Genomic DNA, 56362 nt, shown 5'->3' with positions numbered 1-56362 from the left:
TCTTTGATGCCGGCACAACGGCCCGGCAGTGGCGCCAGCCGTGGTTACGCGGCCGGGGCTGCGGCAGCAGCGGTTTCCTTCTTCTTGCTGTGCTTCTTGTGGGTGGCCTTCTTCTTGGCGGTCTTCTTCGGGGCTTCCTTGGTGGCCGCGGCCGCGGGCGTGGCAGGCTCGGCAGGCGCAGCGGCCTGGGCGAAGGCGCCGGTGGCGAACAGGCCGACAACCAGTGCAGCGATCAGTTTTTTCATGGCGTATTACCTCGAAGGATAAAAGCAGTCGGGAAAGTGGTGACGCGTGGTTGGACGTGTCCCCGACAAGAACGAGGCCGCTATTGGCAGCGTTGACGGTCGATCTGTTATTTTTTGTAACGCAAGCGCCGCTTGGTGTCGTTCGCCTGTCTGGTCTTTGAGACATGAGCGCGCTGGCCCGGGAGGGAGCGTGCAGCAGGCGATGCCAGCGGAAGGCCCGACTCGGCGAGCGGCACCTCGCAGCTCTGTCCGGGCGCGAGGCCGAGCGCGCGCAGGTCAAGCGCACCGATGGCCACCCGGATCAGCCGCAGCGTCGGAAACCCCACCGCCGCCGTCATGCGCCGCACCTGCCGGTTCTTGCCTTCGCGGATCTTCAGCTCCAGCCACGCGGTCGGGATGGCGGCGCGAAAGCGCACCGGCGGATGCCGCGGCCACAGCCAGTCGGGGGCTTCGATGGCGCGTACCGTCGCTGATTGGGTCACGAAATCGCCAAGATCGACCCCGGCGCGCAGGCGGGCGAGGGCGTTCGCGTCGGGAATGCCTTCGACCTGCGCCAGATAGGTCTTTTCGAGCTTGTGGCGCGGGTCGGCGATGCGCGCCTGCAGTGCGCCATCGTCAGTCAGCAGCAGCAAGCCCTCACTGTCGGCATCGAGCCGGCCGGCCGGATAGACGCCGGGCACCGACACGCACGACGCCAAAGTCGGCCGCGTCGGGTGTTCCGAGAACTGGCTCATGGTGCCAAACGGCTTGTTCAGGGCAATCAGGGTCATGGGGCGCAAGTATGCCGCAGCGGCGCGTGTGCAGGTCGGTCAGGTCGGCCGGATCGGGGCCGGCCCGATTGGCGGATGATGAAAAATTGCTGCATAATATAAAATTAGTCTTGTGTCTTATATAAGACTGAAGCCGACCAGGCATGGCGCCGGCATGATGCACGGCAGTATGGGCGGGGCATCGAGGCCCGCTACAATGCACAGCGCCATCTCCCCGAATCTCGCCGTCCGGCCACGAACCGGCGGCAGTCACAACCGTTCCGTAACTGGAGACGTCATGTACCAACACATCAAGGTTCCGGCAGGCGAAAAGATCACGGTCAACCAGGACTTTTCGCTCAATGTCCCGGACAACCCGATCATTCCTTATATCGAAGGCGACGGTACGGGCCTCGATATCACCCCGGTGATGATCAAGGTGGTCGACGCGGCCGTGGCCAAGGCCTACGGCGGCAAGCGCAAGATCGCCTGGATGGAGATCTACGCCGGCGAGAAGTCGACCAAGGTCTACGGCCCGGACGTGTGGCTGCCGGATGAAACCCTGGACGTGCTGAAGGAATACGTGGTGTCGATCAAGGGTCCGCTGACCACGCCGGTCGGCGGCGGCATCCGCTCGCTCAACGTGGCGCTGCGCCAGCAGCTGGACCTCTATGTCTGCCTGCGCCCGGTACGCTACTTCAAGGGCGTGCCGTCGCCGGTGCGCGAGCCGGAAAAGACCGATATGGTGATCTTCCGCGAGAACTCGGAGGACATTTACGCCGGCATCGAATGGGCGGCAGAAAGCGACCAGGCCAAAAAGCTGATCGCCTTCCTGCAAAACGAGATGGGCGTGAAAAAGATCCGCTTCGCGGCCACCTCGGGCATCGGTGTCAAGCCGGTGTCGCGCGAGGGCACCGAGCGCCTGGTGCGCAAGGCGATCCAGTACTCGATCGACAACGACAAGCCGTCGGTGACGCTGGTGCACAAGGGCAACATCATGAAGTTCACCGAAGGTGGCTTCCGCGACTGGGGCTACGAGCTGGCACAGAAGGAATTCGGCGCCGAGCTGGTCGACGGCGGCCCGTGGTGCAAGTTCAAGAACCCGAAGACCGGCAAGGATATCGTGGTCAAGGACGCCATCGCCGACGCCTTCCTGCAGCAAATCCTGCTGCGCCCGGCCGAATACTCGGTAATCGCCACGCTGAACCTGAACGGCGACTACATCTCGGACGCGCTGGCGGCACAGGTTGGCGGCATCGGCATCGCGCCGGGCGCCAATATGTCGGATTCGGTGGCGATGTTCGAGGCCACTCACGGCACCGCGCCGAAGTACGCCGGCAAGGATTACGTCAACCCGGGCTCGGAAATCCTGTCGGCCGAAATGATGCTGCGCCACATGGGCTGGACCGAGGCCGCCGACCTGATCATCGCGTCGATGGAGAAGTCGATCCTGTCCAAAAAGGTCACCTACGATTTCGCCCGCCTGCTCGAAGGCGCGACGCAGGTGTCGTGCTCGGGCTTCGGCCAGGTGATGATCGACAATATGTAAGCACAGACTCCCGCCAGGGCGGGCGAGCTGTAGACAAAACCCCGGTACCGGATACCCCGTGCCGGGGTTTTTTCTTGCCGGCTGCCGCGACGTTGGCTAGAACTTCAGGACTGACGGGCATCCGGCCCGGGGAGACTGGCATGGACGATCCCTTCCGCCGCACCGCGTTCGGCGCGGCCCTGTTCTACAAGGATCCGCTGGCGGCGCTGGACTGGCTGGAGCGCGCGTTCGGGTTCGAGCGGGTCATGGTGATCCGCGACCAGCAAGGACAACTGGTGCATTCCGAAATGCGTTTTGGCGACAGCTACCTGATGGTGGGCAGCGAGTGGGCCGACTTTACCGCCAGCCCGGCGTCGATCGGGGGCAAGAACACCCAGACCGTGCATGTGCATCTGCCCGACGGGATCGACCAGCATTGCGAGCGGGCCAGGGCCGCCGGCGCCGTGATCCTGCGCGAGCCGCAGGATGAGTTCTATGGCGACCGCACCTACACCGCCCGCGATGCCGAGGGCCATGTCTGGACCTTCGGCCAGACTGTGCGCAAGGTCACCAAGGAGGAGGCCGAACAGGCCAGCGGCCTGAAGATCGAGGGCTGGACCTGAACCGGCGCGAGCGGGCGCTGCAAGGCTGGCCCACAAACCAGAAAGCCCGGCGCAAGGCCGGGCTTTCGATCGGGTGTGCGTGCCGCTCATGCGAGCCGGTGCCCGCCGCGCCGCCCTGGGCGGCCAGCGGGGCGCTGGCATCGATCCCGTCCCGGGGGAATCCCCCCACACCCTGGTTGACCGCTCCGGTGGCTCTGCGGCCGGGGATGCGGTCGCGGCGCGCTTTAGCTGGCGTCCTGGATATTGGTGGCTTGCTTGCCCTTCGGGCCCTGGACCACCTCGAACGAGACGCGCTGGCCTTCCTTCAGCGTCTTGAAGCCCGCCATCTGGATAGCCGAAAAGTGCGCAAACAGTTCTTCTTCGCCCTCGTCCGGCTTGATGAACCCGAATCCCTTGGCGTCATTGAACCATTTGACGATACCGCTTGCCATATACTCCCCCAACGAAATAGCAGATTTTCAAGCGGGGAAGCTTGCCAGCCAGACGGCACGGACTGCGGCGCCATGGCTGGCCGCGTGCTGAGATGCGGCCGGCGATGACGCGCGGCGAGGTGCTATCGCGAGGCGGCCAGTCTGATTGCTGACTCGCCGCCGCGGGCCGTGGGCCTCCCTGCTCACGGATCACCCGCCTTGGCTGTTGCTTTGGCTCGCTGGCCTTCGGTGGGTGTGCGACCGATTTTTCTGGCAAAGGCGGAGGCTGTCAAGCTGGCGGATTCCCCACTGCCAGAAGGGTGTGGCAGGAACAGGACGGCGCCTGGTGTTACCGTTGCCATGAATCGGCGGCCGCCGGCCTGGATTTTCGGGCGGAGCGGCGACGTGCCTTGCAAGGCCTTCCGCGGAACTATCCGCTCCCATTCACCACGGAAAACCGGCGGCCGGACTCTTGAATCCACCGCCTTTTCCCCAAATTGCAGAGTTGCGAGTAAGGGTTAGAATAAAGCCATGGCTACACGGCTTGCGAATGTCCCACAACGCGAAGCGGGCACCATCCTGGAGCGCAAAGAGCAGGCGCTGAAACCGCCTGCCATGTTCAAGGTGGTGCTGCTGAACGACGACTACACTCCGATGGAGTTTGTCGTGATGATCCTGCAGCAGTATTTCAGCAGGGACCGGGAAACGGCGACGCAGATCATGCTGACCGTGCACCGGGAAGGAAAGGGCGTCTGTGGTATCTACACCAGGGATATCGCGGCGACTAAGGTCGAGCTGGTGTCAACGCACGCGCGGCAGGCGGGGCACCCCCTGCAGTGCGTGATGGAGGAAGCATGATTGCGCAAGAATTGGAAGTGAGCCTGCATATGGCTTTTGTCGAAGCCAGGCAGGCACGCCACGAGTTCATTACCGTGGAGCACCTGCTGCTGGCATTGCTCGACAATCCCACGGCAGCTGAAGTCTTGCGCGCCTGCGCGGCCAATATCGAGGACCTGCGCACCAGCCTTAAGAACTTCATCGCGGACAACACGCCGGTGGTGCCGGGTACCGACGAGGTCGATACCCAGCCCACGCTGGGTTTCCAGCGCGTGATCCAGCGCGCCATCATGCACGTCCAGTCGACTTCCAACGGCAAGAAGGAAGTCACCGGCGCCAACGTGCTGGTCGCGATTTTCGGCGAGAAGGATTCGCACGCGGTCTATTACCTGCAGCAGCAGGGCGTGACGCGCCTGGACGTGGTCAATTTCATCAGCCACGGCATCCGCAAGGACCAGTCCGAGCCGGCCAAGCACGGTGAGGCGGCCGGCGAGGGCGAGGGCGGCGACGGCAAGGAAAGCCCGCTCGAGCAATACACCCAGAACCTGAACGCGCTGGCCAAGGCCGGCAAGATCGATCCGCTGATCGGCCGCGAAAGCGAAGTCGAGCGCGTGGTCCAGGTGCTGTGCCGCCGGCGCAAGAACAACCCGCTGCTGGTGGGCGAGGCCGGCGTCGGCAAGACCGCGATCGCGGAAGGCCTGGCGTGGCGCATCACCAAGAACGAGGTGCCGGACATCCTGGAAAAGGCCACCGTCTACTCGCTCGACATGGGCGCGCTGCTGGCCGGCACCAAGTACCGCGGCGATTTCGAGCAGCGCCTGAAGGGCGTGCTCAAGTCGCTCAAGGACAATCCCAACGCGATCCTGTTCATCGACGAGATCCACACGCTGATCGGCGCGGGCGCCGCTTCGGGCGGGACGCTGGACGCGAGCAACCTGCTCAAGCCGGCACTGTCGTCGGGCCAGCTCAAGTGCATCGGCGCGACCACCTTCACCGAATACCGCGGCATCTTCGAGAAGGACGCGGCGCTGTCGCGGCGTTTCCAGAAGATCGACGTGGTCGAGCCGTCGGTGGACCAGACCGTGCAGATCCTGCGCGGGCTGAAGTCGCGTTTCGAGGAGCACCATGGCGTCAAGTACGCGTCGTCGGCACTGACCGCCGCGGCCGAGCTGTCGGCCCGCTTCATCACCGATCGCCACCTGCCGGACAAGGCCATCGACGTGATCGACGAAGCCGGCGCGGCGCAGCGCATCCTGCCGAAGTCCAAGCAGAAGAAGACCATCGGCAAGGGCGAGATCGAGGACATCGTCTCGCGCATCGCGCGCATCCCGCCGCAGAGCGTGAACCAGGACGACCGCAGCAAGCTGCAGACGCTGGAGCGCGACCTGAAGTCGGTGGTGTTCGGCCAGGATCCGGCGATCGAGGCGCTGGCGTCGGCGATCAAGATGTCGCGCGCGGGCCTGGGCAAGACCGACAAGCCGATCGGCTCGTTCCTGTTCTCGGGCCCCACCGGCGTGGGCAAGACCGAGGTCGCCAAGCAGCTGGCCTTCATCATGGGCATCGAGCTGCTGCGCTTCGACATGTCCGAATACATGGAACGCCATGCGGTGAGCCGCCTGATCGGCGCGCCGCCGGGATACGTCGGCTTCGACCAGGGCGGCCTGCTGACCGAGGCCGTCACCAAGAAGCCGCACTGCGTGCTGCTGCTGGACGAAATCGAGAAAGCGCATCCGGATATCTTCAATATCCTGCTGCAGGTGATGGACCATGGTTCGCTGACCGACAACAACGGCCGCCGCGCCGACTTCCGCAACGTGATCATCATCATGACCACCAATGCGGGAGCGGAGACCATGAACCGCGCCACCATCGGCTTCACCAGCTCGCGCGAGCAGGGCGACGAGATGGCCGACATCAAGCGCATGTTCACGCCGGAGTTCCGCAACCGGCTGGATGCCACCATCAGCTTCCGCTCGCTCGATGAGGAAATCATCCTGCGCGTGGTCGACAAGTTCCTGATGCAGCTGGAAGAGCAGCTGCACGAGAAGAAGGTGGAAGCCAGCTTCAGCGAGAAGCTGCGCAAGTTCCTGGCGCACAAGGGCTTCGACCCGCTGATGGGGGCGCGTCCGATGCAGCGCCTGATCCAGGACATGATCCGCAAGGCGCTGGCCGACGAGCTGTTGTTCGGCCGCCTGGTCTCCGGCGGCAAGGTGGTGGTGGATCTGGACGAGCAGGACCAGATCAAGCTCGATTTCTCCGAAATCGAGCCCGAACCGCCCGAAGCACCCGAGGAACAGCGCGCAGAAGCCTGAGCGATATTCGGCCGCGTTGCCAGCAACGGGGTCGATCATCGGGCAAAATAGCGGGGCGGCCGGACTGGCCGCCCCGTTTCTTTTTCCCCTGCCGCCTCACGCCTCCAGCGCCTCGAAACCGAACGCCCCGATGTCCTCTGCCGAACGCACGCGGCGCCGCCGCCTGCTGCTCAAGATCCTGCCGCTGGGCGCCTTGCCGGGCCCGGTGCTCCATGCCAGCGCCGCCAGTGCCGCCGATGGCGCCGCCAGCCACCGTCCGATCGCACTGGTGCTGCCGTTCCCGCCGGGCGGCAGCGTCGACATCGTCGCGCGCCAGCTGCAGCCCGGGCTGAAGGCGGCGCTGGGGCAGACCGTGGTGGTGGACAACAAGCCGGGGGCCGGCGGGCTGATCGCGTCGAGCACCGTGGCGCGCGCCCGTCCCGACGGCAATACGCTGCTGATGGCGTTCGACACGCATGCGATCAACCCGTTTGCCTACAAGCAGCTGCCCTACGACACCTTCCGCGATTTCTCGCCGATCTCGCAACTGGTGCGCTTCCCGCTGGTGATCGCCGCCAACCCGGCGCTGCCGGCGTCGAATGTGCGCGAACTGGTGGCGCTGGCCAGGGCCAGGCATGACGGCGTGCGTTATGCGTCGTCGGGCATCGGCAGCCTGAACCAGCTCGCGGCCGAGGCGCTCGCGACCGAGGCCGGTGTGCATATGCTGCACGTGCCCTACAAGGGCGGTGGCCCGGCGGTGCAGGCGGTGCTGTCCAACGAGGTCGACATCTTCTTCAGCAGCTACGCCGCGGTACAGGCGCACGTGGCCGCGCGCACGATCAAGGTGCTGGGCGTGACCGGCACCAGCCGCCTGCGCCAGTTGCCGCAGGTGCCCACGGTGGCCGAGCAGGGCCTCAAGGGCTTCGAGGCGTATTCGTGGATCGGCGTGTTCGGTCCGGCCGACCTGCCGGCGGCGACGGTGACGCGCCTTCACGGCGCGCTGGTCGAGTCACTGCGCCAGCCGCGCGTGGTCGATGCGCTCGGCGCGCAAGGCTTCGAAATCGTCGGCGGCAGCCCGGCCGAGCTGGGCCAGCTGGTACGCCGCGAGCATGACAAATGGCAGGCGGTGGCGCGCAAGGCCAATATCCAGTTCGAATAAACCAGTCCGGCGCCGCCGTGCGCCATGCGTCCGGGGGGATGCCGATGGCAACGCAAGCAGAAATGTTCGATCACGCCGTGGTGGTGTGCCCAGACCTCGATGCCGGCGCCCAAGCCTGGCAGCGGCTGGGCTTCACGCTGACGCCGCGCGGCTACCACACGCTGGGTTCGCAGAACCACTGCATCATGCTGCAGCGGGACTACCTCGAGCTGCTGCACGTGACCGCGCCCAGCCCCAGCCGGCAGTATTACTGGGACGTGCAGGCACGCGGCGGCGGCTGTGCGGCGATGTCGTGCAAGAGCGCCGATGCCTTCGCCACCGCGGCGCGGCTGCGCGCGGACGGCTGGCATACGTCTGAACCGATCGAATTTTCGCGTCCGGTGAGGCTCGATGATGGCAGCGAACATCCGGCCACCTTCCGCGTGACCGCGCTCGACGACGCGCCGGGTGCGCGCTATTTCGTCTGCGAACATCGCACGCCCGAGTTGCTGTGGCGGCCCGAATGGATGCGCCATGCCAACGGTGCGCAAAGCATCGCGACCATGTTCCTGGTGGTGGCCCCCGCGCTGGTGGATGCCGCCGCGCGCGCCTATGCCGAGCTGACCGGCGGCGAGCTGACGCAACTGAGCGAACATGTCAGCAGCCTGGCGGTCGACAACGCCACGCTGGTGCTCAGCACGCCGCAAGCGCTGGCATCGGCCACGGGCAGCGCGCATATCCGGCGCGACGGGCCGGGCTATGCGGCGATCCGCCTGCGCACCAACGACCTTGCTGCGGCCCGCGCAGGCTGGCGCGAGCAGGGCGTGCCGACCCACGACCTGGGCCCGCGTGAAACCCTGGTGCCGGCCGACGCAGCCAGCGGCGTGGCCTTGCTGTTCGAGCAGCAGGGCTGAAATGCAAACTGGCGCCCCGTGGGGCGCCAGTACTTCATGCCGAGGCCGACAACTGGTCAGGCGCTGGCCTTGGCGTGATGCACGCCGGTCGAGCCAAAGCCGCCCGCACCGCGTTCGCTGTCCTGGCTGAACTCCTCGACCGTCGAGAACACCGGCCGCAGCACCGGCACGAACATCATCTGCGCAATGCGCTCGCCCGGCTGGATCACGATCGGCTCGGTGCCCGGCGCGTTGCGGTTCCAGACGCTGACCATGATCTGGCCCTGGTAGTCGGCATCGATCACGCCGATCGAATTGCCCAGCACCAGCCCCTTCTTGTGGCCGAGTCCCGAGCGCGGCACGATGGTCGCGGCCATGTACGGGTTACCCATGTGCACGGCGATGCCGGCCGGCACCAGCTGCGCGGGCGTGCCCGGCGCGATCGCCACGGGCGCGTCGACGCAGGCGTGCAGGTCGATGGCGGCGGCCATCTCGCTCTGGTAGGCGGGCAGGCCCCATTGATTCAGGCGTGCGTCGAGCACCTTGATTTCGACGGTCGGGTTCAGAGGCTGGGTCATAAGCAATCTCGGGAATGCGTTGCAAAAGTCAGGGTCGCGCGCGACCGGGCAGGCGCTGGCCGATGGCCGCGACCAGCTGCCGTGCCAGCGACAGCTTGTCGGCGCGCGGCAGCCGCGTCATGCCGGCGGCGTCGAACAGTACGATCTCGTTGTCGTCCAGGCCGAAGGTGTGGTGGCCGATATTGCCGACCAGCAGCGGCACGCCCTTGCGCTGGCGCTTCTGCTCGCCGTAGTGCTCCAGGTTCTCGCTTTCGGCGGCAAAGCCGACGCAGTAGGGCGCGTCGGCGCGGGCCGCGACCGCGGCCAGGATGTCGGGGTTCTGCACGAACTGCAGCGTCGGCGTATCGCTGTCGTTGGCCTTCTTCAGCTTCTGCTGCGCGACCTCGGCCGGGCGCCAGTCCGCCACCGCGGCCACCGCGACAAAGACATCGACGCCGGGCAGCTGCGCCATCACCGCGTCATGCATCTGCTGCGCGCTGCGCACGTCGGTGCGCATCACGCCGCGCGGGGTGGGCAGGCCGGTGGGGCCGGCCACCAGCAGCACCTCGGCGCCTGCCTCGCGCGCCGCGCGCGCGATCGAGAAACCCATCTTGCCGGACGACAGGTTGGTAATGCCGCGCACCGGGTCGATCGCCTCGAAGGTCGGCCCGGCGGTGATCAGCATGCGCTTGCCTTGCAGCGGCTTGGGCTGGAAGAAGGCGATGATGTCGTCGAGCAGTTCCTCCGGCTCCAGCATGCGGCCGTCGCCGACTTCGCCGCAGGCCTGGTCGCCGCTGCCCGGGCCCAGGATCACCACGCCGTCGGCGCGCAGCTGGGCGGCGTTGCGCTGGGTGGCGGGGGCGGCCCACATCTGGCGGTTCATCGCCGGCGCCACCAGCAGCGGGCAGTCGCGCGCGATGCACAGCGTGCTCAGCAGGTCGTCGCACAGGCCGTTGGCCAGGCGCGCCATGAAGTCGGTGGATGCAGGGGCGATGACAATGGCGTCGGCCTCGCGCGAGAGGTCGATATGCGCCATGTTGTTGTCGATGCGCGCATCCCATTGCGACAGGAAGACCGGCCGGCCCGACAGCGCCTGCATCGTCACCGGCGTGATGAAATGTGTCGCCGCCTCGGTCATGGCCACCTGCACGGTGGCGCCGGCCTTGGTCAGCAGCCGGACCAGTTCGGCCGACTTGTAGCAGGCGATGCCGCCGGTCAGGCCGAGAACGATGTGCTTGCCGCGCAAATCCATTGTGGGATCCTGGCTGGGAAGGGAAGGGGAAAGTTAGCGGCGTGGCTCAGTGCTTGCGCACCCGCCGCAGCTCGTCGACGATCAGCAGCACCGCGCCCACCGTGATCGCGCAGTCCGCGACATTGAAAGCCGGCCAGTGATACCTGCCCACGTAGAAGTCCAGGAAATCGATCACGTGGCCGTAGACCACGCGGTCGATCACGTTGCCGACCGCGCCGCCCAGGATCAGCGACACCGCGAAGCAGAACAGCCGCTGGCCGGTATGGCGGTACAGCAGCCAGACGATGAACGCGCCGACCACCACGCCCAGGCCGGTGAAGAACCAGCGCTGCCAGCCGCCGGCGTCAGCCAGGAAGCTGAACGCCGCGCCCTTGTTGTAGACCAGCACCAGGTTGAAGAAGCCGGTCACCGGGCGCGACTCGCCGTAGCTGAAGCTGCGCACGATCACGATCTTGAAGAACTGGTCGAGCAGCACCACCAGCAGCGCAAAGGCCATCCACAGCAGCGGGGTGGTGGTGGCAGCCTTGTTTCGGCGCGCCGGGCGCGCCGAACGGGACGTGGTCGATGCCATCAGGCATGGCTCCTGTGTTCGCCGGCGCCGAACAGGTTGCTGTCGCAGCGGCCGCAGAGGGTGGGATGGTCGGGGTTGTGGCCGACGTCGGCGCGGTAGTGCCAGCAGCGCTCGCATTTGGCATGCGTCGACGGGGTTACCGTCACCAGCAGGTCGCCGGCCTCTGGCGCGGGCGCGACCTTGGCCGACGAGGTCAGCAGCACGAAGCGCAGGTCGTCACCCAGACTTTGCAGCGCCGCCAGCACCGGACCGCCGGCCTGGATCGTCAGCTCGGCCTGCAGCGACGAACCGATCTCGCCTTCCACGCGCACCGCTTCCAGCTGCCGGGTCACCTCGGCGCGCACCTCGCGCAGCGTATGCCATTTCTGCAGCAGGTCGTCGGCGTCGTCGACTTCCGGCACGGCGTAATAGGTGCTGGTGAAGATGGTGTCGTTGTGCTCGGTGCCATGGGCGAACACCTGCCATGCTTCCTCGGCGGTGAACGACAGGAACGGCGCCATCCAGTGCAGCATCGCCTGGGTGATGTGATACAGCGCGTTCTGCGCGGCGCGGCGCGCCTTCGAATCCGGCGCGGTGGTGTAGAGGCGGTCCTTCAGCACGTCGAGGTAAAAGCCCCCCAGGTCCTCGGAGCAGAAGGTCTGCAGCTTGGCCACCACCGGGTGGAATTCGTAGGCCTCGTAGTGCGACAGCACTTCCTTCTGCAGCTGCGCGGTCAGCGCCACGGCGTAGCGGTCGATCTCCAGCCACTCGGACGCCGGCAGCGCATGCTTGGCATGGTCATAGTCGGACAGATTCGACAGCAGGAAACGCAGCGTATTGCGGATGCGGCGATAGCCCTCCACCACGCGCTTGAGGATCTCGTCCGAGATCGACAGCTCGCCGGAGTAATCGGTCGAGGCCACCCACAGGCGGATGATCTCGGCGCCCATCTTGTTCGCGATGTCCTGCGGCGACACGGTATTGCCGACCGACTTGGACATCTTGCGGCCTTCGCCGTCGACGGTGAAGCCGTGCGTCAGCAGCGCCTTGTAGGGCGGCTTTCCATACAGCATCGAGGCGGTCAGCAGCGACGAGTGGAACCAGCCGCGATGCTGGTCCGAGCCTTCCAGGTACAGGTCGGCCAGGCGGCCGTCGGCCTCGTCGGCGGCCGGGTCATACAGGTCGTCGCGGTGCGAGCCGCGGATCACGGTCCAGTGCGTGGTGCCGGAATCGAACCAGACGTCGAGCGTGTCGCGGTTCTTTTCATACTGGCTGGCCTCGTCGCCCAGCAGCTCGGCCGGATCCAGCGTCTGCCAGGCTTCGATGCCGTGCTGCTCGACGCGTTTGGCGATCTGTTCCAGCAGTTCCGGCGTGCGCGGATGCAGCGCGCCGGTTTCCTTGTGCACGAAGAACGCCATCGGCACGCCCCACTGGCGCTGGCGCGACAGGGTCCAGTCCGGGCGGTGGGCGATCATGTTGTGCAGGCGCTGCTTGCCCCACGACGGATAGAACTCGGTCGCCTCGATGCCGGCCAGCGCGGTCTCGCGCAGCGTCGGCACGGGCTTGCCGTTTTCCTCGGCCGGGTCCACATCCATGCCCGCGAACCACTGCGAGGTGGCGCGGTAGATGATCGGCGTCTTGTGGCGCCAGCAGTGCATGTAGCTGTGGGTGTACTTGTGCGAGTTGAACAGGTTGCCCGATTCCTGCAGCGCATCGACGATCTTGGGGTTGGCATCCCAGATCGACAAGCCACCGAACAGCGGCAGCGTGGCGGCGTAGACGCCGTTGCCCATCACCGGGCTGATGATGTCCGCATCCGGCATGCCATGCGCCTTGCACGACTGGAAGTCTTCCACGCCATAGGCAGGGGCCGAGTGCACGATGCCCGAGCCGGTGTCGGTCGTGACGTAGTCGCCCAGGTAGATCGGGGACAGGCGGTCATAGCCGGCGTCCATCTTGGCCAGCGGATGATGGAAGCGGATTTCCGACAGCGCGGCACCGGTGGTCGTGGCGATGACCTTGCCTTCCAGGGCATAGACTTTCAGTTGCTCCTCGACCCGTTCGGTGGCCAGGATCAGGTGGCCGCGCGGCGTGTCGACCAGCGCATATTCCACCTCGGGGTGCACGTTCAGCGCCTGGTTGCTCGGGATGGTCCACGGCGTGGTGGTCCAGATCACGATCCAGCCCGGCCTGGCGTCGATCTGCTCGACCGGTACCTTGAACGCGTGCGCCAGCTTGTCGGTCTCGGCGAACGGGAAGCCCACGTCGATCGACAGGTCGACCTTGTCCTTGTATTCGACTTCGGCCTCGGCCAGCGCCGAGCCGCAGTCGAAGCACCAGTTCACCGGCTTCAGGCCGCGGAACACATAGCCCTTTTCCATGATCTTGCCGAGCGCGCGCAGTTCGTCCGCCTCGTTGCTGTAGTTCATGGTCAGGTAGGGATGGTCCCAGTCGCCCAGCACGCCCAGGCGCTCGAAGTCCACCATCTGGCGCTTGATCTGCTCGGTGGCGTACGCGCGCGCCTTGGCCTGGACTTCCTGCACCGGCAGACCCTTGCCGAACTTCTTCTCGATCTGGATCTCGATCGGCATGCCGTGGCAGTCCCAGCCCGGCACGTAGACGGCGTCGAGCCCGGTCAGGCCGCGTGCCTTGATGATCATGTCCTTGAGCACCTTGTTGACGGCGTGGCCGATATGGATATCGCCGTTGGCATACGGGGGGCCGTCGTGCAGCACGAACTTCTTCGCGCCCTTGCGCGCCGCGCGGATCTTCTTGTAGAGCTGCTTGTCCTGCCACTGCTTGACCCATTGCGGCTCGCGCTTGGGCAGGTCGCCACGCATCGGGAAGGGCGTGTCGAGCAGGTTGACGGGATACTTGTTCTTCTCGGGCTTGGCGCGTTTGTCGTCAGACATTTCGATTCTCAGGGCAATTCGGTTGGCGCGCGGCCGGCAGTGGCCGGCGGGCGCGCGTGAAGGCTGGGGCAGGCGGCGTGCGAACCGGGCCCGCGCAGCGGGATGCGGGGCGCCGGCCGCTACCTAATTCGGTCGGTGGCCGAGGTGGCGAAATCGCGGCCGCCGCTGGCGTCCACTGCAGCCCCTGCCGCGGCACCTGGCGCCGTCAGGCCGAAGAAGGCGCGCGCATCGGCGCTGTCCTTGGCGATCGCGGCGGTCAGTTCATCCAGGGAGTCGAAGCGCGCCTCGTCGCGCAGCTTCTTCATGAATTCGACCCGCACCAGCTTGCCGTACAGGCTTTCATTGAAATCGAACAGGTGGACTTCCAGCAGCACCCGGCCGGCGTCCTCGATGGTGGGGCGCACGCCGATGCTGGCCACGCCGGGCAGCGGATGGTCGGCGATGCCGTGCACCTGCACCACGAAGATGCCGCTGACCGCGGGCCGCTTGTGCGAGATGCGCAGGTTCAGCGTCGGGAAGCCGAGGTCGCGGCCCAGCTTGCGGCCGTGGATCACGTGGCCGCTGATGGCGTAGCCGTGGCCGAGCAGGCGCCGCGCGTGCTCGAGGTCGCCATCGGCCAGTGCCTGGCGCACCGCCGAGCTGGAGATGCGGATGCCCCCCTCTGACACCGAGCCCATCTGCTCGACATCGAAGCCGTAGCGGCGCCCGGCCTCCTGCAGGTAGGCAAAGTCGCCGGCGCGTTTGGCGCCGAAGCGGAAATCGTCGCCGACCAGCAGCCAGCGGGTATGCAGGCCATGCCAGAGTACGTTTTCGACGAATTCCTGCGGCGACTGGCCGGCAAAGTGGGCGTTGAAGTGTTCCACCACCACGCGGTCCACGCCGTTGCGGCGCAGGCTTTCCAGCTTGTCGCGCAGCAGCGCGATGCGGGTGGGGGCCTTGTCCGGCGTGAAGAACTCGCGCGGGTGCGGCTCGAAGGTCATCACGCACAGCGGCAGGCCGCGCGCATCCGCCGCCGCCCGCGCACGCGCGAGCAGCGACTGGTGGCCGCGATGCACACCGTCGAAATTGCCGATGGTGAGCGCGCAGGGCGCCCGGCTTTCGGCGTTGGGCAGGCCGCGGAAGACTTTCACGGGGACGGCGGGAAACGATTCGGGTAAAGCGAGCATTATAAGGCGAATGGGTCGGCTTGCCGCTGCCGCCGCCCCCGGCCGGTCCCCGCGCTGCGGCTTTTGTGCCGCAACCGGCCCTCCTGCCATGGCGCGATGCCGCAAAAGGCGGCATGATAGGCGCCACTTTGGCTCACTACGGGATCGCTGCGGCACGCCGCGCGGCATGCCCGACCATACGCCCATTCCTGATTCCCAGTTGAAAGCGCTGACCTATCGGTTTTTTTCCCGGCTCCTGCCCCGGCGCCTGCCTCAGCCGAGCGCCCAGCTCGACGTCGAGACGCGCGCCAAGCTGATGGCGATCGTGCACAAGAACGCGCCAACCGCCATCGTCGCCTCGGTGCTGCTGCCCGCGCTGACCACCCTCGGCTTCTGGAACGACGTCAGCCGTGCCGCGCTGCTGGGCTGGTGCGCGGTTATGCTGCTGCTCACCACCGGCGGGCTGTGGTTTTACATCGGCTACCAGCGCGACCACGCGCTGATGAGCCGCTCCGCGCACACGCACAAGTGGTGGAACAATATGCGCGCGGTCGCTTTCCTGACCGGCATGACCTGGGGCAGCTCGGCGCTGCTGCATTTGTATACAGCCTCGCCGGTGTTCTCCAGCGTGCTGTATTTGCTGACCCTCGGCGTGCTTGCCGGCGGCGCGGTGTCGCAGGCGCCGGTGCCGTCGAACCTGGTCTACGCCGGCGTGCCGATCCTGGTGCCGAACCTGCTGATGGCGGAATTCGCCTTCCCCGGCCATGGCGTCTATGTGCAGGGCCTGCTGGCAATCTACGCGCTGATGCTGTCGCGTCACGCCTTCAACCTGCAGGTGACGCTGGTGCGCGCGATCCAGCTGGAGGGCGACAGCCGGCGCCTGGCCAAGCAGTTCCAGGACGAGAAGGAGCGGGCCCTGCATGCCAGCGAAGAGAAGTCGCGCTTCCTGGCTGCGGCCAGCCATGACCTGCGCCAGCCGGTGCATGCGCTGGTGATGCTGGTCGAGGCGCTGCGCGCGCGCAACCAGTCGAGCGCGCTGCATCCGCTGGTGGAGCAGGTGGCAGCGGGCACGCAGACCATCGACCTGTTGTTCCGCTCGCTGCTGGACCTGTCCAAGCTGGAAGGACGCAAGGTCCTGCCGACGCTGGAGCCGTGCGAATTGGGCGCGCTGATCCGCGACGTGATGAGCCAGTTCGCCGCCGACGCGCGCGAAAGCGGGCTGACCCTGACCCCGCGCGTGCCCGATGAGCTGTACGCGATGGCCGAGCCGGTGCTGCTGCGCCGGGCCTTGTTCAACCTGGTCCAGAACGCGCTGCGCTACACCCAGCGCGGCGGCGTGCTGGTGACCGCGCGCCAGCGCCGCAAGAACGTGCGGCTGGAGGTTTGGGACACTGGCGCCGGCGTCACGCCCGAGCATCTGCCCGACATCTTCTCGCCCTACTACCAGGTCCACAACCCGCAGCGCGACCCATCGCAGGGCCTGGGCCTGGGGCTGGCGATCTTCAAGGAATGCGTGCGGCTGATGCGCGGCACCTATGGCGTGCGTTCGGTGCCGGGCAAGGGCTCGGTGTTCTGGTTCGCGCTGGCGCCGGTGCCGGCCGAGACCGTGGCCAGCGTGCGCGAGATGCGCGCCATGGCGCAGGCCGAGGAGGCGAAGCCCGATCGCCTGCAGGGCACGGTGCTGGTGGTCGACGACGACAGCCAGATCCGCAAGGCCTGGATCGCGCTGATGGAGGCGTGGGGCATCCGCGTGGCCTGCGCCGCGCACGGCGCCGAGGCTGACAAGCTGTTTGCCCAGGGCCTGCGCCCGGACATCATCTTCTGCGACCTGCGCCTGCCTGGCAGCGAGAACGGCCTGGATCTGCTCGAGCGCTGGCAGAACACGCAGCCGCAGGCGCGCAGCGCACTGCTGACCGGCGACCTGAAGTCTGCGGCGCTGGCTGCGGCGGAAGAGGCGGGTTATTTCGTGCTGCCCAAGCCGGTGGATCCGGCCTCGCTGCGGATGCTGCTGCGGCGGTGGCTGCGGCCGGCCTAAGTCGAGAGGCCGGGCGTCCGGGCGAGCGATCAGGGCATGGCGGGCCTTACTGGCGCAGCCGGAACCGTTCCATGCGCGACATCACCTGCATGCGGGTGCGCACGCCCAGGCGCTGCAGGATGGCGGAAACGTGTTCTTTGACGGTGTTCTCGGTCAGCCCGAGCCGGCGCGCGATCACCTTGTTGGGCAGGCCTTCCAGCACCAGCGCCAGCACCGAACCCTGGCGCGGCGTCAGGCCCAGTTCGGCGGGCGTGACCGGAATGCCGTGGGCCGGGCCGAACGATTGCGCGCGCCCGTTGAGCGCTTCGTCGGTGGGGAAGGCGGTGTCCCCGGCCAGCACCTTGCGCACCGCGGCGGTGAAGGCGTTGGCATCGAGGTGCTTGCCGACGAAGCCGCACGCCGACAGCGCACGGGCGCGGCCGACGATTTCCGGGGTGGCCTCGGCCGACATGAAGATAAAGCGCGCGCCCGGGATGACGGTCTTGAAGCTCTGCATGGCATCGAAGCCGGTACCGTCGTTGAGCCAGATATCGAGCAGCACGATATCGGGGCGCAAGCCTTGCTGAAGGCTGGCCAGGGCCTCGCGGGCGCTGCCGGCGGCATGGACTGCCACATCCGGCATGACTTCGGCCAGGAAGGCGGTGGTCCCTGACAAGGCCATAGGATGATCATCGACCACCAACAACGTCGGTGCAGCGTTCGACATGCGAATTCCCGTTCAAAAATCCCGTTTCGTCCTTGTTGTCACCTCTCCGGAGAACCTGTGTCATGCACAGGAATGGCGCGTGGACGTAGGGCCACTCTATCAGAGGGGGCGAAGCGTCACAATCCATCAATCGGGTTATAGGGCTTCGCTACCACAGGCCAATCAATCGCCGCCTGTCCGGATCTCGTGAATTAAGCACGTACTGGTTTGGCTTTACCGGAGTTTAGCGCCTTGCCTTGGTAGAATTGCGCGATGAAAAAAATTGTCATCTTGATTTCCGGGCGAGGCTCCAATATGGAAGCCATCGTCCGTGCCTGCGCGGACGGCGGCTGGCCCGCCCGCGTGGCGGCGGTGCTGTCGAACCGGCCGGACGCCGCGGGCTTGCAGTTTGCGCGCCAGCAAGGCATTGAAACCGGCGTGGTCGACCATCGCCAGTACCCCGACCGCGCCGCCTTCGACGCGGCGCTGGCCGAGGCCATCGACGCCCATGCCCCCGACCTGGTGGTGCTGGCCGGTTTCATGCGTATACTCACGCCCGGCTTTGTCGACCGCTACGCGGGCCGGCTGCTGAATATCCATCCGTCGCTGCTGCCTTGCTTCCCCGGCCTGAATACCCACCAGCAGGCGCTGGATGCCGGTGTCAAGCTGCATGGCGCGACCGTGCATTTCGTGACCCCGGAGCTGGACCATGGCCCGATCGTGATCCAGGCCGCGCTCGACGTGCTGCCGGCGGACACGCCTGCGACCCTGGCCGAGCGCCTGCTCGCCTGCGAGCACATGATTTATCCCCGCGCCGTGCAGTGGTTCGTCGAGGACCGGCTGCAGCTGCAGAATGGCGTGGTCAACGTTATCAACCCGGCCGAACCGCAATTGCTGATGGCCATCTCCGCCGCGATCCCGGCGGCAGGAGTCCAGGCATGAGCCGTACCCAGGCAGGAAACCGTTCCCCGCGCGGCGAGGGCCGCGCCCCCACGCGCAGCAAGGGCAAGGGCAGCCCGATCCGCAAGTCGCCAAATGCCGGTGGGGCCGGCGGCGCCAACGGCGCCCCGACGCGCACGCATGGCGGCCTGCATGCCACCCACATCCAGCATATCGATCGCCTGCTGAGCAAGGTCATGCTGTTCGCGCGACCCGCCGATGCGGTGGTCAGCTACTACTTCCGCGAAAACGCCAAGCTCGGCCACCGCGAGCGCGGCATCATTGCCGAAGCGATCTACGCGGTGCTGCGTCGGCGCGTCGAGTTTGCTCAGTTTGCCGAGAGCGGCACCGGCGCGACCTCGCGCCGTCTGGCGCTGCTGGGCCTGGCGGCGACGCTGGGCCGCGACGCGCTGTCGCCGTTCCTGTATCCCGATGAGGCCGAGTGGCTGGACCGCCTGACCACCATCGAGCGCTCCAGCCTGGCGCCGCGCGTGCGCGCCAACCTGCCCGAGTGGCTGTACGACGAACTGGTGCGCCAGCATGGCGAGGCATTTGCCGCGGCCCTGGGCGATGCCTGGCTGCGCCCGGCGCCGCTGGACCTGCGCGTCAACCTGGGCAAGACCAGCCGCGAGGCCGCGCTGGCCGAGCTGCAGGCCGCGGGCCTCGGCGCCGAGCCCACGCCGATGGCGCCGGCCGGCATCCGCATGACCGGCAAGCCGGCCCTGAACCAGCTGCCGATCTTCGTCAACGGCCTGGTCGAGGTGCAGGACGAAGGCAGCCAGCTGCTGTGCAGCCTGGTGGCGCCGCGGCGCGGCGAGATGGTGGTCGACTTCTGCGCCGGCGCGGGCGGCAAGACCCTGGCGCTGGGCGCCGCGATGCGCTCGACCGGCCGGCTCTATGCCTTCGACGTCTCGGAAAAACGCCTGGCCAACCTGAAGCCGCGGCTGGCGCGCAGCGGCCTGTCGAATGTCCATCCGGTGCTGATCGACTCCGAACGCGACGCCAAGATCAAGCGCCTGGCCGGCAAGGCCGACCGCGTGCTGGTGGATGCGCCGTGCAGCGGCCTGGGCACGCTGCGACGCAATCCCGACCTGAAGTGGCGGCAATCGCCGGAGTCGGTGCTGGAACTGACCGCCAAGCAGAGCGCGATCCTGGACTCCGCGGCGCGTCTGGTGAAGGGCGGCGGCCGCGTGGTGTACGCGACCTGCAGCGTGCTCGAAGCCGAGAACGAGCAGATCGTGCGCGACTTCCTCGCTGCGCATCCCAACTTCCGCCTGGTGCCGGCCGCCGAAGTGCTGGCCGAGCAGAAGATCGAAGTGCCGGGCCTGCCGGACAACGGCATGTTCGCCTTGTATCCGCACCTGCACCAGACCGATGGCTTCTTTGCCGCGGTGCTGGAGCGCACCAGCTGATCGCGGTTTCCCGCCGCGCCGCCCGCCATGCGCGGGCGGCCCACACTGAATCTGCACCATGAACGGTGAAACCCTGTCCGACCTCGGCGGCCTGAAGGATCTCAAGGCCTCGCATTCGATGTTCGGCAAGATGCTGGACGACCTGATCCGCGATGCCGGCGGGCCCGGCTTTTTCTGGCAGTTGCTGGTGCTGGCCGGTTGCCTGCTGGTGGCGTGGCCGCTGGCGCGCTTCGTGGTGCGCCGGCTGGAGGCGCGCTACGAAGGCTCGAGCTTCTCCGTGCGCTTCGCCGCTGCCAGCCTCGAGCGCGCCATGTTTCCGCTGGCCGGCTGGGCGCTGGTGCTGGTGGCCCGTTTTGCGCTGGCACCGCTGATCCCGGTCAGCGTGCTGCGGCTGGCGCTGGTGCCGCTGTTCGGCATCACCGCGCTGAACTTCACTTTCTACGTGCTGCGCCGCGTGATGTCGGGCAGCGGCCAGCTGCACGGCATGCTGCTGCTGGTGGAGAAGGTTCTGACCACGCTGGTCTGGGTGGGTATGGCCCTGTACGTGCTGGGCGTGCTCGGCGACGTAGTGGGCTGGATGGAGAGCGTGCGCTTCTCCATCGGCGGCAAGCAGAAGATCAGCGTGGCCGAGACCCTGATGGCGGTGGTCTGGATCCTGCTGACGGTGCTGGTGGCGCTGTGGTTCGGCTCGTGGCTGGAAGAGCGGCTGATGCGCTCGGCCAACCTCGACGGCAACCTGAAGGTGGTGCTGACGCGGATCTCCAAGGCCCTGCTGCTGCTGGTGTCACTGCTGCTGAGCCTGTCGCTGGTGGGCATCGACCTGACCGTGCTGTCGGTATTCGGTGGCGCGCTTGGCGTGGGCCTGGGGCTGGGTTTGCAGAAGATCGCCAGCAATTACATCTCGGGCTTCATCATCCTGCTGGACCGCTCGGTCAAGCTCGGCGACCAGATCACGGTCGACAAGTACACCGGCATCGTGTCGCAGATCCGCACCCGCTACACCGTGGTGCGCAACGGCGACGGCGAGACGCTGGTGCCGAACGAGCAACTGGTGGCGCAGTCGGTGCAGAACCATTCGTTCTCGAATACCAACGTGCGCGTGGCGACCCGCGTGCAGGCCGACTACAGCGCCGACCCCGAGACCGTGATCGCGCTGCTGACTGAATCCGTGCGCAGCCTGCCGCGCGTGCTGCCCGACCCCGAGCCCGCGGCCTTCCTGGTGCTGTTCGCCGACAGCGGCATCGAGTATGAAGTCGCGGTGTTCGTGGCCGATCCGCAGAACGGCAAGCTCGGGGTGCAATCCGCGATGAACCGCGCCATCTGGCGCACGCTGCGCGAGCACGGCATCTCCATTCCGTACCCGCAGCGCGAGTTGCGTGTGATGCATGAAACGCTGCCTGCGGGCCCGGGAGGGCCGAAGACGAGTACATTGCCAGAGGCCGCAAACGCCTCCTGAGCACCTCGGGGCGAGGGACACGCCGCGCGGGCGACGGATGCGCCACCCGTGGAACGAAAACCGTTGCTCCCCGTCCAAATCCGGGAAATAGCGTATGCTTGCGCCCTCGGCGATCCGGTAGAATGCCGGGTTGTCGCGGGTTGAGACATCCCGCTCCCACATCAGACAGCCGCCAGATTGCAGCGGCTCGTACCTGGCTCGCATGCATGAGCCGCTAGCCACGGCTGGCGCGGGACTTGCCTGCCCTGGGTAGCCCGGAGCGACTTCCGGTCCCGTGGCAAGCGCCAGAAAGCTATCGCAATCAACAGATTCGCAGCTATTTTTTCTGCGCGTTGTGTGTACCGGCCCAGCCGGCTTGCACGGGAAAGTCCCTGTTTAACCGACGGAGAACAGTTTGTTCGACATTATTCTTGACTGGGCCGCCAATGGCCTTGCCAACTGGACCTGGTGGGAGATCGTCATCTACACGCTCGTGATGACGCATATCACGATCGCCGGCGTCACCATCTTCCTGCACCGCTGCATGGCGCACCGGTCGTTGGACCTGCATCCCATCGCGCAGCACTTCTTCCGCTTCTGGCTGTGGCTGACCACGGGCATGGTCACGCGCGAGTGGACCGCGATCCACCGCAAGCACCACGCCAAGTGCGAAACCGAGGACGATCCGCACAGCCCGCAGACCCGCGGCATCCGCAAGGTGCTGCTGGAAGGCGCCGAGCTGTACCGTGCCGAAGCCAAGAACAAGGAAACCATCGCCAAGTTCAGCCATGGCTGCCCCAATGACTGGATCGAGCGCAATCTGTACTCGCGCTTTACCTGGCAGGGCGTCGGCCTGATGCTGATCATCGACCTGGCGCTGTTCGGCGTGGTCGGCATGTCGGTGTGGGCGGTGCAGATGCTGTGGATCCCGATCCACGCCGCCGGCATCATCAATGGCCTGGGCCACTGGTGGGGCTACCGCAACTACGATTGCGAGGACGCATCGACCAACGTGTCGCCGTGGGGCCTGATCATCGGCGGCGAAGAGCTGCACAACAACCATCACACCTACCCGACCTCGGCCAAGTTCTCGATCAAGTGGTATGAGTTCGACGTGGGCTGGGGCTATATCCGCGCGATGCAGGCGGTCGGCCTGGCCAAGGTCAAAAAGACCCCGCCCAAGGCGCGCCTGGTCGAGGCCCGTCCGGTCGACCACAACACGCTGGAAGCCATCATCGCCAACCGCTATGACGTGATGGCGCGCTACGCCAAGGCCGTCAAGGGCGCATTCCGCCAGGAACTGGAAAAGCTCAAGGAAGGCCGCGTCGCCGAGTACCGCAGCTTCAAGCCCGCCAGCAAGTGGTTCCACCGCGAGGAAACCAAGCTGGCCGCGCAGCAGCGCGAGCAGCTGGCAAGCATCGTCGAGCAGAACAAGGCGCTGCAGACCTTCGTCGAAATGCGCCGTGAACTGGCCGCCATCTGGGGCCGTTCCAACCTGACGCGCGAGCAGCTGCTGCAGCAGCTGCAGGCCTGGTGCCACCGTGCCGAGGCCAGCGGTATCCAGGCGTTGCACGATTTCTCGCTGCGCCTGCGCCGCTACGCCTGATACAATTCGGCCGCGCCGTATGGTTTGACAAAGCCCCGCCCATGGCGGGGCTTTTGTTTTAGATAAACTCCCCCATGTTCTGGCCGGCCGCACCCTGTTGGCGGAGGTCTAGAGGAGTACCCGGAGATGACCCCACAATCGATCAAGACCGTCGAGTTCGAGAAGCCGAACCTGGCGGGTGCCGAAAACGCCGCTGGCGGCAGCTGCGTGGCCCATGCCTGGGCCAAGGTGCCGCCGGTGCTGTCGCCCGATGAGCGGCAGTCGCTGAAGGCGCGTATCCGCCGCTTGCTGAAGGAGCGCAACGCGGTGCTGGTGGCGCACTACTACGTCGACGCCGACCTGCAGGACCTCGCCGAGGAAACCGGCGGCTGTGTCTCCGACTCGCTCGAAATGGCCCGCTTCGGCCGTGACCACGAAGCCAGGACGCTGGTCGTGGCCGGCGTGCGCTTCATGGGCGAGACCGCCAAGATCCTCAGCCCCGAGAAGACCGTGCTGATGCCTGACCTCGACGCGACCTGCTCGCTCGACCTGGGCTGCCCGGCCGACGAGTTCGCCGCCTTCTGCGATGCGCACCCGGATCGCACCGTGGTGGTCTACGCCAACACCAGCGCCGCGGTGAAGGCGCGCGCGGACTGGATGGTGACCTCCAGCATCGGCCTGAAGATCGTCGAGCACCTGCACGCGCAGGGCAAGAAGATCCTGTGGGCACCGGACAAGCACCTGGGCAGCTATATCCAGAAGCAGACCGGCGCCGACATGCTGCTGTGGCAGGGCTCGTGCCTGGTGCACGACGAATTCAAGGGCATCGAGCTGGACCTGCTGCGCCGCGAATTCCCCAAAGCCAAGATCCTGGTGCACCCGGAATCGCCGGAAAACGTGGTGGCGCAGGCCGACGTGGTCGGCTCCACCTCGCAGCTGATCGAAGCTGCGCAGAAGCTGGACGCGACCGAATTCATCGTCGCCACCGACAACGGCATCCTGCACAAGATGCGCATGGCCGCGCCGGGCAAGCACTTCATCGAGGCGCCCACCGCCGGCAACAGCGCGACGTGCAAGAGCTGCGCGCACTGCCCGTGGATGGCGATGAATGCGCTGACCAACCTGGCCGAGGTGCTGGAAACCGGCCGCAACGAGATCCACGTCGACCCGGCCATCGGCGTCAAGGCGGTGACCTGCATCAACCGCATGCTCGACTTCGCCGCCGCGCAGAAGCGCAATGTGCGTCCGTCGTCCGACCTGGCGCAGGAACAGGCGTTGTTCCAGGGGATCGGCCCGGCATGAGCGTGAACCCGATTTTCGATAGCTACGGTCCGGCGCTGCAGGCAGCGCTGCAAGCCAATGTGCAGGCCGCCATCGCTGAGGATGTCGGCAGCGGCGACCTGACCGGCCTGCTGGTGCCGGCGGACAAGGCCGCGCACGCGCGCGTGATCGTGCGCGAGTCGGCGGTGCTGTGCGGACAGCCGTGGTTCGACGCGTGCATGCGTGCGGTCGACCCGGCGCTGCAAGTGCGCTGGCTGCAGCAAGAGGGCGCACGCATGGCACCAGATTCCGTGGTTTGCGAGATCGCTGGCCCGGCGCGCTCGCTGCTGACCGCCGAACGTCCGTCGCTGAATTTCCTGCAGCTGCTGTCCGGCGTGGCCACTGCCACGCGCCGCTACGCCGACCTGATCGCCGGCACCCGTGCGCGCGTGCTGGACACGCGCAAGACGCTGCCCGGTCTGCGCCTGGCGCAGAAGTACGCGGTGCGCATCGGCGGCGGGGAGAACCAGCGCCTGGCGCTGTATGACGGCATCCTGATCAAGGAAAACCATATCGCCGCGGCCGGCAGCATCGGCGCGGCGATGCGGGCGGCGCTGGCGCTCGATACGCAGGCGTCGGTGCAGATCGAGGTCGAAAGCCTGGCCGAACTGGAGCAAGCGCTGGCGGCCGGTGCCACGTCGGTGCTGATCGACAACTTCACCGTGCCGATGATGCAGGACGCGGTGAAGATCAACCAGGGCAGGGCGCTGCTCGAAGTATCGGGTGGCGTCAATGCCGACACCATCCGCACCTTTGCCGAAACCGGCGTCGACCGGATCTCGGTGGGTGCGCTGACCAAGGACGTGCGCGCGACGGATTACTCGCTGCGGATCATCGGCTGATGGTGTGCTCCCCTCTCCCGCGTGCGGGAGAGGGGCAGGGGGTGAGGGCAGGCGCTGGCATACCGAGGCGTTTCACTTCGTTGAGGCTCCGGCCCTCACCCCAACCCTCTCCCGCAAGCGGGAGAGGGAGCGCGCAATCGGTTGGACTGGCGCCTCAGCGCTTACGAACTGCGGGCGGCTGCATCACCGTCGGCAGCGCCTTGGGCAATGAATCCGGATAGTCCCGGCTGAAATGCAGCCCGCGGCTTTCATGCCGCGAATAGGCGCTGTCCACGATCAGCGAAGCCACTTCGACCAGGTTGCGCAATTCCAGCAGGTCGGTGGTGACCCGGAAGTTGGCGTAATACTCGGCAATCTCCTCGCGCAGCAGCACGATGCGATGCTGCGCGCGTTCCAGGCGCTTGCTGGTGCGAACGATGCCGACGTAGTTCCACATCATGCGGCGCAGCTCGTCCCAGTTGTGCGATACCACGACTTCTTCGTCGGCATCGGAGACACGGCTCTCGTCCCACGCCGGCAGCGTGATATTGGGCGCGCCGGCCTTGTCCTGCGAGGCGATGTCTTCGGCGGCGGCGCGGCCGATCACCATGCATTCGAGCAGCGAGTTCGAAGCCAGCCGGTTGGCGCCGTGCAGGCCGGTGCAGGCGGTCTCGCCCACGGCGTAGAGGCCGCCGATATCGGTGCGCCCCATGGTGTCCGTCACCACGCCGCCGCAGGTGTAGTGCGCCGCCGGCACCACCGGAATCGGCTCGCGCGTGATATCGATGCCCAGCTCCAGGCACCGCGCATGGATGGTCGGGAAGTGTTCCTTCAGGAAGGCCTCGGGCTGGTGCGTGATATCGAGATAGACGCAGTCCAGCCCGCGCTTCTTCATTTCGAAGTCGATCGCGCGCGCCACCACGTCGCGCGGCGCCAGTTCGGCGCGTTCGTCATGTTCGGGCATGAAGCGAGTGCCGTCGGGCAGCTTGAGCAAGCCGCCCTCGCCGCGCACCGCTTCGGAGATCAGGAAGGACTTGGCATAAGGGTGGTACAGGCAGGTGGGGTGGAACTGGATGAATTCCATGTTCGACACCCGGCAGCCCGCGCGCCAGGCCATGGCGATGCCGTCGCCGGTGGCCGTGTCCGGGTTGGTGGTGTAGAGGTAGACCTTGCCCGCACCGCCGGCGGCCAGCACGGTGTGCGTGGCGGTGATGGTGTGCACCGCCCCGGTGCGGTCGTCCAGCACGTAAAGGCCAAAGCAGCGGTTGCCCGGCAGCCCCATCTTGCGCGACGTGATCAGGTCGATCGCGAAGTGGTCTTCCAGGATGGTGATGTTCGGGTGCTGCGTGGCCTGCTGCAGCAGCGTGCTGACCACGGCGTGGCCGGTGGCGTCGGCGGCGTGGATGATGCGCCGGCGGCTATGGCCGCCTTCGCGCGTCAGGTGGAAACCCAGCTCGGCCTGCGCGTCGCGGGTGAACGGCACGCCGCGGTCGATCAGCCACTGGATCGCCTCGCGCCCATGCTCCACGATAAAGCGCGTGGCCTCTTCATCGCACAGCCCAGCACCGGCGACGAGCGTGTCCTGGGTGTGCTCGTCGTGACTGTCGCCGGAATCCAGCACCGCGGCAATGCCGCCCTGCGCCCAGTCGCTGGCGCCCTGGGTCATGGCGCGCTTGCTGAGGATGGCCACCCGGTGGGTGTCGGCCAGTTGCAATGCGACCGTAAGGCCGGCCAGGCCGCTGCCGACGATGGCGACGTCGAAATTCATGGTGCAAGGAGAGCGCCGGCAGGGCGCTTGGCAGATGGGGGAAACGGCAAAGTCTACACCCGGCGCGCCTTCCCGTGCATCAGTCCGCAGGGCCGATGTGCTATCGGCGCGCAATATCGACGGGCAACAAAAAGCCCCGCGGCAGGGCGGGGCTTTCTGGCGGGAGACCGGATCAATTACTTGATCTTGGTTTCCTTGTAAGCGACGTGCTTGCGGGCGACGGGATCGAACTTCATGATCTCCATCTTTTCCGGCATGGTGCGCTTGTTCTTGGTGGTGGTGTAGAAGTGACCGGTACCTGCGGTCGATTCCAGCTTGATCTTGTCGCGGCCGCCCTTGCTTGCCATGATGTACTCCTAATTAGACTTCGCCGCGTGCGCGCAGGTCGGCGAGCACGGAGTCGATGCCTTTCTTGTCGATCAGGCGCAGGCCGGCGTTCGAGACGCGCAGGCTCACCCAGCGGTTTTCGGATTCAACGAAGAAACGACGATTCTGCAGGTTGGGCAGAAAACGGCGCTTGGTCTTGTTGTTTGCGTGGGAAACGTTGTTGCCGACCATCGGCGCTTTCCCGGTCACTTGACAGACGCGTGCCATGAAGCACTCCTAAATCTTCTATTCGTGGACAATGTTCGCAACAGATCAACAAAAGGCGCGCGGGCCCGGACTGCAGCGGTTGAGACTTCAGCAAAACGGGCATTATAGACCGGATTCCCCCAGCGAATCAATGCTTTCTGCGCTCCGGCGCCGGCAGTGTTGCAGCCCCGCGCCTGTGGTGCCGTAGGCGTCACAGCCCGGGCAGGCGCTCGCAGGATTCCGCCAGCGAGCGGATTTCGTGCCCGGCTACGATGAAATGGTCCAGCAGGCGCACGTCGATCAGGTCGAGCGTGCGCGCCAGTTCGCGCGTCAGGTGGATGTCGCTCTGGCTGGGCGCCGTGGTGCCGCGCGGATGGTTGTGCGCGACGATGATGCCGGCCGCGTTATGCGCCAGCGCCTGGCGCGCGACCTCGCGCGGATAGACCGAAGTCCGCGTCAGCGTGCCCCGGAACAGCTCCTCGCTGGCGACCATGCGGTTGCCGGGATCCAGGAACAGGCACATGAAGACCTCGTGCTGCAGCGGAGCCAGGGTCAGGCGCAGGTAGCTGCGCACCGACTCGGGCGAATTGAAGCCGGCCGGCAGCCGCAGCGACTCGGCCAGCGCGCGCCGCGCCAGCTCGGGGATGGCCTGCAGCTGGGCGAACTTGGCCGCGCCCATGCCGCGCACGGCGGCCAGCGCCTCGCCGTCGGCCGCGAACAGCGCGGTCAGCGAGCCGAAGCGGTGCAGCAGCTCGCGTGCGAGGTCTACGGCACTTTTGCCGACGGCGCCCACGCGCAGCAGGACAGCCAGCAGTTCGGCATCAGACAGGGCGGCAGCGCCGCTTTCCAGCAGTTTCTCGCGGGGCCGCTCGCAGGCGGGCCATTTGGAAATGGTCATGGGCATCCAGGGTAGTCGCGTCGGGAACAGGGCCTGAGGCCCTGGGGCGGCGGGCTAGGGGCCAGTCGAATACAATACGGGTTGTTCCTTGGTTGATCACCCATGAATTTGCAAACTTTCGCGTCGGAAGCCGACGGCGGCACGGCTGGCCGCAAGACTGTCCAGGCCGACTCCTTCCTGACCCTGCACTACAGCATCGCGCTCGAGAACGGCACCGAGGTCGTCAGTACGTTCGAAGAAAAGCCCGCCACGCTGCTGTTGGGCCAGGGCCAGTTCGCGCCGACGCTCGAGCAGGCGCTGCTGGGCATGCCCGAAGGCGAGCGCATGACCTATCGCCTGGCGCCGGAGCAGGCCTTCGGCCCGCGCAACGCCGAACTGCTGCAGTGGGTGTCGCTGGCCACGCTGCGCGAGAACAGCTCGTTCGAAGAGGACTACAGCCCGGGTGACCTGGTCGAGTTCAACGCGCCCGGCGGCGGCAAGTACGCCGGCGTGCTCAAGGAGATCGGCGAGACCGCCGCGTTGTTCGACTTCAACCATCCGCTGGCTGGGCAGACCATCCTGTTCGACGTGCAGCTGATCGGCATTCTCTGAACGTCGCCACGTCGAACCTGTCCGGATACCGCAGCATGCCCGACCTGACCCCCGCCCCCGACGCAGAAATCCTGATGGCCCAGCCGCGCGGCTTCTGCGCCGGCGTGGACCGCGCCATCGAGATCGTCGAGCGCGCGCTTGAGCGCTTCGGCGCGCCCATCTACGTCCGCCACGAAATCGTCCACAACGCCTATGTGGTGGCCGACCTGCGCCGCAAGGGCGCGGTGTTCGTGGGCGAGCTCGACGAGGTGCCCGCCGGCGCCACCGTCATCTTCAGCGCCCATGGCGTGTCGCGCGAAGTGCGCGAAGACGCCGCCCGGCGCGGCCTGCACGTCTTCGATGCGACCTGTCCGCTGGTGACCAAGGTGCATGTCGAAGTCAGCAAGCTGCGCGCGCAGGGCTGCGAGATCGTGATGATCGGCCATCGCGGCCACCCCGAGGTCGAGGGCACCATGGGCCAGGCCAACGGCGGCATGGTGTTGGTCGAGTCGGTCGGCGACGTCGAGACACTGCAGATCGCCGATCCGTCGCGGCTGGCCTACGTCACCCAGACCACGCTGTCGGTGGACGAGACCCGCGAGATCGTGGCCGCGCTCAAGGCCCGCTTCCCGGAAATCCGCGAACCCAAGAAGCAGGACATCTGCTATGCCACGCAAAACCGCCAGGACGCGGTGAAGTTCATGGCGCCGCAGGTGGAGGTGGTGATCGTGGTCGGCAGTCCCAACAGTTCCAACTCCAACCGACTGCGCGAGCTGGCCGAGCGCCTGGGCGTGCCGGCCTATATGGTCGACGCGCCCGAGCAGGTGCGCCCGGAATGGGTCGCCGGCAAGCGCCGCATCGGCCTGACCGCCGGGGCCTCGGCGCCGGAAGCACTGGCCCAGTCCATCGTCGAGCGCCTGCGCGAACTGGGTGCGCGCCAGGTGCGCCCGCTCGAGGGCATCGAGGAAAACATGGCGTTCCCGCTGCCGCGCGGGCTGCTGCCCACCAGCGCAGCCGCCTGAACGCGGCGCGGGGTCGCCCGCCGACTGAATGCCTGGCCTGATAAAGGGGCGCCGCTGATGCGGCGCCCCTTTTTGTTTCTGCCCCTGCCCGCCTGGGAATTAATGCTCGCTGCTGGTGCCGGGGGCGCCCGCCATTCGTGCCTGGCGCTAATCAGGGTAATCCCCGAAGCTGGGGTTTTCCCTATTATGGTGCGGCGCTACATTCTGCACATTAGAGAGAAGCACCACTCTAATTAAATGAAACGCCTAATTAATAATGATGCATTATAGGTGGTGCCGGCGCTGCTTCCTTGCCGCCTGGGGCGCCGCAGGCACGGTTCTTGTAAGGTGAAGGGGCGGCCGCGTCATGTGAGCGGGAATTGCCGCAATCTGTGCATTGGGGAAATTCCCTAGCTCAAATGCGCGGTAAATGGTCAAGGATGTTGCGTCGCGTATTGCATCGACTAAGAAAGGGGATACAATGCGCGCGTTTCAAATTGAAACTAAACAACGGCGGTCCAGGGAAACGTCCGGGAGGCGTTGCAAATCCCTGTTTTTGTGAATCCTAGGAGATCACTCATGCAAATCACGTTTGCCAAGATTCTGCCGATCGCGGCCGCAGTGGCGCTGGTCGCAGCTTGCGGCAAGAAGGAAGAACAGCCGGCGGATCCGGCCTCTTCGGCGCCGGCAGCCGCGGCTCCCGCAGCGCCCGCGGCCGGTGGCGGCGAGACCGTCGTCAAGATCGGCCACGCGGCCCCGCTGACCGGCGGCATCGCGCACCTTGGCAAGGACAACGAAAACGGCGCCCGCCTGGCCGTGGAAGAAGTCAACAAGTCCGGCCTGGAAGTCGGTGGCAAGAAGGTCAAGCTGGAACTGGTCGGCGAAGACGATGCCGCCGACCCGAAGACCGGCACCGCCGTGGCGCAGAAGCTGGTCGACGCCAAGGTCGTGGCCGTGGTCGGCCACCTGAACTCGGGCGTGTCGATCCCGGCGTCGAAGATCTACAGCGATGCCGGTATCGTGCAGATCTCGCCGTCGTCGACCAACCCGGACTACACCAAGCAGGGCTTCAAGACCACCTACCGCGTGGTGGCCACCGATGCCCAGCAGGGCCCGGCGCTGGCCAACTACGCCGCCAAGACCCTGAACGCCAAGAGCGTGGCGATCGTCGACGATGCCACCGCCTACGGCAAGGGCCTGGCCGACGAGTTCGAGAAGACCGCCAAGGCCGCCGGCGTGAACGTGGTTGCGCGTGAAGCCACCAACGACAAGGCCACCGACTTCAAGGCCATCCTGACCAAGATCAAGGGCAAGAAGCCCGACGTGATCATGTACGGCGGCATGGACGCCACCGGCGGCCCGTTCGCCAAGCAGGCCAAGGAACTGGGCATCGGCGCCAAGATCGTCGGCGGCGACGGCGTCTGCACCGACAAGGTGGCCGAGCTGGCGGGCGATGCCGTGACCAACATCATCTGCTCCGAGGCAGGCCTGGCCCTGTCGCGCATGGAGCAGGGCGCCGACTTCGACAAGCGCTACCAGGCCCGCTTCAACGCGCCGGTGCAGATCTACGCGCCGTTCACGTATGACGCGGTGATGGTCGTCGTCGATGCCATGAAGCGCGCCAACTCGACCGAACCGGCTGCCATCCTGGCCGAAATGCCCAAGACCAACTACAAGGGCGTGATCGGCAATATCGCCTTCGACGAGAAGGGCGACATGAAGGAAGGCACCATCACGCTGTACGAGTACAAGGACAAGAAGAAGTCCGTCCTCGACGTCGTGAAGATGTAATCTGGGCTTACCGGCCCATCCGAACGGCACCGTGAGTATTTTGCGGTGCCGTTCTTTTTAGCCTCGCCTAATGTAGAAGCATCCTTACCATGGATGGAGCAGGGCAGGCCGCTCACCAGCAAAGCAACCACCGCAACGTTACCCATCACACACCATGGTCCCCCCGGCATCCACACCATGCCGTAAGGTCAGGGACTGAAGCAGGAGTTTTCATGGATATCTTTATCCAGCAGATCGTGAACGGTCTGGTGCTCGGCAGCATCTATGCGCTGATCGCACTGGGCTACACCATGGTCTACGGCATTCTCGGCATCATCAACTTCGCCCACGGCGACGTGCTGATGATCGGCGCGCTGACCGCCCTGTCAGCCATCCTCGGATTGCAGAAGTTCGCCCCCGGCCTGCCTGAATGGCTGACGCTGGTGATCGCCACGCTGATCGCCATGCCGGTCTGCGCGATCCTGTCCTATTCGATCGAGCGGGTCGCCTACCGGCCCTTGCGCAATGCGCCACGGCTGGCCCCGCTGATCACCGCGATCGGGGTTTCCATCATCCTGCAGACGATGGGCATGCTGATCTGGTCGCGCAACCCGCTGACCTTCCCGCAGCTGCTGCCGTCGGAACCGATCGATATCGGCGCCACCGGCGCCACCATCACCGGCAAGGAGATGGTCATCATCGGCATGGCCGTGATGGTGATGTCGGGCCTGCTGGCCCTGGTCAACCGCACCAAGCTCGGCCGCGCCATGCGCGCCACCGCCGAGAACCAGAAGGTCGCCGGCCTGATGGGCGTGAACCCCAATTTCGTCATTTCCGCCACCTTCATGATCGGCGCGACGCTGGCCGCGCTGGCCGGCGTGATGATGGCCACCAACTACGGCAACGCCCACTTCTACATGGGTTTCATTCCAGGCCTGAAGGCGTTTACCGCCGCGGTGCTGGGCGGCATCGGCAACCTCGCGGGCGCCATGGTCGGCGGCATGCTGCTGGGCCTGATCGAGGCGCTCGGCGCCGGCTATATCGGCGACCTGACCAATGGCGTGTTCGGCTCGAACTACCAGGACGTCTTTGCCTTCATCGTACTGATCACCGTGCTCGTCTTCCGTCCGTCCGGCATCATGGGCGAACGCGTGGCGGATCGCGCCTGAGGAGAGCGAATCCATGAATACCCCGATTCCATCCACGGCCGCCGTCGCGGCACCGACCAAGGTGCCGGCCAAGACCCTGGCCGCACTGATTGGCTTCCTGGTGGTCGCGCTGTGCGCACCGTTCATCGTCCAGACCCTGGGCGGCAACTACTGGGTCCGCGTGCTGGACTTCGCGCTGCTGTACATCATGCTGGCGCTGGGCCTGAATATCGTGGTGGGCTTTGCCGGCCTGCTCGACCTGGGCTATATCGCGTTCTACGCGGTGGGCGCCTACATGATGGCGCTGCTCGGCTCGCCGCACCTGGCGAACCAGTTCGAGTGGATCCAGCAGCTGTTCCCGACCGGCATCCACTTGTCGATGTGGTTCGTGCTGCCGCTGGCGATCCTGGTGGCCGCCACTTTTGGCGTGCTGTTGGGGGCGCCGACGCTCAAGCTGCGCGGCGACTACCTGGCCATCGTCACGTTGGGCTTCGGCGAGATCATCCGCATCTTCATGAACAACCTGGACCGCCCGGTGAACATCACCAACGGTCCCAAGGGCATCACCGCGGTCGACCCCGTGCATATCTTCGGCTTCGATTTCTCGAAGTCGCACGAGATCTTCGGGCTCAAGTTCACGCCGGTGTTCATGTACTACTACCTGCTGGTGTTCCTGGTGATCGTGATCGTGTTCGTGTGCCTGCGCCTGCAGACCTCGCGCATCGGCCGCGCCTGGGTTGCCATCCGCGAAGACGAGATCGCCGCCAAGGCGATGGGCATCAACACCCGCAATATCAAGCTGCTGGCGTTCGCCATGGGCGCGTCGTTCGGCGGCGCGTCGGGCGCGGTGTTCGGCGCGTTCCAGGGCTTCGTCTCGCCGGAATCGTTCACGCTGTGGGAGTCGATCTACGTGCTGGCGATCGTGGTGCTGGGCGGCATGGGCCATATCCCGGGCGTGATCCTGGGCGGCGTGCTGCTGGTGGGCTTCCAGGAACTGCTGCGCGTGGTCGCCGAGCCGATGCAGACCGGCCTGTTCGGCCAGGTGATCGTCGATGCCGAGGTGCTGCGCCAGCTGCTGTTCGGCCTGGCGCTGGTCGGCGTGATGCTGTACCGCCCGGCCGGCATCTGGCCGTCGCCGCGCAAGGAAGACCGCCCGGTGGTGCGCCGCGCGGGCAGTATCGGCCGTCTCTAAACCGGAGGAAGACATGAGCAACAACGATTTCCTCCTGTCGGTACAGGGGGTCAACAAGCGTTTCGGTGGCCTGCAGGCGCTGTCCGATGTCGGCCTGCAGATCAAGCCGGGCGAGATCTACGGGCTGATCGGCCCCAACGGCGCCGGCAAGACCACGTTCTTCAACGTGATCACCGGCCTCTACACCCCGGATTCGGGCGAGTTCGTGCTGGGCGGGAAGCCCTACCAGCCGACCGCCGTGCACGAGGTGGCCAAGGCCGGCATTGCGCGCACGTTCCAGAACATCCGCCTGTTCGGCGACATGACCGCGCTCGAAAACGTGATGGTCGGGCGCCACGTGCGCTCCAAGGCCGGCGTGTTCGGCGCGATCTTCCGCCCGCCCTCGGTGCGGCGCGAGGAAGAGGGCATCGAAGACATGGCGCATGACCTGCTCGACTACGTCGGCATCGGCAAGTACGCCAACTTCACCGCGCGCAACCTGTCGTACGGCCACCAGCGCCGGCTCGAGATCGCGCGCGCGCTGGCGACCGAGCCCAAGCTGCTGGCGCTGGACGAGCCGGCCGCCGGCATGAATGCGACCGAGAAGGTCGAGCTGCGCGGCCTGCTCGACAAGATCAAGAACGATGGCAAGACCATCCTGCTGATCGAGCACGACGTGAAGCTGGTGATGGGGCTGTGCAACCGCCTGACGGTGCTGGACTACGGCAAGGTGATTGCCCAGGGCCTGCCGCACGAGGTGCAGAACAACCCCGCGGTGATCGAGGCCTACCTCGGCACCTCGGCGCACTGATGGCGGGAGCGGACGTAATGAATCAGCCTGCAATGAAACAGACAGTACTGAAGATCTCCGGCCTGAAGGTTGCCTACGGCGGCATCCAGGCCGTCAAGGGCATCGACCTGGAAATCCGCGACGGCGAGCTGGTCACGCTGATCGGCGCCAACGGCGCCGGCAAGACCACCACCATGAAGGCCATCACCGGCCTCCAGGGCTGGGCCGGCGGCGACGTGGAATACATGGGCAAGTCGATCAAGGGCGTGCCCAGCTACGCGCTGCTCAAGCAGGGGCTGGCGATGGTGCCGGAAGGCCGCGGCGTGTTCGCGCGCATGACCATCACCGAGAACCTGCAGATGGGCGCCTACACGCGCAACGACGAGGCCGGCATCAAGGCCGACGTCGAGCGCATGTTCGGCATCTTCCCGCGGCTGAAGGAGCGCGCCAACCAGCTGGCGGGCACCATGTCCGGGGGCGAGCAGCAGATGCTGGCGATGGCGCGCGCGCTGATGAGCCAGCCCAAGGTGCTGCTGCTGGACGAGCCGTCGATGGGCCTGTCGCCGATCATGGTGGAGAAGATCTTCGAGGTCGTGCGCGATATCTCGGCGCAGGGAGTGACCGTGCTGCTGGTCGAGCAGAACGCGCGCCTGGCGCTGCAGGCCGCGCACCGCGGCTACGTGATGGAGTCCGGCCTGATCACCATGAGCGGGGAAGCCAGCCAGATGCTGGACGACCCCAAGGTGCGGGCCGCCTACCTGGGCGAGTAAGCGGCGCGCCGCTCCGGCTCCGACACCCCGCTGCCGCAAGAGGGGTGAGGGAGAGGGCGGGCGCTCGCAGGCGCAAGGCCTTTCCCCTTGCCGCGGGGCCCCGCGCGGACAGGCTTCGGCCACCTGCGCGGGTTCTGCGGCGCTGGCCCTCTCCCTCACTCCTCTGCGGCGCGGGTCCGGGATCCGGCCGCAAAGCAAAAAAGCCTCGCGCAATGCGAGGCTTTTTGCCGTGTGCGGATACCCGGGAGGATCAGGCCAGCTTCTTCAGCAGCGTGCGCAGCATGCCGATCATCTGGTCGATCTCTTCGCGCGTGACGTTCAGCGCCGGCATGAAGCGCAGCAGGTTGGGGCGCGGCGCGTTCAGCAGCAGGCCTTGCGGGCCCATGTCGCGCGCTTCTTCCACCAGCTGCGGGCCGATGTCCTTGCCCAGCAGCAGCGCGCGCAGCAGGCCTTCGCCGCGTTCGCCGCCGAGGCCGAATTCGGCCGACAGCGCCAGCAGCTGCTCCTTCAGGTAGTCGCCCTTGGCCTTGACCTCGTCCAGGAAGCCCGGCGCGGTCAGCTGCTCGATCACGGCGCTGCCGACCGCGGTCATCAGCGGGTTGCCGTTGTAGGTGCCGCCCTGGTCGCCGGCCTCGAAGCTGGCGACCTCGGCCTTGCACAGCAGGGCCGACAGCGGCACGCCGCCGCCGATGCCCTTGCCCAGCGTCATGATGTCCGGCTCGACGCCCGCCAGCTCGTAGGCGAACAGCGTGCCGCAGCGGCCGCAGCCGGCCTGCACTTCATCGACGATCAGCAGCAGCTTGTGCTTGTCGGCAAGCGCGCGCAGGCCCTGCATGAACTCGCGCGTGGCGGGGATCACGCCGCCTTCGCCCTGCACCGGCTCGAGCATGATGCCGACGGTCTTGTCGGTGATCAGCTGCTCGACCGAGGCCAGGTCGTTGAGCTCGGCGCGCGGGAAGCCGGGCACCTGCGGCGCGAAGATGGTGTCCCAGCCGGCCTTGCCCGACGCGCTCATGGTGGCGAGGGTGCGGCCATGGAAGCTGTGGTCCATGGTGATGATCTCGAAGGCCCCGTCCTTGTGCTTGCGGCCCCATTTGCGCGCCAGCTTGATCGCGCCTTCGTTGGCCTCGGCGCCGCTGTTGGCGAAGAAGACCTTGTCGAAGCAGCTGTGGTCGGTCAGCTGCTTGGCCAGCTTCAGCATCGGCTCGTTGTAGAACGCCGGGCTGGGGTTGATCAGCTTGTGCGACTGGGCCACCAGCGCGTCGATCATGCCCTGGTTGGAATGGCCCAGGCAGTTCACCGCCCAGCCCTGCACGAAGTCCAGGTAGCGCTTGCCGTTGTGATCCGTCAGCCAGGAGCCCTTGCCTTCGGTGAACACGAGTTCGGGGCGGTTGGTGATGTACATCAGGGATTGGACGGGATACTCAGCAAATGCCATGGCGGACTCCAGGGGTCGGCGTGTAACGATGGACGGACGGGCGCGCAAGACGCAACCAAAACAAAAAGCCACGGGGGTTGCCCGTGGCTCGTTGACATGAACAGACGCAGTCGACGGTCAGCCGCGCGGCACCCCAGCGGGGAGCGACGTACGGAAGCTGCGGCGTCGGTTGAAGGTCGTGTGCATGCGGGCAAATATAAGGCGCACGGGCCCGGGTGTCAAAACGAATTTTGGCGGGCCCGGGCATTGTTGCGCTGGCGGAACGGCACGCGGACGGCGCTCAGGCCGCCGGCGGGGCCGCGTGCAGGTCGGCCTCGGAGGTGAACGAGTCGGCGAAGAACGCGTCTTCGTGCAGCTTGCACTGGCGCGTGAAGTCGCTGCGCGCGGCGTTGATCATCACCGGCGCGCCGCAGGCGTAGACCTCGTGGCCCGACAGGTCGGGGAAGTCGGCGATCACGGCCTGGTGGACAAAGCCGGTGCGGCCCTGCCAGTTGTCTTCCGGCAGCGCGTCGGAGACCACCGGCACGTACCGGAAGTTGGGCAGGTCGCGCGCCCACTGCTCGGCCAGCGCATGCATGTACAGGTCCTTGGGCCGGCGGCCGCCCCAGTACAGCGTCATCGGGCGCTGGATGCCGGTGTAGGCGGCATGCTCGACGATGGCCTTGATCGGCGCGAAGCCGGTGCCGGACGCCAGCAGGATGATCGGCGCTTCCGATTCCTCGCGCAGGAAGAAGCTGCCCAGCGGGCCTTCGAAGCGCAGGATGTCGCGCTCCTTCATGGCCGGCTGGCCTTCCTTCGCGCCGAACACGTAGTCGGTGAAGGCGCCGCCAGGCATATGGCGGATATGCAGTTCGATCGGGCCGTCCTCGTGCGGCGGCGTGGCGATCGAATAGCTGCGGCGCTTGCCGTCGCGCAGCAGGAATTCGACGTACTGGCCGGCCAGGTACTGCATGCGCTCGGTCGCCGGCAGCTGCAGCTTGATTGCGATCACGTCGTCGGCCAGGCGCTCCAGCGTAGTGACGCGGCACGGCACCTTCTTGATCGGGATGTCGCCGGCGCCGTGGACCTCGCGGCATTCGATGGTGATGTCCGAGGTCGCATTGGCGCAGCAGAACAGCGCGCGGCCCTCGGTCTTTTCCTGCGCGGTCAGCGCCGACGGGGCATGGTCGCCCTGCACGATGCTGCCTTCGAGCACGCGGCCCTTGCACGAACCGCAGGCGCCGTTCTTGCAGCCGTAGGGCAGCCCGATGCTGTGGCGCAGGGCCGCGCCGAGGATGGTTTCGTCCGCGGCCACTTCAAACTTGTGGCCGCTGGGCATGACGGTTACTTGATAAGCCATAATCGGTCTATGAGCCAAATTCTGTCGAAGCTGCAGCCCGCGCGGTTCCCGCAACCACCGCAACCTTCGCGGCTGCCCACGCCATCGCGCCGGCTGGGCCGCCCGCGCCTGCTGATCGTCGGCTGCGGGGATGTGGGGACGCGCTGCCTGCGAATCCTGTCGTCGCGCATGCGGGTCTTCGCCGTGACCTCGCAGCCGGCACGCCGCGCCGAACTGCGTGCCGCCGGCGCGGTGCCGCTGGTGGCGGACCTGGACCGGCCGGCCACACTGGCACGGCTGCGCGGGCTGGCCACGCGGGTGCTGGACCTGGCGCCGCCGCCCGGGCAGGGCGAAGGCGATCCGCGCACGGGTGCACTGCTCGCCGCATTGCGCCGGACCGCATGGCGCCGGACCGCAGCGCGCCGTGCCAGCACGCCTGCCGGCATGCTGCCCGGCGAGCCCGCCATTCTACCCGACCGTACCCGGCCCCGCGCTGCGTTTGTCTACGCCAGCACCACCGGCGTCTACGGTGACCGGCAGGGCGCGCGCGTGGCCGAATTCCATGCGGTGCGGCCGCAGACCGCGCGCGCGCGCCGCCGCGTCGCGGCGGAGCAGGCGGTGCGCGCATTCGGCCGCGACGCCGGCTGGCGCGCCAGCGTGGTGCGCATCCCCGGCATCTACGCCGAGGACCGCCTGCCGCTGGCGCGGCTCAAGCGCGGCACGCCGGCACTGGTGCCGCAGGACGACGTCTACACCAGCCATATCCATGCCGACGACCTCGCCCGCATCATGGTGGCGGCGCTGTTCCGCGGCCGCCCGCAGCGCGTGGTCCACGCCAGCGACGATACCGAGCTGCGCATGGCGGACTATTTCGACCTCGTCGCCGAGCGCCGCGGCCTGCCGCGCCCGCCGCGCATCACGCGCGGCGAGGCGCTCCAGGTGATCGACAAGACCCTGCTTAGCTTCATGAGCGAGTCGCGCCGGCTCGACAACCGCCGCCTCAAGCGCGAACTGCGCCTGCGGCTGCGCTATCCCACCGTCGCCGACTTCTTCGGCTGATTCCTCCTCAGCGTGACGGTTCCTGTGCCGCTGGCACGGGGCTTGCTGCCCCACGGCGTCTTCTGGTCCCTGTCTATACAGCAACACTTTTCACGCCCCTGACTGGTGCCGGCAGTTCACGCCCGGTACCAGGGCGGTGCGTCGCCTGAAGCGGATTCCCCGCTGAAATGCGCTTTTTAGGGCGATTAACCGCCTGGTTGCTTGGTGGAAGCCCTACGTTGACTTGTATATACAGGCATTGTCTAATGCCCGAAAACGAGCACGGCCACACGCATGGCCTGCCGTCGACGGACACACCAAAGGAGCGTACAGATGAGGAATCCAAGCAGGTTTCGCGGTCGGGTGGCAGTGCAGGCGGCAATGCTGGCCGCGGCCCTGGCGGCCGGCGCTGCGCAGGCGCAGAACACCCCGGTGACGCTGGGCATGAGCGGCTGGACCGGCTTCGCGCCGCTGACGCTGGCCGACAAGGCAGGCATCTTCAAGAAGAACGGCGTCGACGTCGACATCAAGATGATCCCGCAGAAGGACCGGCACCTGGCGCTGGCCTCCGGTGCAATCCAGTGCGCGGCCACCACCGTGGAAACCCATGTGGCCTGGAACGCCAATGGCGTGCCCATCACCCAGATCGTGCAGCTCGACAAGTCCTACGGCGCCGACGGCCTGGCCGTGCGCGCCGACGTCAAGAGCTTTGCGGACCTGAAGGGCAAGACCATCGGCGTCGATGCGCCGGGCACTGCCCCTTACTTCGGGCTGGCCTGGATGCTGAAGAAGAACGGCATGTCGCTCAAGGACGTCAAGACCACCACGCTGTCGCCGCAGGCGGCGGCGCAGGCCTTCGTCGCCGGGCAGAACGACGGCGCCATGACCTATGAGCCGTACCTGTCGACGGTGCGCCAGAACCCGGACAAGGGCAAGATCCTGGCCACCACGCTCGACTATCCGATGGTGACCGACACGCTGGGCTGCGCGCCCAAGTGGCTCAAGGACAATCCCAAGGCCGCGCAGGCGCTGGTCGACAGTTACTTCGAGGCGCTCGAGATGATCCGCAAGGAGCCGGCCAAGGCCAACGACATCATGGGCGCGGCGGTCAAGCAGACCGGCGAGCAGTTCGCCAAGTCGTCGGCCTACCTGCGCTGGCAGGACCGCGAGGCCAACAAGAAATTCTTCGAGGGCGAGCTCGCCAGCTTCAGCAAGGAGGCCGCCGCGGTGCTGCTCGACATCGGCGTGATCCGCCAGGTGCCGGACGTGACCAAGCTGTACGACGCGCGTTTCCTCAAGTAACCCGGCAGCTCTCAGGAGGCGTGACGTCATGACGCAAGCCCGTATAGGTTCACCCGCCCCGGCCGCCGCCGTGGCGGCCTCCGCCGCAGGTGACGCGCCGCAGCGCCGGCGCCATCCGTGGCTGGCACCGCTGGTGCCGGTGGCGCCCAACACCCGCTGGATGCTGGGCCTGTCCTTCTTCGTGCTGTTCTTCGGCGTGTGGGCCGTGGTGACGCTGGGCGGCTTCGTGCCGCGTACGTTCCTGGCCGACCCGATGACGATGGCCAGGGAGGGCATGACCCTGTTCACCGAGTACAACTTCATCGGCGACATCGGCATGACCGTGTGGCGCGTGGTCGGCGGCTTTGTGCTGGCGGCGGTGATAGCGGTGCCGCTGGGCATCTTCATGGGCGCGTACAAGGCGGCCGAGGCTTTCTTCGAGCCCTTTGTCTCGTTCTGCCGCTACCTGCCGGCGTCGGCCTTTATCCCGCTGCTGATCCTGTGGGCCGGCATCGGCGAGACCCAGAAGCTGCTGGTGATCTTTATCGGCTCGTTCTTCCAGATCGTGCTGATGGTGGCGGTGGCGGTCGGCGGCGCGCGCAAGGACCTGGTCGAGGCCGCGTACACGCTGGGCGCCAACAGCGCCGGCATCGTGCGGCGCGTGCTGATCCCGGGCGCGGCGCCGGAAATCGCCGAGATCCTGCGGCTGGTGCTGGGCTGGGCCTGGACCTACGTGATCGTGGCCGAGCTGATCGGCTCGTCGTCGGGCATCGGCCACATGATCACCGACAGCCAGGCGCTGCTCAATACCGGGCAGATCATCTTCGGCATCATCGTGATCGGCTGCATCGGCCTGGTCTCGGACCTTGTCTTCAAGCGCGCCAACCAGCGCCTGTTCCCGTGGAGTTCGATCCAATGAGCGCACTGTCCATCCAGCAGGTCTCGCGGACCTTCTCCAACCCGCGTGGCGGCCAGACGCTGGCGCTGCAGCCGGTCGACTTCGAGGTCCGCGACAACGACTTCGTCACCATCCTGGGCCCGTCGGGCTGCGGCAAGTCCACGCTGCTGCGCATCGTCGCGGGGCTGGATACCCCGACCAGCGGGCGCGTGCTGCTCGACGGCCAGCCGGTGTTCGCGCCCGGCGCGGACCGCGGCATGGTGTTCCAGTCGTACACGCTGTTCCCGTGGCTGACGATCGAGCAGAACGTGCGCTTCGGCCTGCGCGAGCGCGGCATGAGCGCGGCCGAGCAGAAGGAGCGCAGCGACTTCTTTATCCAGCGCGTCGGGCTGCGCGGCTTCGAGCACCATTTCCCCAAGCAGCTGTCGGGCGGCATGCAGCAGCGCACCGCGATTGCGCGCGCGCTTGCCAACGATCCCAAGATCCTGCTGCTCGACGAGCCCTTCGGCGCGCTCGACAACCAGACCCGCGTGCTGATGCAGGAGCTGCTGCTGGGCATCTGGGAGGCGTCGCGCAAGACGGTATTATTCGTGACCCACGATATCGACGAGGCCATCTTCATGGCCAACCGGGTGGCGGTGTTTTCCGCCAGGCCGGGTCGGATCAAGAGCGAGATCGCGGTCGATTTTCCGCATCCGCGCCATTACACGATCAAGACCACTCCGGAGTTCTCCGCGCTCAAGGCGCGGCTGACCGAGGAAATCCGCGCCGAGGCCATGGCCGCGGCCGAGCACTAAGACCTTATGAACCACGCCGCCGGCACCCCGACTTCCGCTTCTGCCTCTCCCACCGCGCTCTACCAGCAGGTGAAGGAGTACATCGCCCGCCAGATCCAGAGCGGCGCGTGGCAGCCGGGCGACCGGGTGCCGTCGGAGCAAGAGCTGGTGAACCGCTTCGGCGTCTCGCGCATGACCGTCAACCGGGCGCTGCGCGAGCTGCAGGAGCAGGGCCGGGTGGTTCGCGTAGCCGGCGTGGGCACCTTCGTCGCCGAGCACAAGCCGCAGTCGACGCTGCTGTCGGTGGTCAACCTGCAAGACGAGATTCGCATGCGCGGGCACGACTACGCCTGCGACGTGATCCTGGTGGAGCGGGTCTCGGCGTCGATCGAGGTGGCCGCGGCGCTGGAGCTGCGCACCGGCGAGTCGGTCTATCACTCGGTCTGCGTGCACCGCGAGGATGGCGTGCCGGTGCAGCTGGAAGACCGCTACGTCAACCCGCGCGTGGCGCCCGATTTCATCACGCAGGATTTCAGCGAGACCCAGCCCGGCGAATACCTGCTGCGCCACGTGCCCTACGACCAGGTCGAGCATGTCGTCGACGCCATTGCCGCAACGCCGGAGCAGGCCGCGCAGCTGGAAATGCCCCCCACGCAGGCCTGCCTGATGCTGACGCGCCGCACCTGGACCAACGGGGTGCCGGTGACTTTCGTGCGCTGCCTGCATCCGGGTAACCGCTATCGCCTCGGCAGCCGCTTCCGCGCCGACGGCAACCCCGCGTTCGGCTGATTCCACAAGAATCTGCCTGCACCCTCAAATTTTTACCTAAGCTGTATAGACAGGAACATACAAATGACTGCCAGCCTACATGACCAAGCCTCCCGTCCGCTGCTGACCCTGCAGCCGGGCCAAGTCACCCTGGCCGACCTGCGCCGCATCTATCGCGGCGAAGTGCGCCTGGCCATGGCCGATTCCGCCGGGGCGGGCGTGCGTGCCGCGCAGGCCACGGTGCAGGACATCATCGACGCCGACGCCGTGGTCTACGGCATCAACACCGGCTTCGGCAAGCTGGCGCAGACGCGCATCCCCAACGACAAGCTGGCGCAGCTGCAGCGCAACCTGGTGCTGTCGCACAGCGTCGGCACTGGCCCGGACCTGGCCGAAGACACCGTGCGGCTGATCCTGGCGACCAAGGCGGTCAGCCTGGCGCGCGGCCATTCGGGCGTGCGACCGGAACTGATCGAGGCCTTGCTGGCGCTGGTCAACCACGGCGTGACGCCGTGCATCCCGGCCAAGGGTTCTGTCGGCGCCTCGGGCGACCTGGCGCCGCTGGCGCATATGTCGTGCACGCTGATCGGCGTGGGCGAAGTGCTGGTGGGCGGTAAGCGCATGCCGGCCGCCGAAGGCCTGGCGCATGCCGGCCTGCAGGCCTTCGAACTGGGCCCCAAGGAAGGGCTGGCGCTGCTCAATGGCACCCAGGTGTCGACCGCACTGGCGCTGGCCGGCCTGTTTGCCGCCGAAGACGCCTTTGCCGCGGGTCTGGTCGCCGGCGCGCTGTCGCTGGAGGCGATCAAGGGCTCGGTCAAGCCGTTCGATGCCCGCATCCATGCGGCGCGCGGCCAGGCCGGCCAGATCGCCGTGGCCGGCGCCGTGCGGGCGATGCTCGACGGCAGCGAGATCGTCGACTCGCACAAGGCCTGCGGCCGCGTGCAGGACCCGTATTCGATCCGCTGCCAGCCACAGGTGATGGGCGCGTGCCTGGACAATCTGCAGCACGCCGCGCGCATCCTGCAGATCGAAGCCAATGCCGCGTCGGACAACCCGCTGGTGTTCTCGGAGCAGGGCGATGTGGTCTCTGGCGGAAATTTCCACGCCGAGCCGGTGGCCTTCGCCGCCGACATCATTGCGCTGGCGATCGCCGAGATCGGCGCGATCTCCGAGCGCCGGCTGGCGCTGCTGCTCGATACCGGCCTGTCGGGTCTGCCGCCGTTCCTGGTGCGCGACGGCGGGTTGAATTCGGGCTTCATGATCGCGCAGGTGACGGCCGCCGCGCTGGCCTCGGAGAACAAGTCGCTGGCGCATCCGTCCAGCGTCGACAGCCTGCCGACCTCGGCCAACCAGGAAGACCACGTGTCGATGGCCACCTACGGCGCGCGCCGGTTGGGCGAGATGGCGGCCAACACCGCGGTGGTGGTCGGCATCGAGGCCATGGCCGCGGCGCAGGGCATCGAATTCCACCGGCCGCTGAAGTCGTCGCCGCTGGTGGAGCAGGAACTGGCCCGCATCCGCGCGCGGGTGGATTTTGTCGAAGGCGACCGATACCTGGCGCCGGATATCGAAGCGATGAAGCAGTGGGTGGTGCAGGGAGATGCGGGGGCGGGATGGCCGGCTGCGGTGAGGGCAATTTTGCCGACCAACGCTGCTTGAGCCAGCCCCAATCACGCACCAAGCGGCACCAGAAACGATCGCGCCACCAGCGCCATCCCAAAAGGAGAACAACACATGAACGCTCCCGAATCCCAATCCCTGCAACGCGGCCAGCGCGAGATCCGCGCGCCGCGCGGTACCCAGCTGCACTGCAAGAACTGGCTGATCGAAGCCGCCTACCGCATGATCCAGAACAACCTGGATCCCGACGTGGCCGAGCGGCCGCAGGACCTGGTGGTGTACGGCGGCATCGGCAAGGCCGCGCGCAACTGGGAATGCTTCGACGCCATCCTGGACAGCTTGCGCCGGCTCGGCGAAGACGAGTCGCTGCTGGTGCAGTCGGGCAAGCCGGTCGGCGTGTTTCGCACGCATCCCGATGCGCCGCGCGTACTGATCGCCAACTCCAACCTGGTGCCGCACTGGGCTACGTGGGACAAGTTCAATGAGCTCGATCGCGCCGGGCTGATGATGTACGGCCAGATGACCGCGGGCTCGTGGATCTACATCGGCACGCAGGGCATCGTGCAGGGCACCTACGAGACCTTTGTCGAGGCCGGACGCCAGCACTACAACGGCGACCTGTCGGGCAAGTGGATCCTGACCGCGGGCCTCGGCGGCATGGGCGGCGCGCAGCCGCTGGCGGGCGTGCTGGCGGGTGCGTGCGTGCTGGCGATCGAATGCCAGGAATCGCGCATCGACTTCCGCATCCGCACGCGCTACCTCGACAAGAAGGCCACCACGCTGGACGAGGCGCTGGCGATGATCGCCGAGGCCACCGCAAAGAAGGAGGCGATCTCGGTCGGCCTGCTCGGCAATGCCGCCGACATCGTGCCGGAACTGGCAAAGCGCGCGCAGGCTGGCGGCATGCGCCCGCATATCGTCACCGACCAGACCTCGGCGCACGACCTGGTCAACGGCTACCTGCCGCAAGGCTGGAGCGTCGCGCAATGGGAGCAAGCGCGCCAGCACGATCCCAAGTCGGTGGAGGCCGCCGCGCGTCCGTCCATCGTCAAACACGTGCAGGCCATGCTCGACTTCCAGAAGATGGGCGTGCCCACGGTCGACTACGGCAACAACATCCGCCAGGTCGCGTTCGACGAAGGCGTGCAGAACGCCTTCGATTTCCCCGGCTTCGTGCCGGCCTATATCCGCCCGCTGTTCTGCCGCGGCAAGGGGCCGTTCCGCTGGGTCGCGCTGTCGGGCGATCCCGAGGATATCTACAAGACCGACGCCAAGATGAAGGAGCTGTTCCCCGAGGACAAGGCCCTGCATCGCTGGCTCGACATGGCGCACGACCGCATCGCCTTCCAGGGCCTGCCGGCGCGGATCTGCTGGGTGGGGCTGGACGAGCGCCATCGCGCCGGGCTGGCCTTCAACGAGATGGTGAAGTCGGGCGAGCTGAAAGCGCCGGTGGTGATCGGCCGCGACCATCTGGACTGCGGCTCGGTGGCGTCGCCCAACCGCGAGACCGAGGCCATGCGCGACGGCTCCGACGCGGTGTCCGACTGGCCGTTGCTGAACGCGCTGCTGAACACCGCCGGCGGCGCCACCTGGGTCAGCCTGCACCATGGCGGCGGCGTGGGCATGGGCTTCTCGCAGCATTCCGGCGTGGTGATCGTGTGCGACGGCACCGACGCGGCGGCAAAGCGCATCGAGCGCGTGCTGTGGAACGATCCGGCCACCGGCGTGATGCGCCATGCGGATGCGGGCTATGACCTTGCCATCGCCTGCGCGCACGAGAAGGGCCTGGACCTGCCGATGGTGAGGGGCGTATGAGTGCATCGCTGTTTCAATCCTTCACGCTGGCCGACATCGCGCCCACACGCTGGAAGAATGGCGGCGGCAACACGCGCGAGATCGCGGTGTGGCCGACAGGTGCGGGCATGGATGACTTTGTCTGGCGCCTGAGCGTCGCCGATATCGAAAGCGATGGACCGTTCTCGGCGTTCCCTGGCATCGACCGCCAGATCGTGCTGCTCGACGGCGCGGGCGTGACCTTGCGCGCGGACGACGGCAGCTTCAGCCATCGCCTGGCCAGCGTCGGCGAGCCGTTCGCGTTTTCGGGCGATACCAGCCTGCAGGCAACGCTGCTCGACGGCGCCACGCGCGATTTCAACGTGATGACGCGGCGCGGACACTGCCGTGCGCGCGTCGAAGCGTTCCGCGCAGGGTTTGCGGTCAGCACCGGCTCCCATGCGCTGTGCCTGCTGGCCGTCAGCGGTGCCTGGCAGGCGCCGGACGCCGCCACGCCGCTGCAAGCGGGCGATGGCCTGCTGTTAGCCCCGGCCGCTACCGCATCGACCCTTGCGTTTGAACCTGCCGGTGACGCCGCGCTGTGCCTGTGCGTCACCCTCGAGATGGAGCCCGGTCAATGACCATGACTTCTGCATCCGCCGCGCCCAGCGCGGACGGTGTCTGGCACAACTGCCACCTGCTGCCCGATGCCGATCCCGCGCAGGCCATCCGCGATGCCGCGCTGGTGGTCGAACACGGACGCATCGCCTGGCTTGGCACGGCAGTGGACCTGCCCGAAGCCTGGCGCGCCGCGCCGCGCCATGATGCCAACGGTGCCTGGGTCACGCCGGGGCTGGTCGATTGCCACACGCACCTGGTCTACGGTGGCCAGCGCGCCGACGAATTCGCCATGCGCCTGACCGGTGCCGGCTACGAAGAGATCGCGCGCGCCGGCGGCGGCATCGTCTCGACGGTGCGCGCCACGCGTGCAGCCGACGAAGACACGCTGTTCGCGCAGGCGGCGGCGCGCTTGCAGCCGCTGCTGGCCGAGGGCGTCACCGTCATCGAGATCAAGTCCGGTTATGGCCTGAACCTGGAATCCGAACGCAAGCAGCTGCGCGTGGCGCGCCGGCTGGGCGAGCACTTCGGGGTCTCGGTCTACACCACCTTCCTTGGCGCGCATGCGCTGCCGCCGGAATACGCGGGCCGCGCCGACGACTATATCGAGCTGGTCTGCGACACCATGCTGCCGGCGCTGGCCGAAGAGGGCCTGGTCGATGCCGTCGATGCCTTCTGCGAGTCGATCGGTTTCTCGCTCGCGCAGACGGAACGGGTGTTCGAAGCCGCCGCGCGCCACGGGCTGCGCATCAAGCTGCATGCGGAGCAGCTCAGCAACCTGGGCGGCGCCGCGCTGGCGGCACGCCATCGCGCGCTGTCGGCCGACCATCTCGAACATCTGGACGAAGCGGGCGTGGCCGCGATGGCCGAAGCCGGCACGGTCGCGGTGCTGCTGCCGGGCGCCTACTACTTCCTGCGCGACACCAAGCTGCCGCCGATCGCGCTGCTGCGCCAGTATGGCGTGCCGATGGCGATCTCCACCGACCACAACCCCGGCACCTCGCCGGTGACCTCGCTGCTGCTGATGATGAATATGGCGTGCACGCTGTTCCGCCTGACGGTGCCCGAGGCGCTGGCCGGCGTCACCGCGCACGCGGCGCGCGCGCTGGGCACCGCCGATCGCCACGGGCGGCTGGCCGTGGGACGGACTGCCGATTTCGCACTGTGGCGCATCGATTCGCCCGCCGAGCTGGCGTACTGGTTCGGCCGCAATCCGGTCGCGACGGTGGTGCGGCAGGGGCGCGTCCATGGCTGCGCGGGAGCCACGGCATGAGCGGCACGCAACTGTTCGCGCCGTTTGCGCTGCTGCCGGATGGCTGGGCCCGCGACGTGCTGCTGGCGTGGGACGAGCACGGCCGCTTCACCGCCGTGCAGCCGGGCGCGGCGCCTGCCGCCGGCGTGTCGCGGGCGGCAGGCCCGGTGCTGCCGGGCATGCCCAACCTGCATTCGCATGCGTTCCAGCGCGGCTTTGCCGGCCTGACCGAATTCCGCAGCCGGCCGCAGGGCGACGATCCGGCCGGCGCCGATTCGTTCTGGAGCTGGCGCACGCTGATGTACCGCTTCGCGCAGCGGCTTTCGCCCGACACGCTGGAGGCGGTCGCGACCCAGCTCTATATCGAGATGCTGCGCGCGGGCTACACCAGCGTGTGCGAGTTCCACTACGTGCATCACGACGAAGGCGGCAGGCCCTATGCCGATGCCGCCGAGATGTCGCTGCGGCTGCTGCGCGCGGCGCAGCGCACCGGCATCGGCATGACGCTGCTGCCGGTGCTGTACCAGAGCGCGGGCTTTGGCGGCCAGGCGCCGCTGGCGGGGCAGCGGCGCTTCCTGCACGACACCGATGCCATGCTGAAGCTGCTGGAACGGCTGCAACCGGCTTGCGCGCAGTCCGGCGCGCGCCTCGGGCTGGCACCGCACTCGCTGCGCGCGGTGCCGGAGGCAAGCCTGGTGCATGCGCTGGCGGGACTGCGCGCGATCGACGCGCAGGCGCCGGTCCATATCCATATCGCCGAGCAGCAGAAGGAGGTCGACGACTGCATCGCGTGGTCGGGCACGCGCCCGGTGGCGTGGCTGTTCGACCATGTCGAGGTCGATGCGCGCTGGTGCCTGGTGCATGCCACCCATATGGACTGGGACGAGCGCCGGCGCCTCGCGCACAGCGGCGCGGTGGCCGGCATCTGCCCGACCACCGAGGCCAACCTGGGCGACGGCGTGTTCGAGGCCGCGCCCTACCTGGCGCAGCAGGGCGCATGGGGCATCGGCTCGGACAGCCATGCCAGCGTCAGCGTGGCGGAGGAGCTGCGGCTGTTCGAGTACGGCCAGCGGCTCGGCCTGCAGCGGCGCAACGTGCTGGCATCCGACACCCACGCGCAGGTGGCCGACCGCCTGTACCTGGAAGCGGTGGCCGGCGGCGCACGTGCAGCGGGTCGCGCGGTGGCCGGACTGGCAGTAGGCCAGCAGGCCGATTTCGTCGTGCTGGACGGCGCGCATCCCACGCTGGCGGGGCTCGACGGGCCGCAGGCACTGGCCACGCACGTGTTCGCCTGCCACGGCCATGAGACACTAGCGGAAGTCCGCACCGCCGGCCGCAGCCGCGTGCAGCATGGCGCGCATCCGCTGCAGGCGGAAGCCGGGCGCCTGTTCATCGCGGCGCGCGCCAGCCTGCTGGCCGACTGAAACCGGGCCCACGCCCACCGCATCGCAACCACCATGTCCTTTTCCACCGATACCCCCGCCTTCACCCTGCACCGGGGCACGCGCCCGCTGCTGGTATCGATGCCGCATGTCGGCACGCACCTGCCCGCATCGGTCTCGCAGCGCCTGACCGCCGAGGCCCGCATCGTGCCTGACACCGACTGGCACCTGGAACGCCTGTACGACTTCGCCCGCGAACTGGGCGCGTCGGTGCTGGCGGCCACGCACTCGCGCTACGTGGTCGACCTGAACCGCCCGCCCGACAACGCCAACCTGTATCCCGGCCAGGACACCACCGGCCTGTGCCCGGTCGATACCTTCGACAAGACGCCGCTCTATGCTGACGGCAACGGTCCCGACGACGCCGAAATCGCCGCGCGCCGCGACGCGATCTGGCGCCCGTACCACCAGGCGCTGGCCGACGAGCTGGCACGGCTGAAGGCCGAGCATGGCACGGTCGCGCTGTGGGACGCGCATTCGATCCGCTCGGTGCTGCCGCGCTTCTTCGACGGCAAGCTGCCCGATTTCAACCTCGGCACCGCCAATGGCGACAGCTGCGACGCCGCGCTCGCCGGCCAGCTGCTGGAACAGGCCAGTGCGGTGCCGGGCCACACCGCGGTGCTCAATGGCCGCTTCAAGGGTGGCTACATCACGCGGCAATACGGCAAGCCGGCCAATGGCGTGCACGCGGTGCAGCTGGAGCTGTCGCAGTGCGCCTACATGGCCGAGGTGTATCCGTTCGCCTATGACGAGGCGCGCGCCACGGCGCTGCAGCCGGCGCTGCGCGGCATGCTGGCGACGGTGCTGGAATTCGTCGAGTCGCGCTGAAAGGCAGCAGGACGAAAGAACGGCAGCACGAAAAAAGGCCCGGCGCAATGCCGGGCCCGTGGCACGCCGGTGCGGGCTTACTTCTTCACCACGTGCTTGTTCGCCTTGCTGCCGGTGACCTCGTTGTACTTCTCCACATAGACCTCGAACAGCTTGCGGATCGAGCGCCCGATCTTGGCGTAGTCCGCTTCGTTCAGGTTGGCCAGCGACACGCGGCCTGACGGATGGCGGGTGCCGAAGCCGCGGCCCGGCAGCAGCACCACGCCAGCCTCGTCGGCCAGCTGAAACAGCAGCTCGTTGGGCTCGACCGAATTCAGCACCCATTTGACGAAGTCCGGCCCGAGCGCCTTGCCGCCGAGCTGCTCCAGATCGAGCAGCGTGTAGTAGTCGACGGCGTTGGGGTCGTCAGCATCCGGCGCAATGCCGATCTCGCGGTACAGCGCGGCCTTGCGGCTGCGGATCAGCCGCTTCATCGCGTTCTTGTAGTCGTCCGGCGTATCCATCAGCGAGAACAGCGAGAACAGCACCATCTGCACCTGCTGCGGCGTCGACAGGCCGGCGGTGTGGTTCAGCGCCACCGTGCGGCTGTCGGCGACCAGGCGGTCGATGAACTTCAGCTTTTGCGGCTCGGTGGTGATCGAGCTGTAGCGCTTGTTCAGCTCCTGGCGCGTGGCTTCCGGCAGCTTGCCGATCTGCAGGTCGAAGATATTGTCGCGATGCGTCGCGATCACGCCCAGGCGCCAGCCGGTCGCGCCGAAGTACTTCGAGAACGAATACACCAGGATGGTATTGCGCGGGCACATCGCGAACAGCGAGACGAAGTTGTCGGCAAAGGTGCCGTAGACATCGTCGGTCAGGATGATCAGGTCGGGCCGTTCCTCGATGATCGAGGCCAGGTATTCCAGGCTCTCGTCGCTCATGCGCACCGACGGCGGGTTGCTCGGGTTGACCAGGAAGAAGGCCTTGACCTTGGGATCGCGCAGCTTGTCGAGCTGCTCCTTCGAATACTGCCAGCGCGAATCCGGATCGGCGTCGACCGACAGCTCCACCAGCTGGTAGTCGTTCAGTTCCGGGATCTCGATATACGGCGTGAAGATCGGCATGCCCAGCGCGATGGTGTCGCCGGCCTTGAGCAGGTGGTTTTCGCGGATGGTGTTGAACAGGTAGGTCATGGCCGCGGTGCCGCCTTCGACCGCGAACAGGTCGAAGTCGCCGATGAAGGGATGATTGCCGATCATCTCCTTGCGGATGTACTGGCTGACGATGTTTTCCGACAGCCTGAGCATGCGGTCGGGCACCGGGTAATTGCAGGCCAGGATGCCTTCGCACATCTCGTAGAGGAAGTCGCCCGCGCTCAGGCCGAGCTGGTCGCGCACATACGACACCGCGCCGGCCAGGAACTTCACCCCCGGGGTGTCGGAAAATTCGCGCGCGAACAGGTCGAAGCGTTCTTCGATACCTTCGCGGCGCGGGAACCCGCCGACGCCCTCCGGCATGTACGAGAACGAGCGCTCCGATTCGCGCATCGCGAACAGGCCGAGCTGCCAGAAGCCGTGGCGCGGCACCGTCGCCAGGAAATTGGGGTTGCCGCGGCCGGCGTTGAGCATCAGGCGCTCGGCGTCGCTGCTGGCCAGCTTGATCAGTTCATCCTTCAGTTCGAACGGCGAGAGGCTGGACAGCTTGGAGATATCGAACTTGCTCATGGCTTGCTCCTGTGTAGACGCTTGTCGGTTGGGTTGGCGGGCCGGCACCGGCGGCACGGCCCGCGCAGCAGCGGAGAGGGCAAAGGGAAACGCGCTAGACCAGGCCCACCACCAGCGGGCCCAGCAACGTCAGCAGCACGTTGGCGAGCGCATAGGTGATGGCGAACGGCACCGTCGGCACCGGGCTTTCGGCCTTGTCGAGGATGCCGCCGAAGGCGGGGTTGGCGCTGCGCGATCCCGACAGCGCGCCGGCCAGCAGCGCGGCGTTGTCGTACTTCAGCACGTAGCGGCCGAACAGCATGGTCAGGAACAGCGGCAGCAACGTCACCACCGCGCCCAGGATGAAGATGGTCAGGCCGCTCTGGCGCAGCGTGGTCACCGCCTGCAGGCCTGAGTTGATGCCGACGATGGCGACGAACGCGGCCAGGCCGAAGTCCTTCAGCAGCTGGCACGCGGCAGTCGGCATGGCGCCGAACATCTTGTGCTTGGAGCGGGCCCAGCCGAACACCAGGCCGGACAGCAGCGCGCCGCCGCCGGCGCCCAGCGTCAGCGGGATGGAGCCGATGCGCCAGACCAGCAGGCCCACCAGCAGGCCGACCAGCACGCCCGCGCCGAAGTAGACGAAGTCCGTCTTCTCGCTCGGCACCAACTCATAGCCGGCGCTCTGCGCCGCGCGCTTGGTATCGGCCGGGGTGCCGTAGAGCGTGATGACGTCGCCGTGCTGCAGCTTGAGCTCGGGCAGCAGCGGCAGCGGGTGGTCATAGCGTTCGATGCGCTCGATATAGACGCCATGGCGCATGTCGCGCCCGACCATGTCGACGATCTCGGCCACGGTCTTGTTGTTCATGCCCTTGGCGGTGAACACCACGTTGCGCGACTGCATCACCGCGCCCATGCCGTCGGCATCGGCCACTTCCTCGCCGATCTGCGCGGCGGTCGGCACGACGGCGTCGCGGCGTCCCACCAGCAGCACCAGGTCGTCATGCTGCAGCACCAGGTCCTGCGTGACCTCCAGCTGCTTGCCGGCGCGCTGCACTTTCTCCACGGTGACCAGGTCCTCGCCGCCCATCTCCAGCTGCGCGACGGTCTGTCCGGTCGCATCGTTGACGCGATACAGCCGGCCGACCAGCCGCGGCAGCGCGCCGCGCTGGCCCGGGCCGTACTGCGGCAGGCCGCCGTTGAGCTGGGCCTCGACCTTCTTGGCATCGGTCTTCAGGTCCGTCTTCATGAAGCGCGGCAGGATGTTGACGCAGACAATGATGGCGCCGAGCGAGCCGAACACATAGGTCACCGCGTAGCCGATGGCGACGTTGGCCTGCATGGTCTTGACCTGGTCGGGCGGCAGGCCCAGCTTGGTGATGGCGTCGCCGGCGGTGCCGATAATGGCCGACTGTGTCATGCCGCCGGCGGCGAGGCCGGCCGCGAGTCCCTTGTCGAGATGGAACAGCTTGGCCAGCACCACCACCGTGACCAGGCCGCACACCGCCATGAACACCGCCATGGCGATCTCGCGCAGCGAGCTGCGGTTCAGCGAGTTGAAGAACTGCGGGCCGCTTTCATAGCCCACCGCGTAGATAAAGACCGCGAACATCACCGCCTTGACGCCGTTGTCGATCTCGACGCCAACCTGGCTGATCACCACCGCGGCCAGCAGCGAGCCAGCCACGCCGCCCAGCTGGAAACGCCCGAACGTGATCTTGCCGATCGCGTAACCGACCGCCAGCGCAAGGAACAGCGCGGACTCGGGCGACTTCTGGAAAATCTCATGCAACCAATCCATCGAAGGCTCCTGGAACGAGTGAGGCAGGTTGGGCGAGTTGTGGCATCAGGGCGTGGGGGCGCTGGGGGCTCGGCCTCGCAGGCGGGGCGCGCAGGTGCCGCGGTGCGTGGCGCGGCATACCGGCCCTGGGCGCGAGGGCGATCGTGGCGACGCTGGACGTTTGCGATGTCGGCACGCACGCAGCACGTGCGACGGCATGGCCGTGTCGAGGCAGCGAGAGGATTATCTCTGCCGCTCCGGGGCCGGCGTAGTGAAAGCTTTTGTCGGTGAATTAAACGCAGTCAACAAAGCGCGCGCGGGATGGCGCGGCTGCGCGGAGCGGGTTCGATGGCGGCGCGCCAGGGCGCGGCGCGCACCCGCCAAAGGTAGGGGACCGCCTCACCCGGATGGGTGCGGCGGCAGGGACCCATGCGCCGGGCTCAGCGCCCGCCGGCCAGGCGTGCTTCGATATGCTTGGCGCGCTCGAGCGAACCCGGGTGCGAACTCAGCATGCTTGATTGCCCGCCATCGAGTTGCGACATCTTGCGGAACGCGGACGCCAGCGCCTGGCGGTTGGCGCCGTTCTTCGTCAGCAGGTCGAAGGAGTAGTCGTCGGCCGCGGTTTCCTGGCGCTGAGAGAACTGCGCATTGACGAACTGCTCGGCCAGCGCGCCGATCTGCGACGACGACAGCGCCGTCAGCGAAGCGATGCCGGTCGACCCCAGCAAGCCACGCGCCGCGGCCGCGGTGTAGGCCACCTGCATCGCCGCCTTGGTGTGGCCGAGCGCCACATGGCCGATCTCGTGGCCGACCACGCCACGCACTTCATCATCGCTGAGCAGGTCCATCAGCCCGCTGTAGACGCGCACGCAGCCGTTGGCCATGGCCCAGGCATTGATGTCCTTGGTCACGTAGACCTTGGCGTCGAGCGGCAGCCCGGTATTGCCGAGGCCGCTCATCACGGTGGCCAGGCGCCGCGCGTAGGTACTGTTGGCCGCCGCGATAGTGTTCTTCTTGTCCATCTCGGCGCAGGACTGGTCCGACAGCGTCTTGACGTTGCTGTCGGACAGCGTGGCGGCGGTGAACAGGCTGCCGCCGGCCTGGGTCAGGCTTTCCATGTTGGCGCCGGCACAGCCGGCCATCAGCGCGGCGCAGGCGAGGGCGGATAGGGTCAGTCGGCTCATGGTCGCTCCGGGGTTTGAGGGGATGGCAATGCCATAGGATAGGAAGCCCCGCCCCGGGGCACCAGTGGGCGCTGTCCGACACACCTTGAAACGTCGGCCGGAAGGCATTGCAGGTATAAGCGATGTGACCGAACCGGCTGGTGTTGCAGGGCTAATTTGGCACGTACAAAACACCCTTGCCGGCCATTAATATTTGTAAGTACAATTAATCCCGTGATCATCGAGTTCGATCCCGCCAAGCGAGACAAGACCCTTGGCGAACGCGGGCTCGATTTTGCGCGAGCCTTCGAGGTTTTCGCAGGCATGCATTTCACAGGCGAAGACGCTCGGGAACGCTATCCCGAGCCGCGCTATATCACTGTCGGGATGCTGGATGGCCGCATGGTCGTCATGGTGTGGACCACGCGCGGCGAGGCACGCCGCATTATCAGCATGAGGAAAGCCAATGAACGGGAACAAGCGCGCTACCTCCAGTACTGGGTTGATCCCGATGACGCGCCCGAGCTGACTGACGAGTTTTTCAAGCAGGCCGACTTGCTGGATGGGGACAAGCTCGTCAGACGAGGGCGCGGCCGTCCGCGCGGTACCACCAAGACTGCCACGACGGTACGCCTTGACGACGATGTCCTCGAGGCGTTGAAGGCAAGCGGACCGCGCTGGCAGACGCGGCTCAATGTGCTGGTTCGCGACTGGCTGAAGACGCACAAGCTCGACGAAATCGAGGTCTGAGCCGACGGCTTATTGGCTTGTTGCTTTGGAAGAAAATCTGGTGCCCGGGGTCGGACTCGAACCGACACGCCTTGCGGCGGGGGATTTTGAGTCCCCTGCGTCTACCTGTTTCACCA

49 protein-coding genes, 1 tRNA gene and 2 pseudogenes (1 of these 52 only partly in view) are annotated in these 56362 nt (G+C 66.8%); 33 read left to right on the top strand and 19 right to left on the bottom strand.

Annotation, left to right across the window (positions count from 1 at the left end):
• Positions 1 to 44 precede the first annotated feature (44 nt).
• Together ACEI37_RS23985 and ACEI37_RS23980 are read right to left on the bottom strand one after the other, a co-directional pair.
• Positions 45 to 245, bottom strand: a complete 201-nt coding sequence (locus ACEI37_RS23985) for a hypothetical protein (RefSeq protein WP_115681047.1) — start codon at positions 243 to 245, stop codon at positions 45 to 47.
• A gap of 107 nt (positions 246 to 352) precedes the next feature.
• The gene (locus tag ACEI37_RS23980) at positions 353 to 1015 is read right to left on the bottom strand and encodes a pseudouridine synthase (RefSeq protein ID WP_373378447.1); all 663 of its coding nucleotides are present in this window, start codon (positions 1013 to 1015) and stop codon (positions 353 to 355) included.
• A gap of 277 nt (positions 1016 to 1292) precedes the next feature.
• Between ACEI37_RS23980 and icd the strand changes: the two genes are divergently transcribed.
• Together icd and ACEI37_RS23970 are read left to right on the top strand one after the other, a co-directional pair.
• A complete protein-coding gene (gene icd, locus ACEI37_RS23975; protein ID WP_373378446.1) occupies positions 1293 to 2543 on the top strand; it encodes an NADP-dependent isocitrate dehydrogenase in 1251 nt (416 codons plus the stop codon).
• A gap of 140 nt (positions 2544 to 2683) precedes the next feature.
• Positions 2684 to 3145 carry a VOC family protein gene (locus ACEI37_RS23970; RefSeq protein ID WP_373378445.1) on the top strand — a complete coding sequence of 154 codons (462 nt, stop codon included), beginning with the start codon at positions 2684 to 2686 and terminating at the stop codon, positions 3143 to 3145.
• Positions 3146 to 3369: 224 nt separating this feature from the next.
• On the opposite strand, the gene ACEI37_RS23965 is transcribed toward ACEI37_RS23970, so the two are convergent.
• Positions 3370 to 3576 (bottom strand): cold-shock protein, encoded by a 207-nt coding sequence (locus ACEI37_RS23965; RefSeq protein WP_012353757.1) that lies wholly within the window; start codon positions 3574 to 3576, stop codon positions 3370 to 3372.
• 510 nt (positions 3577 to 4086) lie between these two features.
• On the opposite strand from ACEI37_RS23965, the gene clpS reads away from it, so the two are divergent.
• From clpS to ACEI37_RS23945, 4 genes are all read left to right on the top strand, one after another.
• Positions 4087 to 4413, top strand: a complete 327-nt coding sequence (clpS, locus tag ACEI37_RS23960) for an ATP-dependent Clp protease adapter ClpS (protein ID WP_010814998.1) — start codon at positions 4087 to 4089, stop codon at positions 4411 to 4413.
• A complete protein-coding gene (gene clpA, locus ACEI37_RS23955; protein WP_018007976.1) occupies positions 4410 to 6704 on the top strand; it encodes an ATP-dependent Clp protease ATP-binding subunit ClpA in 2295 nt (764 codons plus the stop codon). Before clpS ends, clpA begins: the two co-directional genes overlap by 4 nt.
• Positions 6705 to 6834: 130 nt before the next feature.
• On the top strand, positions 6835 to 7842 hold the full coding sequence (locus tag ACEI37_RS23950) for a tripartite tricarboxylate transporter substrate binding protein (protein WP_373378444.1): 1008 nt from the start codon (positions 6835 to 6837) through the stop codon (positions 7840 to 7842).
• 44 nt (positions 7843 to 7886) lie between these two features.
• Positions 7887 to 8735: a VOC family protein gene (locus ACEI37_RS23945; protein WP_373378443.1), complete on the top strand. Its 849-nt coding sequence runs from the start codon at positions 7887 to 7889 to the stop codon at positions 8733 to 8735.
• A gap of 56 nt (positions 8736 to 8791) precedes the next feature.
• Here the strand turns inward: ACEI37_RS23945 and dut are convergent, their stop codons facing one another.
• The 5 genes from dut to ACEI37_RS23920 form a co-directional block, all read right to left on the bottom strand.
• Positions 8792 to 9292, bottom strand: a complete 501-nt coding sequence (gene dut, locus ACEI37_RS23940; protein WP_373378442.1) for a dUTP diphosphatase — start codon at positions 9290 to 9292, stop codon at positions 8792 to 8794.
• Between the two features lie 28 nt (positions 9293 to 9320).
• Positions 9321 to 10523: a bifunctional phosphopantothenoylcysteine decarboxylase/phosphopantothenate--cysteine ligase CoaBC gene (gene coaBC / locus ACEI37_RS23935; RefSeq protein WP_373378441.1), complete on the bottom strand. Its 1203-nt coding sequence runs from the start codon at positions 10521 to 10523 to the stop codon at positions 9321 to 9323.
• Positions 10524 to 10569: 46 nt separating this feature from the next.
• Positions 10570 to 11094 (bottom strand): signal peptidase II, encoded by a 525-nt coding sequence (gene lspA, locus ACEI37_RS23930; protein WP_062801631.1) that lies wholly within the window; start codon positions 11092 to 11094, stop codon positions 10570 to 10572.
• A complete protein-coding gene (gene ileS, locus ACEI37_RS23925) occupies positions 11094 to 13985 on the bottom strand; it encodes an isoleucine--tRNA ligase (protein ID WP_373378440.1) in 2892 nt (963 codons plus the stop codon). Before ileS ends, lspA begins: the two co-directional genes overlap by 1 nt.
• Positions 13986 to 14104: 119 nt before the next feature.
• Entirely contained in the window at positions 14105 to 15115 is a 1011-nt protein-coding gene (locus ACEI37_RS23920) for a bifunctional riboflavin kinase/FAD synthetase (protein ID WP_373378439.1), read from the bottom strand.
• Between the two features lie 235 nt (positions 15116 to 15350).
• On the opposite strand from ACEI37_RS23920, the gene ACEI37_RS23915 reads away from it, so the two are divergent.
• Positions 15351 to 17165, top strand: coding sequence for a hybrid sensor histidine kinase/response regulator (locus ACEI37_RS23915; RefSeq protein ID WP_373378438.1), 1815 nt, complete (start codon positions 15351 to 15353; stop codon positions 17163 to 17165).
• A 46-nt stretch (positions 17166 to 17211) separates the two neighbouring features.
• Here ACEI37_RS23915 and ACEI37_RS23910 read toward each other — a convergent pair whose 3' ends face one another.
• The gene (locus ACEI37_RS23910; RefSeq protein WP_111519246.1) at positions 17212 to 17871 is read right to left on the bottom strand and encodes a response regulator transcription factor; all 660 of its coding nucleotides are present in this window, start codon (positions 17869 to 17871) and stop codon (positions 17212 to 17214) included.
• Between the two features lie 252 nt (positions 17872 to 18123).
• On the opposite strand from ACEI37_RS23910, the gene purN reads away from it, so the two are divergent.
• The 6 genes from purN (at position 18124) to nadC (ending at position 25383) form a co-directional block, all read left to right on the top strand.
• Positions 18124 to 18792, top strand: a complete 669-nt coding sequence (gene purN / locus ACEI37_RS23905; protein ID WP_373378437.1) for a phosphoribosylglycinamide formyltransferase — start codon at positions 18124 to 18126, stop codon at positions 18790 to 18792.
• Positions 18789 to 20201, top strand: coding sequence for an RsmB/NOP family class I SAM-dependent RNA methyltransferase (locus tag ACEI37_RS23900; protein WP_373378436.1), 1413 nt, complete (start codon positions 18789 to 18791; stop codon positions 20199 to 20201). The genes purN and ACEI37_RS23900 overlap by 4 nt, the downstream gene beginning before the upstream one ends.
• A 58-nt stretch (positions 20202 to 20259) precedes the next feature.
• Positions 20260 to 21657 (top strand): mechanosensitive ion channel family protein, encoded by a 1398-nt coding sequence (locus ACEI37_RS23895; protein WP_373378435.1) that lies wholly within the window; start codon positions 20260 to 20262, stop codon positions 21655 to 21657.
• 394 nt (positions 21658 to 22051) lie between these two features.
• Positions 22052 to 23242: a fatty acid desaturase gene (locus ACEI37_RS23890; protein ID WP_373378434.1), complete on the top strand. Its 1191-nt coding sequence runs from the start codon at positions 22052 to 22054 to the stop codon at positions 23240 to 23242.
• Between the two features lie 126 nt (positions 23243 to 23368).
• On the top strand, positions 23369 to 24523 hold the full coding sequence (gene nadA, locus ACEI37_RS23885) for a quinolinate synthase NadA (protein ID WP_373378433.1): 1155 nt from the start codon (positions 23369 to 23371) through the stop codon (positions 24521 to 24523).
• Positions 24520 to 25383: a carboxylating nicotinate-nucleotide diphosphorylase gene (nadC, locus tag ACEI37_RS23880; RefSeq protein ID WP_373378432.1), complete on the top strand. Its 864-nt coding sequence runs from the start codon at positions 24520 to 24522 to the stop codon at positions 25381 to 25383. The genes nadA and nadC overlap by 4 nt, the downstream gene beginning before the upstream one ends.
• 154 nt (positions 25384 to 25537) lie before the next feature.
• On the opposite strand, the gene nadB is transcribed toward nadC, so the two are convergent.
• The 4 genes from nadB to radC form a co-directional block, all read right to left on the bottom strand.
• On the bottom strand, positions 25538 to 27130 hold the full coding sequence (nadB, locus tag ACEI37_RS23875; RefSeq protein WP_373378431.1) for an L-aspartate oxidase: 1593 nt from the start codon (positions 27128 to 27130) through the stop codon (positions 25538 to 25540).
• A 176-nt stretch (positions 27131 to 27306) separates the two neighbouring features.
• On the bottom strand, positions 27307 to 27477 hold the full coding sequence (gene rpmG / locus ACEI37_RS23870) for a 50S ribosomal protein L33 (RefSeq protein ID WP_010814980.1): 171 nt from the start codon (positions 27475 to 27477) through the stop codon (positions 27307 to 27309).
• Between the two features lie 13 nt (positions 27478 to 27490).
• Positions 27491 to 27724: a 50S ribosomal protein L28 gene (gene rpmB / locus ACEI37_RS23865; protein ID WP_006575661.1), complete on the bottom strand. Its 234-nt coding sequence runs from the start codon at positions 27722 to 27724 to the stop codon at positions 27491 to 27493.
• Positions 27725 to 27914: 190 nt separating this feature from the next.
• A complete protein-coding gene (gene radC, locus ACEI37_RS23860) occupies positions 27915 to 28601 on the bottom strand; it encodes a DNA repair protein RadC (protein WP_373378430.1) in 687 nt (228 codons plus the stop codon).
• A gap of 102 nt (positions 28602 to 28703) precedes the next feature.
• Between radC and ACEI37_RS23855 the strand changes: the two genes are divergently transcribed.
• The 7 genes from ACEI37_RS23855 (at position 28704) to ACEI37_RS23825 (ending at position 35821) form a co-directional block, all read left to right on the top strand.
• Entirely contained in the window at positions 28704 to 29192 is a 489-nt protein-coding gene (locus ACEI37_RS23855; protein ID WP_012353738.1) for a peptidylprolyl isomerase, read from the top strand.
• Between the two features lie 35 nt (positions 29193 to 29227).
• Positions 29228 to 30193, top strand: coding sequence for a 4-hydroxy-3-methylbut-2-enyl diphosphate reductase (gene ispH / locus ACEI37_RS23850; RefSeq protein ID WP_373378429.1), 966 nt, complete (start codon positions 29228 to 29230; stop codon positions 30191 to 30193).
• 558 nt (positions 30194 to 30751) lie between these two features.
• Complete coding sequence (locus tag ACEI37_RS23845) at positions 30752 to 31963, top strand: branched-chain amino acid ABC transporter substrate-binding protein (protein WP_373378428.1); 1212 nt, start codon at positions 30752 to 30754, stop codon at positions 31961 to 31963.
• 212 nt (positions 31964 to 32175) lie between these two features.
• Positions 32176 to 33111 carry a branched-chain amino acid ABC transporter permease gene (locus ACEI37_RS23840; RefSeq protein ID WP_062801617.1) on the top strand — a complete coding sequence of 312 codons (936 nt, stop codon included), beginning with the start codon at positions 32176 to 32178 and terminating at the stop codon, positions 33109 to 33111.
• Between the two features lie 13 nt (positions 33112 to 33124).
• On the top strand, positions 33125 to 34282 hold the full coding sequence (locus ACEI37_RS23835) for an ABC transporter ATP-binding protein (RefSeq protein WP_373378427.1): 1158 nt from the start codon (positions 33125 to 33127) through the stop codon (positions 34280 to 34282).
• A 13-nt stretch (positions 34283 to 34295) separates the two neighbouring features.
• Entirely contained in the window at positions 34296 to 35072 is a 777-nt protein-coding gene (locus ACEI37_RS23830) for an ABC transporter ATP-binding protein (RefSeq protein WP_062801615.1), read from the top strand.
• Positions 35073 to 35104: 32 nt separating this feature from the next.
• Positions 35105 to 35821, top strand: a complete 717-nt coding sequence (locus ACEI37_RS23825; RefSeq protein ID WP_116337749.1) for an ABC transporter ATP-binding protein — start codon at positions 35105 to 35107, stop codon at positions 35819 to 35821.
• Positions 35822 to 36071: 250 nt separating this feature from the next.
• Here the strand turns inward: ACEI37_RS23825 and ACEI37_RS23820 are convergent, their stop codons facing one another.
• Positions 36072 to 37259, bottom strand: coding sequence for an acetylornithine transaminase (locus ACEI37_RS23820; protein ID WP_062801612.1), 1188 nt, complete (start codon positions 37257 to 37259; stop codon positions 36072 to 36074).
• Positions 37260 to 37539: 280 nt separating this feature from the next.
• Positions 37540 to 38598 (bottom strand): CDP-6-deoxy-delta-3,4-glucoseen reductase, encoded by a 1059-nt coding sequence (locus ACEI37_RS23815; RefSeq protein WP_373378426.1) that lies wholly within the window; start codon positions 38596 to 38598, stop codon positions 37540 to 37542.
• 9 nt (positions 38599 to 38607) lie between these two features.
• Between ACEI37_RS23815 and ACEI37_RS23810 the strand changes: the two genes are divergently transcribed.
• From ACEI37_RS23810 to hutG, 11 genes are all read left to right on the top strand, one after another.
• Positions 38608 to 39636, top strand: a complete 1029-nt coding sequence (locus ACEI37_RS23810; protein WP_373378425.1) for an NAD-dependent epimerase/dehydratase family protein — start codon at positions 38608 to 38610, stop codon at positions 39634 to 39636.
• A 312-nt stretch (positions 39637 to 39948) separates the two neighbouring features.
• Positions 39949 to 40917: an ABC transporter substrate-binding protein gene (locus ACEI37_RS23805; protein WP_373378424.1), complete on the top strand. Its 969-nt coding sequence runs from the start codon at positions 39949 to 39951 to the stop codon at positions 40915 to 40917.
• A 28-nt stretch (positions 40918 to 40945) separates the two neighbouring features.
• A complete protein-coding gene (locus ACEI37_RS23800) occupies positions 40946 to 41815 on the top strand; it encodes an ABC transporter permease (protein WP_373378423.1) in 870 nt (289 codons plus the stop codon).
• Complete coding sequence (locus ACEI37_RS23795; protein ID WP_012353726.1) at positions 41812 to 42591, top strand: ABC transporter ATP-binding protein; 780 nt, start codon at positions 41812 to 41814, stop codon at positions 42589 to 42591. The genes ACEI37_RS23800 and ACEI37_RS23795 overlap by 4 nt, the downstream gene beginning before the upstream one ends.
• A gap of 6 nt (positions 42592 to 42597) precedes the next feature.
• On the top strand, positions 42598 to 43359 hold the full coding sequence (hutC, locus tag ACEI37_RS23790; protein ID WP_373378422.1) for a histidine utilization repressor: 762 nt from the start codon (positions 42598 to 42600) through the stop codon (positions 43357 to 43359).
• 63 nt (positions 43360 to 43422) lie between these two features.
• A complete protein-coding gene (hutH, locus tag ACEI37_RS23785) occupies positions 43423 to 44997 on the top strand; it encodes a histidine ammonia-lyase (protein WP_373378421.1) in 1575 nt (524 codons plus the stop codon).
• A gap of 75 nt (positions 44998 to 45072) precedes the next feature.
• A complete protein-coding gene (gene hutU / locus ACEI37_RS23780) occupies positions 45073 to 46773 on the top strand; it encodes a urocanate hydratase (RefSeq protein WP_373378420.1) in 1701 nt (566 codons plus the stop codon).
• Positions 46770 to 47372, top strand: a complete 603-nt coding sequence (locus tag ACEI37_RS23775) for a HutD family protein (protein WP_373378419.1) — start codon at positions 46770 to 46772, stop codon at positions 47370 to 47372. The genes hutU and ACEI37_RS23775 overlap by 4 nt, the downstream gene beginning before the upstream one ends.
• Positions 47369 to 48622: an imidazolonepropionase gene (hutI, locus tag ACEI37_RS23770; protein ID WP_373378418.1), complete on the top strand. Its 1254-nt coding sequence runs from the start codon at positions 47369 to 47371 to the stop codon at positions 48620 to 48622. Before ACEI37_RS23775 ends, hutI begins: the two co-directional genes overlap by 4 nt.
• The gene (locus ACEI37_RS23765; RefSeq protein ID WP_373378417.1) at positions 48619 to 50025 is read left to right on the top strand and encodes a formimidoylglutamate deiminase; all 1407 of its coding nucleotides are present in this window, start codon (positions 48619 to 48621) and stop codon (positions 50023 to 50025) included. The genes hutI and ACEI37_RS23765 overlap by 4 nt, the downstream gene beginning before the upstream one ends.
• Positions 50026 to 50058: 33 nt before the next feature.
• Positions 50059 to 50871, top strand: a complete 813-nt coding sequence (gene hutG / locus ACEI37_RS23760) for an N-formylglutamate deformylase (protein ID WP_373378416.1) — start codon at positions 50059 to 50061, stop codon at positions 50869 to 50871.
• A gap of 77 nt (positions 50872 to 50948) precedes the next feature.
• Here the strand turns inward: hutG and ACEI37_RS23755 are convergent, their stop codons facing one another.
• From ACEI37_RS23755 to ACEI37_RS23745, 3 genes are all read right to left on the bottom strand, one after another.
• On the bottom strand, positions 50949 to 52574 hold the full coding sequence (locus ACEI37_RS23755; protein WP_373378415.1) for a bifunctional aspartate transaminase/aspartate 4-decarboxylase: 1626 nt from the start codon (positions 52572 to 52574) through the stop codon (positions 50949 to 50951).
• A gap of 94 nt (positions 52575 to 52668) precedes the next feature.
• Complete coding sequence (gene aspT / locus ACEI37_RS23750) at positions 52669 to 54354, bottom strand: aspartate-alanine antiporter (RefSeq protein ID WP_373378414.1); 1686 nt, start codon at positions 54352 to 54354, stop codon at positions 52669 to 52671.
• A 419-nt stretch (positions 54355 to 54773) separates the two neighbouring features.
• On the bottom strand, positions 54774 to 55517 hold the full coding sequence (locus ACEI37_RS23745) for a M48 family metallopeptidase (protein WP_373378413.1): 744 nt from the start codon (positions 55515 to 55517) through the stop codon (positions 54774 to 54776).
• 213 nt (positions 55518 to 55730) lie between these two features.
• Here ACEI37_RS23745 and ACEI37_RS23740 point away from each other — a divergent pair.
• A pseudogene (locus tag ACEI37_RS23740) lies at positions 55731 to 55985 on the top strand (BrnT family toxin); the annotation flags it as partial.
• Positions 55963 to 56246: pseudogene (locus ACEI37_RS23735) on the top strand (BrnA antitoxin family protein). The pseudogenes ACEI37_RS23740 and ACEI37_RS23735, both read left to right, overlap by 23 nt.
• Positions 56247 to 56284: 38 nt before the next feature.
• On the opposite strand, the gene ACEI37_RS23730 reads toward ACEI37_RS23735, so the two are convergent.
• Positions 56285 to 56362, bottom strand: a tRNA-Leu gene (locus ACEI37_RS23730) (it continues 7 nt past the right edge of the window).

Origin of the sequence: Cupriavidus nantongensis (assembly GCF_041726985.1) — a bacterium.
Classification (GTDB): Bacteria; Pseudomonadota; Gammaproteobacteria; order Burkholderiales; family Burkholderiaceae; genus Cupriavidus; species Cupriavidus nantongensis_A.
This window is presented reverse-complemented; position numbering and strand designations above follow the sequence as displayed.

What these genes read in the sequence shown, in the direction of transcription:
- ACEI37_RS23985 (WP_115681047.1), bottom strand. Translation starts at nt 245, where the DNA reads ATGAAAAAACTGATCGCTGCACTGGTTGTCGGCCTGTTCGCCACCGGC.
- ACEI37_RS23980 (WP_373378447.1), bottom strand. Translation starts at nt 1,015, where the DNA reads ATGACCCTGATTGCCCTGAACAAGCCGTTTGGCACCATGAGCCAGTTC.
- icd (WP_373378446.1), top strand. Translation starts at nt 1,293, where the DNA reads ATGTACCAACACATCAAGGTTCCGGCAGGCGAAAAGATCACGGTCAAC.
- ACEI37_RS23970 (WP_373378445.1), top strand. Translation starts at nt 2,684, where the DNA reads ATGGACGATCCCTTCCGCCGCACCGCGTTCGGCGCGGCCCTGTTCTAC.
- ACEI37_RS23965 (WP_012353757.1), bottom strand. Translation starts at nt 3,576, where the DNA reads ATGGCAAGCGGTATCGTCAAATGGTTCAATGACGCCAAGGGATTCGGG.
- clpS (WP_010814998.1), top strand. Translation starts at nt 4,087, where the DNA reads ATGGCTACACGGCTTGCGAATGTCCCACAACGCGAAGCGGGCACCATC.
- clpA (WP_018007976.1), top strand. Translation starts at nt 4,410, where the DNA reads ATGATTGCGCAAGAATTGGAAGTGAGCCTGCATATGGCTTTTGTCGAA.
- ACEI37_RS23950 (WP_373378444.1), top strand. Translation starts at nt 6,835, where the DNA reads ATGTCCTCTGCCGAACGCACGCGGCGCCGCCGCCTGCTGCTCAAGATC.
- ACEI37_RS23945 (WP_373378443.1), top strand. Translation starts at nt 7,887, where the DNA reads ATGGCAACGCAAGCAGAAATGTTCGATCACGCCGTGGTGGTGTGCCCA.
- dut (WP_373378442.1), bottom strand. Translation starts at nt 9,292, where the DNA reads ATGACCCAGCCTCTGAACCCGACCGTCGAAATCAAGGTGCTCGACGCA.
- coaBC (WP_373378441.1), bottom strand. Translation starts at nt 10,523, where the DNA reads ATGGATTTGCGCGGCAAGCACATCGTTCTCGGCCTGACCGGCGGCATC.
- lspA (WP_062801631.1), bottom strand. Translation starts at nt 11,094, where the DNA reads ATGGCATCGACCACGTCCCGTTCGGCGCGCCCGGCGCGCCGAAACAAG.
- ileS (WP_373378440.1), bottom strand. Translation starts at nt 13,985, where the DNA reads ATGTCTGACGACAAACGCGCCAAGCCCGAGAAGAACAAGTATCCCGTC.
- ACEI37_RS23910 (WP_111519246.1), bottom strand. Translation starts at nt 17,871, where the DNA reads ATGTCGAACGCTGCACCGACGTTGTTGGTGGTCGATGATCATCCTATG.
- purN (WP_373378437.1), top strand. Translation starts at nt 18,124, where the DNA reads ATGAAAAAAATTGTCATCTTGATTTCCGGGCGAGGCTCCAATATGGAA.
- ACEI37_RS23900 (WP_373378436.1), top strand. Translation starts at nt 18,789, where the DNA reads ATGAGCCGTACCCAGGCAGGAAACCGTTCCCCGCGCGGCGAGGGCCGC.
- ACEI37_RS23895 (WP_373378435.1), top strand. Translation starts at nt 20,260, where the DNA reads ATGAACGGTGAAACCCTGTCCGACCTCGGCGGCCTGAAGGATCTCAAG.
- nadA (WP_373378433.1), top strand. Translation starts at nt 23,369, where the DNA reads ATGACCCCACAATCGATCAAGACCGTCGAGTTCGAGAAGCCGAACCTG.
- nadC (WP_373378432.1), top strand. Translation starts at nt 24,520, where the DNA reads ATGAGCGTGAACCCGATTTTCGATAGCTACGGTCCGGCGCTGCAGGCA.
- nadB (WP_373378431.1), bottom strand. Translation starts at nt 27,130, where the DNA reads ATGAATTTCGACGTCGCCATCGTCGGCAGCGGCCTGGCCGGCCTTACG.
- rpmG (WP_010814980.1), bottom strand. Translation starts at nt 27,477, where the DNA reads ATGGCAAGCAAGGGCGGCCGCGACAAGATCAAGCTGGAATCGACCGCA.
- rpmB (WP_006575661.1), bottom strand. Translation starts at nt 27,724, where the DNA reads ATGGCACGCGTCTGTCAAGTGACCGGGAAAGCGCCGATGGTCGGCAAC.
- radC (WP_373378430.1), bottom strand. Translation starts at nt 28,601, where the DNA reads ATGACCATTTCCAAATGGCCCGCCTGCGAGCGGCCCCGCGAGAAACTG.
- ACEI37_RS23855 (WP_012353738.1), top strand. Translation starts at nt 28,704, where the DNA reads ATGAATTTGCAAACTTTCGCGTCGGAAGCCGACGGCGGCACGGCTGGC.
- ispH (WP_373378429.1), top strand. Translation starts at nt 29,228, where the DNA reads ATGCCCGACCTGACCCCCGCCCCCGACGCAGAAATCCTGATGGCCCAG.
- ACEI37_RS23845 (WP_373378428.1), top strand. Translation starts at nt 30,752, where the DNA reads ATGCAAATCACGTTTGCCAAGATTCTGCCGATCGCGGCCGCAGTGGCG.
- ACEI37_RS23840 (WP_062801617.1), top strand. Translation starts at nt 32,176, where the DNA reads ATGGATATCTTTATCCAGCAGATCGTGAACGGTCTGGTGCTCGGCAGC.
- ACEI37_RS23835 (WP_373378427.1), top strand. Translation starts at nt 33,125, where the DNA reads ATGAATACCCCGATTCCATCCACGGCCGCCGTCGCGGCACCGACCAAG.
- ACEI37_RS23830 (WP_062801615.1), top strand. Translation starts at nt 34,296, where the DNA reads ATGAGCAACAACGATTTCCTCCTGTCGGTACAGGGGGTCAACAAGCGT.
- ACEI37_RS23825 (WP_116337749.1), top strand. Translation starts at nt 35,105, where the DNA reads ATGAAACAGACAGTACTGAAGATCTCCGGCCTGAAGGTTGCCTACGGC.
- ACEI37_RS23820 (WP_062801612.1), bottom strand. Translation starts at nt 37,259, where the DNA reads ATGGCATTTGCTGAGTATCCCGTCCAATCCCTGATGTACATCACCAAC.
- ACEI37_RS23815 (WP_373378426.1), bottom strand. Translation starts at nt 38,598, where the DNA reads ATGGCTTATCAAGTAACCGTCATGCCCAGCGGCCACAAGTTTGAAGTG.
- ACEI37_RS23810 (WP_373378425.1), top strand. Translation starts at nt 38,608, where the DNA reads ATGAGCCAAATTCTGTCGAAGCTGCAGCCCGCGCGGTTCCCGCAACCA.
- ACEI37_RS23805 (WP_373378424.1), top strand. Translation starts at nt 39,949, where the DNA reads ATGAGGAATCCAAGCAGGTTTCGCGGTCGGGTGGCAGTGCAGGCGGCA.
- ACEI37_RS23800 (WP_373378423.1), top strand. Translation starts at nt 40,946, where the DNA reads ATGACGCAAGCCCGTATAGGTTCACCCGCCCCGGCCGCCGCCGTGGCG.
- ACEI37_RS23795 (WP_012353726.1), top strand. Translation starts at nt 41,812, where the DNA reads ATGAGCGCACTGTCCATCCAGCAGGTCTCGCGGACCTTCTCCAACCCG.
- hutC (WP_373378422.1), top strand. Translation starts at nt 42,598, where the DNA reads ATGAACCACGCCGCCGGCACCCCGACTTCCGCTTCTGCCTCTCCCACC.
- hutH (WP_373378421.1), top strand. Translation starts at nt 43,423, where the DNA reads ATGACTGCCAGCCTACATGACCAAGCCTCCCGTCCGCTGCTGACCCTG.
- hutU (WP_373378420.1), top strand. Translation starts at nt 45,073, where the DNA reads ATGAACGCTCCCGAATCCCAATCCCTGCAACGCGGCCAGCGCGAGATC.
- ACEI37_RS23775 (WP_373378419.1), top strand. Translation starts at nt 46,770, where the DNA reads ATGAGTGCATCGCTGTTTCAATCCTTCACGCTGGCCGACATCGCGCCC.
- hutI (WP_373378418.1), top strand. Translation starts at nt 47,369, where the DNA reads ATGACCATGACTTCTGCATCCGCCGCGCCCAGCGCGGACGGTGTCTGG.
- ACEI37_RS23765 (WP_373378417.1), top strand. Translation starts at nt 48,619, where the DNA reads ATGAGCGGCACGCAACTGTTCGCGCCGTTTGCGCTGCTGCCGGATGGC.
- hutG (WP_373378416.1), top strand. Translation starts at nt 50,059, where the DNA reads ATGTCCTTTTCCACCGATACCCCCGCCTTCACCCTGCACCGGGGCACG.
- ACEI37_RS23755 (WP_373378415.1), bottom strand. Translation starts at nt 52,574, where the DNA reads ATGAGCAAGTTCGATATCTCCAAGCTGTCCAGCCTCTCGCCGTTCGAA.
- aspT (WP_373378414.1), bottom strand. Translation starts at nt 54,354, where the DNA reads ATGGATTGGTTGCATGAGATTTTCCAGAAGTCGCCCGAGTCCGCGCTG.
- ACEI37_RS23745 (WP_373378413.1), bottom strand. Translation starts at nt 55,517, where the DNA reads ATGAGCCGACTGACCCTATCCGCCCTCGCCTGCGCCGCGCTGATGGCC.